The organism is Isoptericola sp. S6320L, from assembly GCF_023015685.1.
Taxonomy (GTDB): Bacteria; Actinomycetota; Actinomycetes; order Actinomycetales; family Cellulomonadaceae; genus Isoptericola; species Isoptericola halotolerans_A.
Map to the genome: position 1 here is coordinate 1 of NZ_JALKAT010000022.1, position 57,671 is coordinate 57,671.

Here is a 57,671-nt window from a genome sequence, read left to right on the forward strand (position 1 = left end):
GGCCCTGCGGGCCGACGGCGTGTCGTGCACCCACAGCGGTGGTGGGGGTTGCGTGCGACGATGTCGGCGTGACGGTGGCTTTCGTGCTCGGGGGCGGAGGGGTGCGCGGCGCCGTGCACGTCGGCATGCTCCAGGCCCTCTTCGAGGCCGGGGTGCGTCCCGACCTGCTCGTCGGCACGTCGATCGGGGCCATCAACGGGGCGGCCGTCGCCGCCGACCCGTCGCTGGCCGTCGTCGACAGGCTCCTCGAGGCCTGGGCGTCGCCCACCGCCGCGAGCGTCTACTCCGAGCCCTGGTACCGGCAGGTCGCGCACCTCGCCCGTTCCCGGACCCACGTGTTCGACCCGGCCAAGCTCCGCGCGCTCGTCGCCGAGACCGTGGGCGAGCACCGCACGTTCGAGGACCTCCAGGTGCCGCTCGCGGTCGCGGCGGCGAGCATCGAGCGGGCGGCGCAGCGCTGGTTCGACAGCGGACCGCTCGTCGACGCCATCGTCGCGTCCGCCTCCGTGCCCGGCGCGCTCCCGCCCGCCGAGATCGACGGTGAGCACTTCGTCGACGGCGGGGTGGTCGACTCGATCCCGCTCGGGGAGGCGGTGCGGCGGGGTGCGTCCACGGTCTACGTGCTCCAGGTCGGGCGCATCGAGGAGCCGCTCACCGCGCCGACCACGCCCGCCGACGTCGCCCGCGTGACGTTCGAGATCTCCCGCCGGCACCGGTTCTTCCGCGAGCTGGACGACGTGCCCGACGGCGTCGTCGTCCACGTGCTGCCCTCCGGCGGTCCCGTGCCGGGCGACGAGAAGCTCACGTCGTTCCGGCGCCTCGACGCGACGCGTCGCCGCATCGAGCAGTCGTACCGGGCGGCAGCCGGCTATCTCGCCGACGGGGCATGATGGCGCCCCCGCCCCGCTGGGTGCGCCGGCTCGTGGTCGCCCCGCTCGTGGTCGTGCTGGCCCTCGTCATGGTGCCGACCACGCTGATGCTCGCGCTCGTCGTGGGCGCCGCGCTGACGTGGGTGCTGCCGGGACGGCTGCGCACCCTGCGGCTGCTCTGGATGATCGCGTTCTACGTGGTGTGGGACGCCCTCGCGCTGCTGGCGATGCTGGGCCTGTGGATCGCGTCCGGCTGCGGGCTCCTCGCGGGCCGACCCTGGTACCGGCGTGCGCACGTCCGCCTCGCCCGCGGCATGCTCGCGCTGTTCTTCTGGCAGGTGCGGTGGACGCTGCGCCTGCGCATCGTGGTCGACGCCGCACCCGGCGTCGAGATCCCCGACGCGCCCCTCGTCGTGGTCAGCCGCCACGCCGGCCCGGGGGACTCGTTCATCCTGATCGACCGGCTGCTCGGGCTCACCGGCCGGGCGCCGGCCGTCGTGCTCAAGGACACCCTGCAGTGGGACCCGGCGATCGACGTGCTGCTGCACCGGCTCCCGTCCGCCTTCGTCACGCCGTCGTCGCGCCGCCGGGAGGGTCAGGCCGGCGCGCGCGAGACCGTGGAGCGCATCGCGGCGGGGCTCACGAGCGACGAGGCGTTGGTGCTGTTCCCGGAGGGCGGCAACATCACTGCCCGACGTCGCACCGGGCGCATCGCGGCCCTGCGGGAGCGCGGGCACGAGGAGCTGGCACGACAGGCCGAGGCCATGGGCCACGTCATGGCGCCCCACGCCGGCGGCTTCCAGGCCGCGCTGGACGGTGCGCCCGACGCCGCGGTGCTGGTCGTGGCGCACACCGGCCTCGAGCGCCTCGTCACCGTGGGCGACATCTGGCGGGAGCTGCCGATGGACAAGTCCATCGTGCTCGGCGGGTGGCTCCACCCGGCGTCCGGCGTACCGCGGGACGACGTGGCGCGCGAGGCCTGGCTGTTCGAGCAGTGGCGGGTCGTTGACGCCTGGATCGGTGAGCGCACGCCGACCGTCTGACGTCCGTCCACCTCCGCATCGGGCGGGTGCCTCGTTCCTCGGCCCACCCGCTGCTTCACCTCCGCCTCAGGCGGTGCTGTTGCCGCCTGAGGCTGCGGCTCCGCATCGGGCGGGTGCCTCGTTCCTCGGCCCCACCCGCTGCTTCACCTCCGCCTCAGGCGGAGTCACCCTCGACGAGGCGGGGGACGAAGATCCGGGGCTCCGGGTGCACGTCCTCGCCGGCCAGCATGTCGAGGAGCGTCGACGTCGCCGCCGCCACCATCTCCACGACCGGCTGCAGCACCGTGGTGAGCCGGGGAGTCGTGCGCTCGGCTCCCAGGGCGTCGAAGCCGACGACGGCGACGTCGTCCGGCACCTTCTTGCCGTGGTCGCGCAGCACCTGGAGGGCGCCCGAGGCCATCAGGTCGGAGGCGGCGAAGACGCCATCGATGTCGGGATGGTCGGCGAGCACACGTTCCATCGCCGCGGCACCACCCTCGACCGTGAAGTCGCCGTTCGCGACCGCGTCGGTCGGCAGGCCCGCCCGGCTCAGTGTCCGGCGCCAGCCCTCGTGGCGGTCGAGGGACGCCGTCATGTCCTGCGGACCGGTGATCGCCGCGATGCTGCGGCAGCCGCGGTCGACCAGCCGCTGGGTCGCGACGCGTGCCCCCGCCGCGTTGTCGACGTCGACGTAGTGCAGGCCGGCGCTGTCGAACGGACGGCCCACGAACACCCCGGGAAGGGTGCCCGAGCGCAGCTCCGGCTCGAGGCGGTCGTCCTTGTGGTGCGACGCGATGATGACGCCGTCGACGTGACCGCTGTTGAGGTATCGCGCGATGTGTCCCGGCCGCTCGCCCGGGCGGGCGAGCAGCAGGACGAGCTGCAGGTCGGTGCCACCCAGACCCTCGCTGACGCCTCGCACCACGCCGGCGAGGAACGGGTCGGTGAGGATGCGGGCGTCCGGCTCCGGCACCACGAGCGCGATGGAGTCCGTCCGGCGGGTCACGAGCGATCGTGCCGCCCGGTTGGGCGCGTAGCCCAGCCGGAGGATGGCGGCGTCGACGGCCTGCTGGGCCTCGGGGGAGACGCGGTCGCCCCCGTTGATGGCGCGCGACGCCGTCGACCGGGACACCCCCGCGGCGCGCGCGACGTCGTCGAGCGTCGGAACGATGTGCTTCGTGACCACGATCGGAGACTACCTTTCGCTCAACCGCGGGCCGGGACGGCGTTGTCCCGGGCGACGTCCGCGTACCAGCGACCCGATGACTTCACGGTGCGCTCCTGCGTCTCGTAGTCCACCCGCGTGAGGCCGAACCGCTTGGCGTAGCCGAGGGCCCACTCGAAGTTGTCCATCAGCGACCAGGCGAAGTAGCCGCGGACGTCGGCGCCCGCGTCGATCGCGTCCTTCAGCGCGCGCAGGTGCGCGTCGAGGAAGGCGAGCCGGTCCTGGTCGTCCACGGTGCCGTCCTGCTCGACGACGTCCGGGTAGGCCGCGCCGTTCTCGGTGACGAAGAGCGCCGTGCCGCGCGGTCCGGTGTAGTCCTCCTGGATCCGGACGAGCAGGCGGGTGAGGCCCTCGGGCTGCACCTCCCAGCCCATGTCCGTGATCGGCAGGCCGCGGCTGCGCGGGTGGACGCCGTCGGGGACCGGGTTCGGCGAGCGCGTCTCCCACACGGGACCCGTGGCGTCGTGCTCGCGCGCTCCGTCGGGACCCGCGGTGCCGTCCGGCACGCCGGACGCCGTGGCGGACTCCGGGTCGGGCGTCGCCGCGACCGCGCCACCGTTGTAGTAGTTGACGCCCAGCACGTCGATCGGCGTGGAGATGATCTCCAGGTCGCCCGGCTCGATGAGCTCGGCGAGGCCCAGGTGCGCGACGTCGACCAGGATGTCCTGGGGGTAGGCGCCGCGCAGGACCGGGTCGAGGAAGATGCGGTTGAACATGCCGTCGTCGCGCCGCGCGGCGTCGACGTCCGCCGGGTTGTCCGGGTCGACCGGGTCGGAGACCGTGAAGTTGAGCGTGATGCCGAGCGAGGCCTGCGGGGCGCGCTCGCGCAGCGTCTCGACCGCGAGCCCGTGGCCGAGCATGAGGTGGTGCGCGGCAGCGAGCCCGAGCTCGGGCGACTTCTTGCCCGGCGCGTGGACGCCCGCCGTGTACCCGAGGAACGCCGAGCACCAGGGCTCGTTGAGCGTGGTCCACACGGGGACGCGGTCGCCGAGGGCGTCGCCCATGACGGCGGCGTAGTCGGCGAACCGGTAGGCGGCGTCCCGCGCGGGCCAGCCCCCCTGCTCCTCCAGCGCCTGCGGCAGGTCCCAGTGGTACAGCGTGAGCCACGGCATGATGTCGGCCTCGAGGAGCTCGTCGACCAGCCGGGAGTAGAAGTCGAGACCGCGAGGGTTGACCGTCCGGCCGTCCGGCACCACGCGCGCCCAGGACGTCGAGAAGCGGTAGGTGTCGAGGTGGAGGCTCTTCATGAGCTCCACGTCCTCGCGGTAGCGGTGGTAGTGGTCGCAGGCGACCATGCCGTCGTCGCCGTGGTGCACGGCGCCCGGGATCCGGCAGAAGACGTCCCAGATGGAGTCGAGGCGGCCGTCCTCCGCACCGGCGCCCTCGACCTGGTAGGCGGCGGTGGCCGCGCCCCAGAGGAATCCGGCGGGGAACTCGACGCGCCCGCTGCTGTTGGGCGTCGCCCGCACCAGCGGGGCCGACGGCGTGAACGGCGCGGCCGTCCCGGGTGCGGCGGCCCGGGCGCCCGTGCCCGGCATGCTCAGAGTCATCTCAGCTGTACTTCCCTGTCGGAGGAGCGGGCTGTCCGGACGCCCGGGGACGTCCGGACAGCCTGTGGTCGAAGTCTGCGTCTCAGCCCTTCACCGCGCCAGCCATGATCCCGGCCACGAGCTGACGTCCGACGAAGAAGAACAGCACCAGGAGGGGGAGCGTGACGAGGAAGATGCCACCCATCACCAGCGAGTAGTCGACGAAGTAGTTGGCCTGCAGGGAGCGCACGACCAGCGGCAGCGTCGGGTTCTCGTTGGTGAGGATGATGGACGGCCAGAAGTAGTTGGTCCACTGCTGCACGAACTGGAACAGGCCGAGCATCGCGGCGGCCGGGAGCGCGGCGGGCATCGCGACCGACCAGAAGGTGCGGATCATCGACGCGCCGTCCACGCGGGCCGCCTCGATGAGCTCGTACGGCAGGGCCTCGGAGAGGTACTGGGTCATCCAGAACACGCCGAACGCGGTGACCAGGCCGGGCAGGATGACGGCCTGCACCTTGCCGTACCAGCCGATCTCGCTCATGAGGATGTACAGCGGGATGATGCCGAGCTGCACCGGCACGGCCATGGTGGCGATGACGAAGACCAGCAGGGGGCCGCGGCCGCGGAAGTTCAGCTTGGCGAACGAGTACCCCGCCAGCGTCGAGAACAGCACGACCGACGCCGACGAGATCACGCCGATGAGGGTCGAGTTCCAGAGGGCCTTCCAGAAGTTGATGTTGGAGTCGGTGATGACCGTCTGGAACTGCGTGAACAGGCTGGCGTCCGGGAGCCACTGCGGGACCGCGTTCTGCGCGATGGAGGTCGGGTCGGACGAGCCCAGCAGGAGCGTGTAGTACAGCGGGAAGATCGAGATCAGCAGGACGGCGCCCAGCAGGACGTAGGTGACCCGGCCGGCTCGGCGGGCGGACCCGCCGAGGGGCGCCTTGCCACGGGCGCGGCGCTTGGCGGCGGCGCGGGCGGCACGGGTGCCGGCGGTCTGCGCGGTGACGGCGACGGAGCTCATCGGACGTCCTCCCCGGGGGTCTGGTTCGACGAACCGTTGGACGGCTGCGTGGGCGGGATCGACGGCGGTGGTGGCGGCGAGCCGGGCGGGGGACCGGCGTTGGCGCCCGGCGGCGCCGACGGTGTCGGTGCACCGCTGCGGTTCGAGGCGGCCCTGGCCTCGGCGAGCAGCGCCTTGGTGTGACGGCGGCTCACCTTGGGGCCGCGGGCACCGCCGGTGGCGATCCGCTGCGTCATGATGAAGTTGGCCATGCCGACGATGACGATGATGATGAACAGCAGCCAGGCGACCGCCGCGGCACGACCGAAGCTCTTCTGGTTGCCCCACGCGACGTCGTAGAGGTAGACGACCGTGGTCATCCAGTCCCGGTTCGGTCCGCCGAGCCCCTGGGAGTCGTACATGCGGACCTCGTCGAAGATCTGCATGCCGCCGACGGTCGAGGTGATGACGACGAAGATGACGGTGGCGCGGATCTGGGGGACCGTGACGGAGAAGAACTGACGGATCCGTCCGGCGCCGTCGATGACCGCGGCCTCGTAGAGCTCGCGCGGCACGGCCTGCATGGCCGCGAGGAAGATCAGCGTGTTGTAGCCGGTCCAGCGGTAGTTGACCATCGTGGAGATGGCGAAGTGGCTGGCGAGACGGTCACCGTGCCAGGCGACGGGGTCGACGCCGACGAGACCGAGCAGCTCGTTGATGAACCCGTACTGGTCGGCGTAGAGACGCCCGAAGATCATGGAGATGGCGACCGGTGCCACGACGAACGGCACCAGCACGCCCATGCGCCAGAAGGTGGCCGCGCGCAGGTTCTGGTCGAGGATCGCGGCGATCGCGATCGCCATGATCACCTGCGGCACCGAGGAGAACAGGAAGATGGAGAAGGTGTTGCCGACCGACTTCCAGAACAGCGGCTGCTGCAGGACGGCGACGTAGTTGTCCATGCCGACGAAGTCGCCCTGCCCGCCCAGCAGGTTCCAGTCGTAGAGCGACACGATGGCCGTGTAGACGAGCGGGAACAGGCCCACCACGGCGAACAGCAGGAAGAACGGCGAGATGTACAGGTAGGGCGAGACCTTCACGTCCAGCCGGCCGAGCCGCTGGGAGAGGCCGACCCGTCGCGGCGGACGTTCCGGTTCGCCGCGCGCGTGCGCGGGCTTGCTGGGGGACAAGATGGCCATGAGCAGTTCCTGTACGTCTCTCCGTGGGGCGGGGCTGGGCACGTGTCGGGCCGGTCGCCGGGGATGGCGACCGGCCCGACACGGTGTCTCACAGGGTGGAGCGGGGCGGTGTGCGCCTCACGTCCAGGTGGGTGAGGTCACTGGATGACGTTCGCGGCGTCCGTGACCGCCGTCTCCCACGACGTCTCCGGGTCCTCGCCGTTGAGGTCGACGCGGTTGATCGCGTTCTGGACCTCGGCGTGGATCGCGAAGTAGTTCGCGCCCTTGAACGGCGCACCGTCGATGGCCTGGGCACGCGTGGAGAAGATCTCGCCGGCCGGGGCACCGCTCATGAAGTCGTTCGTGAACGTCTGGACGGCCTCGGACTCCTGCGCCTCGATCTGCGACGGGAAGGTGCCCGCCTCCTCGAAGGCCTGGGTCTGGACCTCGGGCGAGGTCAGCCAGTCGGCGAGCTCCGTGGCGGCCTCGGTGTTGGCGCCGGAAGCCGGCACGGTGAGGAACGAGCCGCCCCAGTTGCCACCGCCACCGGGGAAGACGTCGGCGATGTCCCAGCCCTCGACGTTGCCCGCGTTCTGCTCGATCGGACCGGTCATCCAGGCCGGGCAGAGCATCGTGGCGAAGGCGTCGTTCTGGAAGCCGGCGGCCCAGTCGTCGCCCCACTGCTCGAGACCGGCGGACAGCTCGTCCTCGGCCGCGGCAGCGAGAACCTGGTCGTAGAGGCCCTTGACCTCGGTGTTGCTCGCCAGGTCCTTGGGCTCACCGGTGGCCGGGTCCTCGTAGGCCGCGTCGAGCTGGTTGACCATGCCCTGGAACGTCGCCTGGGCGGAGTCGAACCAGGCGTTGCCCGTCTCGTCGACGTACTCCTTGCCGGCGGCGAAGTAGGTGTCCCAGGTGGCGCCGTCGCCACCGATCCACTCGGCGACCTCTTCACGCTCGGAGGGCAGCCCCGCCGCCTCGAGGAGGTCGGAGCGGTAGCAGATGGCCTCGGGGCCGATGTCGGTGCCGTACCCGATGAGCTTGCCGTCCGGCGTGGTGGCCTGCTGGACCTTCCAGTCCACCCACCGGCCGTCGATCGTGGGGAGGTCGGCGAAGAGGTCGGGGTACTGCATGAGCTCCGGCAGCCAGTCGACCTCGATGGCCTCGATGTCGGCCAGGCCCTCGCCGCCGGCGGCGAGCTTGGTGGTCAGGTTCGTGCGGGCGTCACCCGACTCGGCGGCCGTGACGTGCTCGATGGTGACGTTGGGGTGCTCCTCGGAGTACTGGGCGAGGAGCTCGTCGGTGTAGCCGAAGTTGTTGAACGTGGCGACCGTGAGGGTGATCTCCTCGTCGGTCATCTCGCCGTCGTCGCCGTCGGTGGTGCCCGGCTCCTCGGTGTCGCCCGAGCAGGCGCCGAGGAGGAGTGCGAGGGACGCGATGCCGGCAGTGGCCGCTGCGACGCGACGGCTCCGGCGGGGGCGGGTGCTGCTGAGCACGGTGACTCCCTTGTCTGGTTCGAATCATGCGTAGGACGCTTCAGGAAGCGCCGACGCATCATGACGTGGTAGCGCTTCCACGACCGGGGATGATGCTTCCCTCGCCAGCGTGCTACGTCAAGTCCCCCGGAGCCATCGATGCCGGACGGTGATGTGGTGCTCAGGCATCGCCGCAGGTCAGCGGCAATGTGGGAGCGCTCCCGTGATCAAACCGTGATCACCCTCCGTGGCGTGCAGGGGGAGTGCAGGGGGCGTGCTCGCGCGCTGGCGGCCAGGCTCAGGAGCCTTCGAGCCACTCCCGGCCGGCGCGCTCCTCGGCCTCGAGGGTGCGCCGGACGGCACCCGCCGCGGCCTCCTCGACGGTCGCGGCGAAGAGGGGGAGGTTCGCCCGCACCTCGCCGTCGTAGACCTGGCGGGTGCCGCCGTCGGCCGTCGGCTCGAGCCGGAGCGAGCCGGTCATCCGGACCGGGGCGCCCGCGATCTCGACCGCGACGGTGCCCACGTGGCGCCCGTCGCGCACCGGTTCCCACGCCTCCGCCTGGCGCACCTCGAGGTGGTCGCCGACGAGCTGCCGGACCTGGGCCGGGATGAGGTCCGTCGGCAGGGTGCGCCGCAGGGACACCGTGAACCCGGAGGCCGGGTCACCGCTCACGTCGACGTGGGAGGCCGCGCCGGCGTCCCGCCGTCGGCCACGCCACCGCACGAACTCCGCGTCGCTGAGCATGGCGGCCACGGCAGAGACGTCCGCCGGGTAGATCTGCTCCACGGTCAGGTGCACGCTGCCCACCCTACCGGCGTGCTCCCCACGGGGGAGTGCCCCGTACGCTGGTGGGCGTGTCCGCCATGAGTGATCTGATCGCCGAGCACGCCGAGCTGGCCGAGGGGGACCTCGAGTGGCTCCACCTGCTGGTCGGTGACTGGCAGATCGTCTCCGACCTCGCCTTCGCCGACCTCGTCCTGTGGCTGCCCACGGCCGACGGCCGGTTCGTCGCCGTCGCGCAGTGCCGCCCCAGCACGGGGGCCACCGTGCACTACGACGACGTCGTCGGCTCGTTCGCCCCCGAGGGCCAGCGCCCGCAGCTCGCCGCCGCGATGAGCGAGGGCCGTGCGCAGCGCTCCCGCGAGCCACGCTGGTTCGGCGCCTACGCGGTGCGCGAGGAGGCCGTGCCCGTGGTGCACGACGGGCGCGCGGTCGCCGTGGTCGCCCGGCAGACCAACCTCGGTTCCGGGCGCACACCCAGCCGTCTGGAGCTCAACTACATCGAGTCCGCGGACGACCTGCTGGCCATGATCGGCCGCGGCGAGTACCCCTCGCCGAACGCGGCGACCGGGCCACGGCGCGGCGCCCCGCGCGTCGGCGACGGACTCATCAGGCTCAACTCCGAGGGCGAGGTCCTCTACGCCAGCCCCAACGCGCTGTCGTGCTTCCACCGGCTGGGCGTCATCGGTCCGCTGGTCGGCCAGTCCCTGGTCGAGGTGACCGCCGGGATCGCCGAGCAGCAGAGCACCGTCGACGAGTCGCTGCCGCTGGTGGTCATGGGCCGGGCACCGTGGCGCACGGACATCGAGGCGGGCCGGGCCGCGCTGTCGCTGCGTGCGCTGCCGCTCACCGACCGCGGCCAGCGCATCGGCGCGGTCCTGCTGTGCCGCGACGTCTCCGAGCTGCGCCGGCGCGAGCGCGAGCTCATGACCAAGGACGCGACGATCCGTGAGATCCACCACCGCGTCAAGAACAACCTGGCCACGGTGGCGGCGCTGCTGCGGCTGCAGGCCCGGCGCATGGAGGTCCCGGAGGCGCGGGCGGCGCTCGAGGAGGCGATGCGGCGCGTCGCCACCATCTCGCTGGTGCACGAGTCCCTGTCCCAGACGCTCGACGAGAGCGTCGAGCTCGACGACATGCTCAAGCGCGCGCTGCGTCTCGCGGCCGACGTCGCCTCGACACGCGCCCAGATCAGCACCCGCCAGAGCGGCTCGTTCGGGCTCGTGCCGGCCCAGGACGCCACCCCGCTCGCCCTGGTGCTCACCGAGCTGGTGACCAACGCCGTCGAGCACGGCTTCCCGGGCCAGGAGTCCGGCACGGTCTCGATCGACGTCGAGCGCGAGGACTCGTCGCTGCGCGTGGTCGTGGCGGACGACGGCGTCGGGATGCGGGACGGGATCGACGAGCTCGGTCGGGCGTCCCGCAGCGGGCTCGGGTCGCAGATCGTCAAGACGCTCGTCGTCAACGAGCTGCGCGGCACGATCGACTGGCTCCCGCGCGAGGGCGGCGGGACGCAGGTCGTCCTGCAGGTTCACCTGCGGGGCGACGCGCAGCGCTGAGCACACGCAGAAGGGCTCCCCCGCCCAGGAGCGGGGGAGCCCTTCTGCGTGTGCGCGGTGGCGTCAGCCGGCGCGGCGTGCGCGGGCGGTGCGACGCTTGAGGGCGCGGCGCTCGTCCTCGCTCATGCCGCCCCAGACGCCGGCGTCCTGTCCGGACTCCATGGCCCACTTGAGGCAGTTGTCGACGACGTCGCAGCGACGGCAGACAGCCTTGGCCTCTTCGATCTGCATGAGGGCCGGGCCGGTGTTGCCGATGGGGAAGAAGAGCTCGGGGTCCTCGTCGAGGCAGGCTGCCTTGTGGCGCCAGTCCATGTCATCTCCTCAATGGTCGTGGATCCGCTCCGGACGGCGCACGGCCAACTGGGCATGCCGCAAGGCAGCCGTCTCCGGTTCGGATCGTTCAGGGGGGGGGCGGAATCTCTGTCCAGAATCACACCTCGTGAAGGCCGGCACAAGGGGTTACGGCCAGATTTCTGTCCCGTGAACCCTGAGGGTTTCATCACACTGCACAAACTTTCCCGCGGGCCGTATCCTGGCGTGTCATGCCAGGTCCTGCCGCTCCTCCCCCCGAGACCGGTCCGCTCCCGCCGCCGGGCACCCGCCCCGGCGGTGCGCTGGCCGCGGTCCTCGTGGCCGTCGGGCTCGAGGCCGTGGCCATGGTCGTCTTCGCAGGAGCCGTGGTCGTCGAGCTGGTGGGTGGCCGTTCCGGCAGCACCGGCGTCAGCGTCTTCGTGGTGCTGTTCTTCCTCGGTCTGGCCGCGCTCCTCGTCGGCAGCGGCCGCGCACTGTGGCGTGGACGACGCCGAGGGCGGTCCCCGATCGCCGGTTGGCAGGTCTTCCAGGGCATCCTCGGCGTCTCGCTGCTGACCAGCGGCTCGCCGGCGGCGGTCGCGGGCGGCATCGCTCTGCTGGTCCTCGCCGCCGGCACCCTCCTGGGCCTCATGACGCGCTCGGTGCTCGAGCACACCGCCGACTGACACCGACCGCCGGTCCGCGCTCAGGGCCCGGCGGCCTGCAGCGGGGCGGCGGTGCCCGCCGTCAGCAGCGCACCGCGTCCAGGCCGCGCAGGTCCGGGGTCGGCGACGTCGGTGAGCGGCGTGCCGAACACCTCGTCGGCCTCCCGACCACCCGGCGCGAGCACGACACCGGTGCGCAACGCCCGCAGCTCGGCCAACGGACCCCGGTGCGCCATGAGGGCGTTCTGCGTCGTGGCCGACGCCACGAGCACGAGCCCGCTCTCCTCGACCAGCGTGCCCAGGCGTTCGACCTCCACGGGGCAGGTCTGGGCGAGCGCGTCGAGGTCGTCGACGACGACGCAGGAAGCGCCACCACCGCTGTCGTCCGGAGAGGAGCCGTGGCCGACCGAGGTCAGCTCCTCGACCAGCCGTCGGAACGCTGCGGGGGAGGGCGGCGACGCCCGGTGCCCGCCTGCCTCGGCACGCAGGACGACGTCCCGCGAGACGACGGCGGCGAGCCGGCCCTCCGCCGCGAGCCGGCGGACGACGGTCCGCAGCACCGTGGACCGGCCCGCGCCTCGGGGACCGACGACGAGCGCCCCGCCGCTGACGTCCAGCGCGACCGGCCCCGCGGCGTCGCCCCCCACTCCGACCAGGACGTTCCCGTCGCCCGGCGGGCCCGCCGGGGGCCCGCCCGGATCGGCGGCGGCCCGCGCGAGTTCGTCCCACGTCAGCCGTGCCGGCAGTGCCCGGACCCTGGCCGGCGGCTGGCGCGACGGTGCGCCGGGGTGTTCGTGGTCGAGGACTTCCGGTCCGCCCGCACGCGGCGCGAGCACCTGGCAGAGCAGGGGCTCGCCCGCCGGGAGCCAGGCCGCGCGCCCCGGCGGCCCGCCGCTGCCGGCCAGCGCCCCCGGCGCTCCCAGCATCACGTCCGAGTGCTGGTCGGCGCCGAGCAGCACCAGTCGCGGGCCGACGCGTGCCGCGACGCCACCGACCGAGGCCGTGTCGGCCGTCAGGGCGAAGGCCGCGTGCCCGGCGCCGAGCGCGCCGACCAGCGGGTCCCAGGCACCCGGCCCCGCGAGCGCCGCGCGGAGCTCCTCCACGCCGTCCACCACGACGAGGGTGCGTGCCGTGCCGCCGTCCGGGGCCGGCGGCCGGTCCAGCAGCCGGAGGAGCCGGCGTGCGCGGCGTGGGTCGTCGGGTCCGGTGACGGTCCCGACGCCCGGATGGTGCGCCAGGGCCGCGAAGGCCCGCCCCGACGCCGGGGGGACGAGCGCGTGGACGTGCCAGCCGCGGGTCAGCGCAGCGGTGGCGAGGGACAGCAGGGCCGTGGTGCGGCCGGACCTGGTGGGTCCCAGGACGGCGAGGTGCCCGTTCGCGGGACGCCAGTGCACGACGAGGCGCCGCTGGGCGTCCGGGTCGTCCGCGAGCGCCAGCGGGAGCGCCTCGGGCGACTCGTCCACCGGCGGTGCGCCGTCCAGGTCGGCCTCGACGACGCGGGTCGGCAGCGCAGGCAGCCACGGCGGGGGTCCGGGGTGGTGGCCCAGCCGTGCGGCGGCCCGGCGGGCGACCTCCACGGCGGTGTCCACGGGATCCTCGCGAGGGTCAGACGTCCGCTCGCCACCTGTCCGGTCGCGCGGTCCCGGCGCGGCGGCGGACACCGGGCCGCCGGGCGCACCGACGTCCCGGGCGGGCCGCCGCCAGGTGGGCGCCCGACGGACGGCCGGGCCGTCGTCGTCGGGTAGCGTCCCCGCGTGCGCGCACTGGAGCGCGACGGGCGTGCCGGCGCCGATGCGGAGCACCGCGCGCCCCGGTGCGCCGACGGGGATGCGGGCCGCCGCCGCATGGTCCACGACGTCGTGCGAGTCTGCCGCGTCCACGACCCGCAGCGCGATCCTGGCCGAGACGTTTGCGCGGACGTCGGTGCTGACTGCCCCGGAGGGACGCTGCGTCGCGAGCACGAGGTGGACCCCCAACGACCGCCCCTGGGCGGCGATCCGCAGCAGCCCGGGCAGGAAGTCCGGCAGGTCGTCGGCGAGCGCGCGGAACTCATCGATGACCACCACGAGGCGGGGCAGCGTGCCGGGCGGCGCGTCGTCGAGCGAGGCCGCCCGGCATCCTGCCAGGACGCGCTCCCGGCGGTGCAGCTCCGCGCGCAGCCCCGCGAGAGCCCGGCCGGCGAGCCCCGGCTCCAGGTCGGTCACCTGACCGACGACGTGGGGCAGGTCGGCGCAGCGACCGAACGAGGCCCCGCCCTTGAAGTCCACCAGCGCCAGTGCGAGGTCGGCGGGGGACCGGCTCAGTGCCAGACCGAGCACGAGCGACTGCAGCAGCTCGGACTTGCCGGCGCCCGTGGTCCCGGCGACCAGCAGGTGCGGCCCGTCGGCCACCAGGTCCAGCGCGACCGTGGTGCCGGAGGCGTCGGCGCCGAGGGGCACCCGCCACCCGGTGGCCGTGGCCCAGCGCCGAGCGGGGTCGATGCCGTCCAGCAGACCGGCGAGCGGCACGACGTCGGGCAGGCCGGGGTCGTTCACGTCCGCACCGTCGGGCTCCGCCGGCGGGAGCAGTCCCGGTGCTGCGGTCGTCGCCGCGTCGAGGTCGGCCGGCGAGCGCCGCAGGCCATGCAACCCCGCCAGGCGGCGGGCGGTGCGTTCGGCCCACGGGGAGGTGACCCCGACGACCGGGCCGGTGGTGTCGGTGCCGTCCGGAGCCGTCCGGCGTGCCCGGCCGTTCGCCCCGACCCGCAGCGACGCCCGGCACCAGGACGGGGCGGGGGCCTCCCGGCCACCGGGTCCGTGCGGCAGGCACAGCACGACGAGGTCGCCCCGTCGTGCCGCGTCGTCCGCGGCACGGTGGGCCGCGTGGTCCGGGGTGTCGACCACCAGCACCCGGGCCGCGCCGGCCGGATCCCCACCGGCGCGGGGACCGTCGGCGTCGGCGAGACAGCGGCACCACGCCCAGGCCTCGTGCCCCTGCCCGGTCACCTGCACCGTGGCCCCGGCCGCGGCGAGATCGACGACGACGGCGCGGGCGGCCGCGCGGGCGGCGCCGACCTCGCCGCGCACCACGAGAGCGCCGTCCGGCAGCAGGTCGGCGGGGGTGCGGCCGGCTCGCGCAGGATCCCGGTGATCGGCGTCGCGGGCCCGTGCGGCGAGAGCGTCGAGGGCGCGGCGCCAGGCGACGTCCGACGCCTGGTGCGCGGCGGCGACCCGGGCGGCGGTGCGGCCCGGGGCCGTGCCGACCGGAGCCGCCCCGGGCGCCGTGGGCTGGTCCTGTGCGCGTCGACGGCGGACGGCGGCCACCACCTGCGGGACGAGTGCGACCACGGCGACCAGCGAGAACAGCGCGTACAGCGGCTGCCGGAGCATCACCGCCAGCGTGATCGAGCCGAGGACGGGGACCAGCCCGGTGAGGAGCATCGCCGGGTTGAGCGGCAGGGCGGTGGAGCGCTCCGGGGGCGCGGGAGCGAGCCAGGCGGTGACGTCGCCGGAACGGAGCAGCTCGTACCGGGTGCCGGCCACCTCGAGGAGCACGCCTGCCCGCCAGCGACGCCGCGTGGGTCCCAGCCGACGACGGCGCTCGCGGCCGGCGTCCGTGCGCACCAGCGCGCTGTGCGGCGGACCCGTGGGCAGGCGCCGCAGGACGCGGCGGTCAGGGTGCACCCGCACGCGGTCGCGGGAGTCGACGCGCAGGACGACCCGCTGCGCACCGCGGCCGAGGGTGACGGGAGACCCGGGTGCCAGGGGGATCGTCTCGCCGGCGTCCGTACCGGTGGTGGGCGTGACGAGCCAGGGGCTGCGCAGCGCGGCGACGTCCGGGGACGGCGGGCCCGACGATCCCGGACCGGCGACGCGCAGGATCGCCCCGGGCAGCAGGGGACGGTGCCCGACGACGGCGTCGTCGCCGACGGGGGTGCCGTCCGCGGTCAGCGGCACGTGCCCCAGCTCGGGGCGGCGGACCAGCCGGGCCAGCGGGACGCGGAGGTCGCCGAGCCGGGCGCCGTCGGGCAGCTCGACGTCCTCGCCGGGGTGCAGCGTGAGGCGGACGGACATGGCACCAGCGTGCCGCCGTCGGGCACACGAACGCCCGCGCCGTCCACAGGGTGTGGACGACGCGGGCGTGCGGGCACGGCGGGGAGCTCGGTCAGTCCGCGGCGAGCGCCTCCACGGGGGAGGCCTTGAGCGCCGTGCGCGCCGGGGCTACCGAGGCGACCAGGCCGGCCGCCAGGGCGACCACCAGCACCAGCGTCACGTCGAGCCAGGGGACCGTGAGGGTGACGTCACCCATGATCCCCAGCGCAGCCGCTGATCCGCCCCACCCGTACACCAGCCCCAGCACGATGCCGAGCACCGCGCCGACACCCGCGATGAGCAGGCCCTCGATCGCCAGCATCCCGCGCAGCTGGGACTTCGACAGGCCGATCGCGCGCAGCGTCGCGGACTCCTTGCGCCGCTCGATCACGGACAGCGAGAGGGTGTTCGCCACGCCGATGAGCGCGATGACCACCGCGACGGCGAGCAGACCCAGGACGATCGCCAGCACCGTGTCGATCACCTCGTCGTACATGGCGCGCTGCACCGCGATCCCCGTGACCTGGGCCGACTCGCCGGAGTCCGAGACGACGTCCTGGATGGTCGCGACGGTGCCGGCGGCGTCCGCCGAGTCCGCGAGGGCCACGTACATGTCGGTGACCACCGTGCCTGCCTGCACCTGGGGCAGGTCGTCGGCAGCGAGGTAGTTGACGTAGGGCTCCACCTCGTTCACCGCGACGCTGAACGTCGCGGTGCCGTCAGCACCGGTGAGCGTCAGCCGGTCGCCGTCGGCGAGCTCCAGCGACTCGGCGTTGGTATAGCCCAGCAGGGCGGTGCCGGGCGCCAGGCCGTCGATGTGGTCGGGCGCGTTCAGCACCTCCCGGGCGGCGCCCGGGTCGAGCGCCGTGAAGTCCACCGACACGGGCTCGCCGTCCGGGTCGACGATGTCCGGCACGCCCAGCGACACGTCGGTCAGGTCGGTGATCGCCGCGACGTCGGCCACGCTCGAGACGTCGGCACGCAGGCCGTCCGACAGGGCCGTCCGGGCGCCCTCCTCGTCGTAGGTCGAGCTGGACACCTCGACGTCCACCGGGAACTGCTCGTCGAGCGCCGACGTCAGCGAGGTCCGGGCGCTGGCCGCGCCGGTCGACATCATCGCCACGAGGGTCACACCGATGAGCAGGGCGGTGCTCGTCGTCGCCGTGCGCCGCGGGTTGCGCAACGTGTTGGCGCTGGCGAGCCGCGCCGTCGGGCCCGAGGCACCGACCAGCCGGCCGGCGAGCGCCGCGACCTTCGGCAGCCAGAAGACGGCACCGACCGCCACACCGACGAACGACAGCGCACCGCCGGCGATCCCGGCCAGGACACCGAACGTGGGCTCCTGCGCCACCGTGCCGAGCGCCGCGCCCAGGCCGAGCAGCGCGAAGCCGAGCACGGCGGTCAGCATCGACAGCACGAGGCGCACGCGGCCCGCCCGGCGCGAGGCGGAGGGCGCGTCGGCGGGACGCAGCGCCGCCAGCGGAGCGACGCGCGTCGCGACCCGGGCGGGGACGAGCGCCGCACCCACGGTGACGAGCGTGCCGACGAGCACCGGGATCACCACGACCTGCCAGGTCAGCGTGATGCTGTCGGGCAGCGGCACCGGGAGGTCCATCGCGCCGGCGACCCAGAGGGCACCCTGCCCGAGCGCCGTGCCGAGCAGCACCCCGGCCACCGACGCGACGGCACCCAGGATCGCGGCCTCGGTGAGCACGCCGCGGCCCACCTGCGCCTTGTTCGCCCCGACGCACCGCAGCAGAGCGAGGGTGCGGGCACGCTGGGCGACCAGCACCTGGAAGGTGTTGGCGATGACCAGACCGGCCACGACGAGGGCGATCGCGGCGAAGGTCAGCACGAAGATGAGGAACACCAGGTCCTGGCCGCCGGTCAGGCTCGCTGCCACGGTGGCGGCCCGTTCGTCGGTCGGCACCACCCAGCGGGCGTCTTCTGGGTCGGTCGTGCCACCCACCGCGGTGGCCAGCGCCGCCTGGACGGCGGCGACGTCGGCTCCGGGCGAGACGGCGACCGCGACCTCCTCGGCTCCCACCTCGCCACCGTTCTCCTCGGCGCGCCAGGTCGCGAAGGTGTCGGCGTCGACGACGGCGGCACCACCCGTCTGCGAGTACGCGCCGTAGGGGTCGTCGAGGATCCCGACCACGACCGGTCGGACGGTCACCTGCTCCCAGCTGCCGTCCTCGGCGGGCACGCTGCGGTTCAGGTTGACGCGCTCGCCGGTCTCGACGCCGAGGCGTTCGGCGACGTCCTGCGGGAGCGCGATCTCGTCGTCCTGCGTAGGCATCGCCCCGACCGTCGCGACCATCGGCATGAGCCGGTCGTCGGCAGTGGGGATGATGGTCTGGAAGACGGACCGCGCCCCGGCGGACAGCTCGGCGTAGGAGGCGCTCATCGGGGCGACGGAGTCCACGCCGTCGACCTCGCCGAGGGCGGCGACGTCCGTGACCGGGTCCTCGATCGTGGCGCCGACCACCAGGTCGGCGTCGGCGTACCGGGCGGCGATCGAGTCGTAGGTCGTGCGGGTGACGACGTCGCCCGCCAGCAGCGTCGCGGCCACGAAGGCGGTGCCGATGACGATGGCGATGCCGGCGGCCGCGAGCCGGCCGGAGCTGCGGCGCATCTGGGCCAGGGTGATCCGCAGCATCAGGCACCCGCCTGCGCGGCGTCGTCGGCCACGGGGCCTTCGAGCGACCGCAGTGCGTCGAGGCCGGCGAGGACGGCTTCGGGCGTGGGGTCGGTGATCTCGCCCGCGATGCGACCGTCGGCGATGAGGACGACGCGGTCGGCGTAGGCGGCGGCGGCCGGGTCGTGCGTCACCATGATGATGGTGCGGCCCAGCTCGCGCACGGAGCGGCGCAGGAAGCTGAGCACCTCGGCGCCGGAGCGGGAGTCCAGGTTGCCGGTCGGCTCGTCGGCGAAGACGACCTCCGGCTGGGCGATGAGCGCGCGGGCGATGGCGACGCGCTGCTGCTGACCGCCCGAGAGCTCGCTCGGACGGTGCTCGAGCCGCTGATCGAGGCCGAGGGTGCGCACCAGCGTGTCGAACCACTCGCGGTCTGCCTTTGCTCCGGCGAGCTCGAGCGGCAGCGTGATGTTGTCACGCGCCGTGAACATCGGCAGCAGGTTGAACTGCTGGAACACGAAGCCCACCCGGTCCCGGCGCAGGCGGGTGAGCGCCTTGTCGCCGAGGCCGGTGATCTCTGTGCTGCCCAGGAACGCCTGCCCGGCCGTCGCGCTGTCGAGGCCGGCCAGCAGGTGCATCAGCGTGGACTTGCCGGACCCGGAGGGCCCCATGATGGCGGTGAACCGTCCCTCGGCGAAGTCGACGTCGACGCCGTCGAGAGCGCGAACCTGCGCCTCTCCGGAGCCGTAGGTCTTGGTCAGCCCGCGCGCCCGGACGGCGAGCCGGCCGGTGTCGGGGGTGTCGGTGTCTGTGACGGGGACGAACACGGTGGTGTCCACGAGGTGTCTCCACGGGTCTTGCTCCGGCGGCCCCCGGACGGGAGCTCGATGACACCACCGACGCTACGGAGCGGACGGCGGGCCGTCGTCGGTCCCCGGGCTGGTCGTGGCGGCGTCCAGGTCATACCCAGGTATGACACCGACCCTGAGAGCTCCCTGAGGGGGGACCCCGAGACCTGTCAGGACGCCGTGCCGGTTGACGACGTCGTGGGTCTGACAGCTCCGGGTTCGCTTGAGCTGTCAGAACGTGCCGCGGGTGTTCCGGGTCGTGGGTCTGACAGCTCGCGGAGGGAAGAGCACCCCCAGGGGCCCGACGCCGGCGCTCGTCCACAGCGGTCGGCCGACGCCACGCCGGGCCCACCGAGATGGGGCACCGTGCGGCGGCATGACAGGAACCACGAGCGTGTACACGGCCGTACCGGGCCTGATGGACCTGCTCCGGCGCCAGCACATGGTGCTGAGTCGTGCACAGCTCTCCCGGCTGGGCGTGCGGCACGACCACATGGCGTGCCATCTGCGCGCCCTGCGCTGGCGGGCTCTCAGCGGCACCGTCGTGGTGGCGCACCGGGGACCGCTCACCCGACCCGCGCGCAGATGGGCGGCGGTCCTCGGACCTGTCAGAACGTGGTCGCGGTATGCGCGCGCCGGAGTCTGACAGGTCGGCGGACTCAGGGTCGGGTCGAGGTCTCCAGCTCGACCCGCGGGTCGTCGCGTCGCGGCCGGTACCTGGTCAGCACGAACACCGCACCGGCCAGGAGCGCACCAGCGACGACCACGGCCCACACGGAGGCGGGCGCGCCGATCAGGTCCTCGATCAGGAGGCGGCTGCGCGAGGTGGGGTCTGCCAGCACGACGGCGACGAATGCCGCGACGACAGCCACCACCGTCCCCGTCGCCACGCGTTCCCAGCGCGAGTCCAGGGAGGCGTTGCCCATCAGCCGCCGACCCGCGCGGACGATGTGGCGTGCGCGCAGGACCCGCAGCGCTCCGACGGCGCGCACCAGGCGCAGGAGCTGCGTGGGCCCGACGGCGAGCACCACGGAGACCACGATCGCGGCCGTGACGATCACCAGCCACCTGTTCCTGCGCACCCACCGGCGTTTGTCGTCCGAGACGACGAACAGCACGACCGTCTCGCCCAGGAGCACCGCGCCGGTCAGGAGGCTGACGGCGGTGCCGACCGTCGCGTACGGCTCTGCCAGGAGCGTGAGCCACACGGCGGGGACCGACACCAGCGCCGCGACGAGCACGGGGACGGCGAGCCGTCGCTGCCACCGGTCCTCGGCCGCCTCCTGCGTGGTCCCGGGGGAGGCGGAGGCGTCGGGGAGCACCGCCCCAGGGTAGTGGGACCGTCACCAGGGTGGAGTCGAACCCGGAGCCTAGGAACCTGGCCGCACCAGCCCGGTCTCGTAGGCGGTGACCACGGCCTGCACGCGGTCGCGGGCGTCGAGCTTGGCCAGGACCCGGCCCACGTGCGTCTTGACCGTGGCCTCGGCCACGAACAGCTCGGCGGCGATCTCGGTGTTGGACCGTCCGCGCGCCATGAGGACCAGCACCTCGCGCTCGCGCTCGGTGAGCTCGCCGAGCGCCTGGTGCGCCGGACCGTCCGTCGTCGTCGGCAGGGCGGTGACGAGGTGCTCCAGCAGCCGGCGCGTGGACGACGGCGCGATGACGGCGTCGCCGCGGTGCACCGTGCGGATCGCGGCGAGCATCTCCTCGGGCGGGGCGTCCTTGAGCAGGAACCCGGAGGCCCCGGCCCGGATCGCCTCGAGGACGTACTCGTCGAGGTCGAAGGTCGTCAGCACGACGACGCGTGGTGCGTCCGGTCGTGCGGTCAGCCGCCCGGTCGCCGTGAGGCCGTCCATGGTGGGCATGCGCACGTCCATGAGGACGACGTCGACGGGGTGGTCGGCGAGGAGGCGCAGGGCCTGCGCGCCGTCGGAGGCCTCGACCGCCACGGCGAGGTCGGGCTGGGAGTCGATGACCATCCGGAAACCGGCGCGTACGAGCTGCTGGTCGTCGACGAGCGCGACCTTCACGACGTCGCTCATGCGGGCTCCTTGTCGTCAGGGGTGCCGAGACGTTCCGGCGGTGCGGGGGACGCGGCCGGTCCCGCGGACGCGGAGGTCGTCGGCGGTGTCGCGGCGGGCACGGGCATCGTGAACCGTACCCGCCAGCCGCCGCCGGGGCGCGGGCCGGCCGTCACCGAGCCGCCGAACATCGCGGCGCGCTCGCGCATCCCGAGCAGCCCGTACCCGGCCTCGCCGTCACCGGCCGCCGCGCCCCGACCGTCGTCGGAGACCTCGACCGTGACGGACTCGGCCTCCCAGCGCAGCACCACGGTGACGCGCGGGTCGGGTCCCGCGTGCTTGCGCACGTTGCTCAGCGCCTCCTGCGTGACGCGGTGCAACGTCAGTCCCGCTCCGGGCGGCAGGCGTCGCGCGACACCGACGCGCACCAGCGAGACGCGCGTGCCGGCGTCGCGCGCCTGCGCCACGAGGGTCGTCAGGTCGGCGTCGTCGGGTTGCGGGGCGAGGGGCGCGGTGCCCGACGACGGCGCCCGCCCGGGCAGCACCGTGGCGGCGGAGGCGTCGCCCGCCCGGGCCGCGCTGTCGCCGGTGGCGCTGCCGTCCGCGCGCCGTGCCTGCCCGGGCGCCGTGGGGCGCGTGCCGTGGCCGGCCGTGACCCCGCCGCCTTCCTGCCAGGCGGCCGAGGGGCCGGACGCGCCGTCGTCCTCCCGCAGGACCCCGAGCAGCCGGCGCATGTCGGCGAGCGCCGCCCGGCCGGTCTCGGAGATGACGCCGAGGGAACGCACGGCGGCCCCGGGGTCGTTGGCCGCGGCGTACCGGCCGCCGTCGGCCTGGGCCACGATGATCGACAGGGAGTGCGCCACGATGTCGTGCATCTCCCGCGCGATGCGTGCGCGCTCCGCGGCGGTGGCGATCTGGGTCTGCTGGTCGCGCTCGAGCTCAAGACGCTCGGCACGGTCGCGCAACGCGTCGAGGGTGACGCGGCGTTGGCGGCGCACGAGCGCGAGCGCCCAGACGGCGAGGCCGATCACGGCGCAGAACATGCTGACGCCGACGAGCTGGGAGAGGAGCGCCGTGCTCTGCGCCTGCAGCGCCACGACCGGACCGATGAGGAACGACCCCACGATCGTCGAGATGATCGCCGTGACGTGCGCCCAGCCCGGGCCGTACACGGTGACGGCCCACAGCGCGGCGAGGACGGCGATGTCCCCGGGGAGCAGCAGGGGATGCCCGGTGAGCAGGTGCGCGAGGGCCACGGCGTAGACGGCGACCGCCGACGCCACCGGATGGGTGCGCCGCCAGGCCAGCGGGGCGATGGTGGCCAGGGACCACAGGGTCACGGGGACGGTCCGGGCACCGGAGCCGTCCCACGCCGCGGCCGTGCCGGCGACGAAGAGCGCGAAGAACGCCGTGCCGGTGGCGTCCACGATGAAGCGGTGGCGCTCGAACCACGTGCTCACGCGTGCTGACCAGCCCATGCTCGCCACCCTAGGCAGGTCGAGGGCTCCTGCGCGTCAGCCCGTGGTGGGACTCGCCGGCCGGTCGACATGCCACCTCAGGATGATCGGACGGCCGTGTCGCGACGTGCCGGGACCAGGCATATTGCCGCTAGCATGAGGGAATGACCCACGTACTGCTGGCCGAGGACGACCCGGCGATTGCCGAGCCTTTGGCGCGGGCTCTCACGCGTGAGGGTTACGACGTCGTCGTGCAAGGAACTGGTCAAGGAGCCATCGACAACGCCGGGGACGCGGACATCGTCGTCCTGGACCTCGGCCTGCCGGACATCGACGGGCTCGACGTCGCTCGTGAGATCCGCGGTCGCGGGCTCAGCACGCCGATCCTGGTGCTCACCGCCCGCGCCGACGAGGTCGACCTCGTGGTGGGTCTGGACGCCGGCGCCGACGACTACGTGACCAAGCCGTTCCGGCTGGCCGAGCTGCTCGCGCGGGTCCGGGCGCTGCTGCGCCGCACCCACGGCGAGACGGCCGAGGACGAGGAGCTGCGCGCCCAGGACGTGCGCGTCGACGTCGCCGCGCACCGTGCCTTCCAGGGCGAGCGGGAGCTGCACCTGACCACCAAGGAGTTCGACCTGCTGCGGGTGCTGGTCGGCAACGCGGGCTCCGTCGTCGTGCGCGACACCCTGATGCGCGACGTCTGGGGCTCGGACCCGGTCGGGTCGACCAAGACGCTCGACATGCACGTCTCCTGGCTGCGCCGCAAGCTCGGCGACGACGCGAACTCCCCGCGCTACGTCTCCACGGTCCGGGGCCTCGGCTTCCGGTTCGAGCTCGGTCAGCAGGCCTGACCTCCGGTGCGCCGTCGCGTCCTGCTGGCGACGATCTCCGCGGTCGCCGTCGCAGTGGTCCTGCTCGGCGTGCCGCTGGGCTTCTTCGGGGCACAGTACGTCGTCGCGAACGAGGAGCGCCGCGTCTCGGACCGGCTCGACGCGTTCGTCCGCACCGTCGATCGGGTCCAGGCGCAGGGGGAGAGCCCCAGCGAGGAGCAGCTCCTGCGCGCGGCCGAGGGGCGCTCCGGCGACCTCCCGGCGCGTGTGACCGTCAGCCTGCCCGACGGCGAGCTGCTCGAGTACGGTGACGAGCTGCGCGAACCGACGATCTTCAAGGCGGCGCAGACCACCGACGAGCGTGCGTCGGTGTCGATCGAGGTCTCCGCGTGGGGCGCCTACATCAAGGCCGCGCAGACCGTCGCGCTGGTGGTGGTCGCCGGCGTCGTGGCGATCGCGGCCGGCGTGGCCATGGCGGTGTGGCAGGCGAACCGTCTCTCCGCGCCGCTCGTGTACCTCGCGGCGTCCGCCGAGCAGCTGGGCTCCGGTCAGGTGCGTCCGAGCCTCGAGCCGTCCGGCGTCGAGGAGATCGACCTCGTGGCCGCCGAGCTCGCGCGCAGCGCCGACCGGCTGGCCGGCCGCCTGGCGTCGGAGCGGCAGTTCGCGCAGGACGCGTCCCACCAGCTGCGCACGCCGCTGACCGCCCTGACGATGCGGCTGGAGGAGATCATGCTGACCAGCGACGACGACGACGTCGTCGAGGAGGCCCGGGTCTCCCTCGAGCAGGTGGAGCGGCTGGTCACCGTGGTGGACGACCTGCTCTCCACGTCCCGGCGGTCGCAGGGCGGCACCACCGAGGCGGTGACGGTGATCGACGTCGTCCGCCAGCAGGAGGAGGAGTGGGCCGAGACGTTCCGGACGGCGGGGCGCGTGCTGGTCGTCGACGTCCCGGGCGAGCACCGGGTCCTGGCGACCCCCGGTGCGCTCGCGCAGGTGATCGCCACGCTGCTGGAGAACTCGCTGAAGTACGGCGCCGGCACCACGACCGTGCGCTCCAAGCCGTCGGGCCCCAAGGGTGCCGTGGCGCTCGAGGTCTCCGACGAGGGCCCCGGCGTGCCGGACGACATCGCCCCGCGGATCTTCGAGCGCGGCACGACGACGGGCGGCAGCACGGGCCTCGGGCTCGCGCTGGCCCGCGACCTGGTCGCCGCCGACGGCGGTCGCCTCGAGCTGGCGCAGCGCCGCCCGCCGGTGTTCCGCATCTTCCTCGCGGGCGTGCCGCGCACGCTCGACCCGAGCGTCGTGCTCCCGCCCGGGACGACGATCTCGTCGCGCGGACGCCGCCGCGGCTGGCTCCACCACCACGAAGGCTGACCCGGAGCGCAGCGGACGGTGGGGCCGAGGGACGAGGGCGCGCCGGGCGCGGAGTGCAGGGTCGGCCGAGCGATGACACGAGGGCTGACCCGGAGCGCAGCGGACGGTGGGTCAGTCCGTTCCCCGGAAGACCACCGTGCGGTACATCACGTACCGGAAGACCGTGCTCAGCACCAGGCCGACGCCGTTCGCCGCGACGTTGTCCGCCAGCGCCGAGTCCAGGCCCAGCACGTAGCGGGACACAGCGAGGCAGCCGGCCGAGATCGCGAGACCGCCGACGTTCACCGCGGCGAACTCCAGCAGCTCACGACCGCGTCGCCGGGTCCGACGGTCGGCGAACGTCCAGTACCGGTTGCCGACCCAGGCCACCAGGGTCGCGACGGCCGCCGCGATGATCCGCACGGTGATCGGCTTGTGCGCGAGCACGTCGACAGGCCCGTGCAGCATCAGGTTGAACACGGCCAGGTCCACGACGAAGGCGAGCGCACCCACCGAGCCGAACCGCAGCAGCTCGATGCGCCGCGCCCACAGCTCGAGCACCGTGCGTGCGGGCCACCGCTGCGGGGCGGGGGCGGCTGCGGCCGGGGCGCGAGACATGCGGGCCACCCTATCGGCCGGCCGGTATCCTCGACGTCCGTGACATCCCCCGCCAGTGCTCCCGTCCCGCCCGTGGTCGCCGTCGTCGGTGGCGGCCAGCTCGCTCGCATGATGGCCCCGCCCGCCGCGGAGCTCGGCGTGCACCTGCGGGTGCTCGTCGAGGACCCCGAGACGGCCGCGGCACAGGTGGTCGTCGACGCCCCGGTCGGTGCCGCGTCCGACGAGGCAGCGATCCGTGAACTCGTGGTTCCCGCGGACGGGCGGCCGCCGGCGGACGTGCTGACCTTCGAGCACGAGCACGTCCCGAACGCGCTGCTCGCCGACCTGGTCGACGGCGGCACCCCGGTGCGTCCGGGGCCCGGTGCCCTGGTGCAGGCGCAGGACAAGATCGTGATGCGACGTCGGCTCACCGACCTCGGGGTGCCGTGCCCGCGCTGGGCGGCGCTGCCCACCGAACCAGCGGCGGCGCGATCCGCGCTGGAGGCCTTCCTCGGGGAGGCCCCGGGCAGCGAGGCCGTGGTCAAGACCGCCCGCGGCGGCTACGACGGCAAGGGTGTGCGCGTGGTGACCACAGCCACCGAGGTCGACGACTGGGTCGCCGCTCACGTCGCGGGCGGCCCCGAGCTCCTCGTCGAGGAGAAGGTGCCCTTCACTCGAGAGCTGGCGGTGCTCGTCGCGCGGCGGCCGTCCGGCGAGGTGCGGACGTGGCCCGTCGTGGAGTCGATCCAGCGCGACGGCGTCTGCGCCGAGGTGGTCGCCCCCGCCCCCGGGCTGGACCCGGAGCTCGCCGAGCGTGCTCGCCAGGTGGCGGTCCAGGTGGCCGAGGGGCTCGACGTCACCGGTGTGCTCGCCGTGGAGATGTTCGAGGTCCCCGGAGCGGGCGGCCGCAGCGAGGTGCTCGTCAACGAGCTCGCCATGCGTCCGCACAACTCGGGGCACTGGACCATCGACGGCGCCACGACCAGCCAGTTCGAGCAGCATCTGCGAGCGGTGCTCGACCTGCCGCTCGGCGCCACCACCCCGACCGCCCGGTGGACCGTCATGGCGAACGTGCTCGGATCCGCCCTCGACAACCTCACGGACGCGCTGCCGCAGGTCGGCGCGCGGTTCCCGGAGGCACGGGTCAACCTGTACGGCAAGGGCATCCGCCCGGGCCGCAAGCTGGGCCACGTCAACGTGAGCGGTGACGACCTGGACGAGGTCCGCCGTCGGGCGCGTGGCGCCGCCGCCCTGCTGCGCGGCGAGGAGATCGAGGAGAGCTGATGAGCGAGAACAAGCCCGTCGTCGGGATCGTCATGGGGTCGGACTCCGACTGGCCCGTCATGCAGGCCGCGGCCGAGGCGCTGGACGAGCTCGGCGTGCCGAGCGAAGTGGACGTCGTCTCCGCGCACCGGATGCCGACCGAGATGATCGACTACGGCCGTGCGGCCGCCGACCGCGGGCTGCGCGTGATCGTCGCCGGTGCCGGGGGAGCGGCGCACCTGCCGGGGATGCTGGCTGCCGTCACGCCCCTGCCGGTGATCGGGGTCCCCGTGCCGCTCAAGCACCTGGACGGGATGGACTCCCTGCTGTCGATCGTGCAGATGCCGGCGGGCGTGCCGGTCGCCACGGTGTCGATCGGCGGCGCCCGCAACGCGGGTCTGCTCGCGGCGCAGATCCTCGGGGCGGGCACCGACCCGGATTCGCTGGCGTTGCGGGAGCGGATGGTGGCGTTCCAGGCCGAGCTCCGCGACGTCGCGCACGCCAAGGGCGAGCGCCTGCGCGAGACCCGCCGCACCACCGCGAGGTAGTAGCGCTCGCGCCGAGGTAGTACCGGGTTGCGCGAGGTAGCGCTGCGTTGCGCGAGGTAGTACCTCGCGGGTCGAGGTAGTGGCGCGGTGGGGTTCCGCCGGGTGGCGGGTCCCGCGCACGGTCGCGTTCACGGGCGCAGGGCGCCCTCCACTTCGGGACTGACGACCGTGCACGGGACCCGACACCCGGCTTCGGCGTTCCCGCCCGGGCCTGCCCTACGCCGTCGGGCACTACCTCGCGACGGGCGCCACTACCTCGCGCCGAGCGCTACTACCTCGGCGGGTGGCGCACTACCTCGGCGGGGAGAGGCGGCTCGGGTCAGAGGCCGCCGACCGTCGAGCCGGGCTCCAGGTTGCCGTCCCGGAGGTCGGCCCAGAAGGTGTCGACGTCCTCGGTGAGGAGGACCGTCGAGCCGACGCCGTTGCCCGGGTTGTAGCCGGGGTCGGCGATGGGCGGTGTGCCCGTGACACCCTCCGGCCCGGTCGCGCCCTTGAAGGCGAGTGCCAGCCGGCCGAGGTCGATCAGGCCGGTCTTCTGGTCCACGACCAGGGCGTCCGTCCCGGCGCCGACGAGCTGCACCTGGTCGATCGGGTTGAGCAGCACGCTCGGTTGGACGGCGGTGTCGGCGATGCCGGCGATCACCTGCTGCTGGCGCTCGGCCCGCCCGATGTCGCCCTTGGGGTCCGAGTAGCGCATGCGGGAGAACGCGAGCGCGGTCGCGCCGTCGGCCTGGTGGCACCCCGCCTCCCAGACGAGCTCCGACTTCGGGTCGTCGACGTCGTAGTCGAGGCACAGCTCGACGCCACCCACCGCGTCCACGATCTCCTCGAGGCTGCCGAAGCCCACCTCGGCGTAGTGGTCCATGGTGAGCCCGGTGAGACCCTCGACGGTCTGGACCAGCAGGGGCGCCCCGCCCCACGCGTAGGCGGCATTCACCTTGTTCATGCCCTCGCCGGGGATCTCGACGTACGTGTCGCGCGGGATGGAGATGAGCGCGGTCGGGCCGCTCCGGGGCTTGTGCAGCACCATGATCGTGTCGGTGCGCGCCCCTGACGTGCTGTCGTTCACCCCGCCCGACCCGCGGGCGTCGGAGCCGGCGAGCAGGTACGTCGTGCCCGGGGTCCCCTCGGCGTCCGACAGCGCGTCGGTGTGCTGGATCTGCCCGTTCGCCCAGACGATCAACCCGATCGGCCAGGCGAGGAGCAGCACCAGGACGAGCAGGAACGCGAGCCCGGCGACGCGTCCCTTGCGCACGCGGAACCCGCCCGGGCCCTTCTGGTCCGGGCGCGTCGGCCCGCGGCCGGTGGGTCCACCGCCGTCGCCCCGTGCCGGGGCGGGCCGTGCGGCGGGTGAGGCCTGGCGCGTCCCGGTGGGCATGACGCGGGTCCCCGACGCTCCGGCGGGCGGCTGGGCAGCGGGCGGCTGTGCCGCCCGCGAGACCCTCGGCCGTGAGCTGCCGACGGCGGGAGCGTACGACTGCGGCTGCCGGGCCGGTGCCGCGGACCGCCGCTGCGGTGCCTTCGGCGTCACTGGGATCTCGCGGGACGACTGCCGCCGGACACGGGGCTCGCGTGACTCCAGGGGCACGGCGTCGTCCCGGCGCCCGACACGACCGCCGGCGCGCGGCCCGCCGGACGCCGAGCCGCCGACGGAGATGGCGTCACCGGTCTGCTGGGGACGGGAGCTGTGGCCGCCGGTGGGCGTGAAGCTCGGGGGGATGCGTCGCTCGTCCGTCATGCGATCACCCGCAGACCGAGGTGACGTCGGCGCCGGTGAAGGCCTCCGCGCCCGCCTCACGGGTCTCGGTGGGCTTCGGCTCGGGCTCCGTGTCCGTGGCGGCGTCCTCGCCGCCGTCGGCTGCCGCCTCGTCGGACGCGTCGGCCGTGGACCCCTCCGTCGTGTCTTCCTCCGCGCCGCCCTCGGTCGCGGCGTCGTCCTCCGAGCCGCCCGCCGAGCCGCCCTCGCTCGTCGTGCCGTCCCCGTCGGCGCCGTCGTCCGAGGACTTCTCCTCGGCGATCACGTCACTCAGCGGACGGTCGTGCCTGAGGTTGTCGAACACCGTCGTCGCCTCGTCCGTGAGCACCACGTTGTTGGGGTTCGACGGGTCGTACTGCCACGGGACCGTCATGAAGGCGATCGTGTCAGGTCGCAGGCCACGGGCGCTGTACGCCAGCCCGGCGAGTCCCTGGATCGAACCGAGGTTGCTGCTCATCGTCAGCGAGCCCGTCACGGCTCCGAGGAACTGCAGGAGCTTCGGCGAGTCGGTGAGCAGGTTCTGGCCGAGGACGGTCCGCGCGAGCGCCGCCATGAGCTCCTGCTGACGGCCGATCCGGCCGATGTCGGAGCCGTCGCCCAGCCCCTCGCCGGTGCGGGCACGGGCGTACTTCAGCGCCGTCTCGCCGTCGAGCGTCTGCATGCCCGCGGAGAGCACGAGGTTGTCCGCCTTCTTGGAGGAGATGTCGTTCGGGATGCACATCTCGACCCCGTCGAGCGCCTCGATCATCTTCTCGAACCCGGCGAAGTCCACGACGATGAACCCGTCCATGCGGACGTCGGAGACGGTCTCGATCGTCTTCATCGTGCACAGCGCGCCCGACTCGACGTCGCCCCCGGTCAGCACACCCTGGGCGAAGGCCGCGTTGAACTTCGTCCCGTACAACGGTGCCGTCTCGCCGCCCGACGACGTGGGGCACGCGGGGACGTCGATCGTCGTGTCGCGCGGGATGGACATCAGCTCGACGCGAGCGCGGTCGGCCGAGATGTGCATGATCATCGTGGTGTCGGACCGGGCGCCCTCGGTGCCGTCGTCGGCGGCCTTCGCGTTCGCACCGCCGCGGGAGTCGGAGCCGAGCAGCAAGATGTTGAGCGGCGCTCCCGCGGACGGGTCCTCGGGCGCGACGACCTCGGGGCGGTCGGTCCCCAGCGCGGCGTCGGCGTCGACGGTCTGGATGTTCCCGGTGAGCTTGACGGCGGCCGTCGCGGCTCCGACACCCGCGAAGGCGACGGCCGCGGTCGCCACCATCCCGACGACGCGCGTCAGCGAGTGCCGCCGCAGCGTCCGGGCGTGCGCCGGCCCGCGGGACGGCTCGTCCCGGGGAGCGACGTGGCGGGCAGGCGTGTGGTTCACGATAGGTGAGCATAGATGCCTACGGCGTCGGTGCTGCGGTCTCCCGGGACCGATGCCGTAGAGGAACTGTGACGGTCAGAGCTGCGAGCCCACCGGGAACTGCTTCCGGGTGACCTTGAGGATCACGTGGACCCTCGGCATGCTGCCGCCGTTGATCTGACGGGCTCGGGCCTTCGACACGGGACGCAGGACGCCGTCGCGCAGGATGTAGATCTGGCCCTTGCCGTTCTGCCGCACGGCGACGACGCGGGTCCAGCCCCCGGCCTGGGGGACCTCGGCCTTGAGGGCCTTGCGCCAGTCCTGGCTCTTCGTCGACGACCGGAAGCCGCCGGTCCCGTCGGTCCGGGCCAGGCCGCGCGTGGTCAGGAGGTACGAACGGCCACCCTTGCCCTCGACGACGCCGGTCGTCTTGGTGACGCGTGGCAGCCGGGCCATGCTCGAGCTGTCCAGGTAGCCGCGGTCGAGGTTGCCGAGCGGGGTGTTCCGCTGCAGGTAGTTGCCGACCCGCCCGCTGTGCTTGCGCCCGTTGATGATCAGCCGGTCGTTGCCGTTGCTGCGGTTGGTGACGATCACGCCGGGTCGCACGATCGGGTTGCCGTAGGGCAGCCTGCTCAGCGCGTCCGGGTGCAGCGACACGCTCGGCGAGGACTTGCCGGCACGGCGGAGCGAGGCGGTGTCGAACACCTCGCGCTTGGTCCCGCGACCGACCCAGAACAGACGGCCGTCGCTGCGGACGGTGCGTTGCAGCCGGCTGCTCTTGACGAGTCCGCTCCAGGTCGAGCTGTTGACCTTCCGCACGCTGCCGCACCGTTCGCCGTAGTCCTGCACGACGGAGCAGTACGCCAGGTGCTTGCGCCCGTTCTCCACGAGGGCGACCTTGCCGCCGGGGTTCTGGACGAAGGTGCCGTCGGCGATGCTGCCCTGGGCCTGCTCGGCGGCCGCCCGCTCCTGCGCGGCGGTCGCTCGGCGGCGGATCTCGCTCATCTTCGCGTAGAGGGTGCGCCCGGGGCACGCCGTCGACGCGACGTCGCGGTGCCCGAAGATGCGCTGCTCCCGCGTGCCGTTGATCGTCGTCGAGCCGCTGGCGGGGACGCCGTGCAGCGAGAGCTTCCAGGCGGCGAGGCCGACGACGGCGCTCACGGCGGAGTTCGAGACGGTGGCGGTCTCGTAGTTGCCGAGCACGGAGATGCCGGTCGAGTTGGTGTTGTAGCCGATGGCGTGCCCGCCGATGGTCTGCCGGGTGACGCCGCCCGAGCGGCCTTCCCACACGCGGCCGAACTTGTCGACCAGGAAGTTGTACCCGATGTCTCCCCAGTCGCGCGTCTGGGCGTGGTAGGCGTAGATCCCGCGGATGATGCGCGGCACGTCGTCCCGCGAGTAGTTGTTCGTGCCCGCGGTGTGGTGGATGGCGGCCCCGCGGATCGAGCCCTGCCGCGGCGTCCACGACATGATGGACTCGTCGGCGCCCCACGCCCGGCGCGAGTTGATCGACGGGCGGGTGGTCACCGCGCTCGCCGCGGCGACGGACGCCCCGCCGGGCGACGTGCCCTCCGGCGGGGTGGGCACGTCGTCGTCGGCCGGGGAGGTGCCCGGGTCGACGACGGTGAGCTTCAGGTCGCGGACCGGCTCGGTGCCGGAGACGCGCGCCTGGACGCGGGCGACGTCGCCGACGACGAGCGGTTCGGTGCCGTCCAGGGTGCCGTCCGGCGACGGCTCGGCCTCCACCGCCTGCCACGCGTCCCAGCCGGCGTCTCCGTCGGCCGGAGCCTCGGGGTCGATGCTGGTGCGCACCTCGACCACCAGGGAGTCCTCGCTGACGTCCCCGGACCAGGTGACCCCGACGACGGCGAAGCCGGTCGCGTCCGCGGTCGCGACCTGGGGCTCGGCCTCGGGCGCGAACAGGGGGACGTCCTCGTCGGACGGGGCGTCCTCGTCCGGCGTCGCGTCCTCCTCCGGCGTCGCGTCCTCGCCCTCCGGCTCGGCGCCGTCCTCCGCGTCGGCGAGCTCCTCGGCCGGGACGAACTCCGCCTCCTCGGACTCGGGCGCGACGGGTTCGGCGGCGGCCGGGTCCGGGGCCGTCTCGTCGGCCGCCTCGACAGCGGCCGAGGCGGCCGACGGGGCTGCCTCGACCAGGGGCGCCGCCTGGGCGCCCGGCGGGACGACGAGGGCGAAGGAGAGGAGTCCGACGACCCCGGTGGCGAGCGCGGACCGGGTCCTGGAGCGAGTGAGACGGTTCACACTGCGCACGCTACGTTCGGCCAGCTGGTTGCGCAGGGCGACAAGGGGCAGGTCCGTCTCGGGCTCTATGTCGGACCGGCGTGGTTCGTTCCGGCCCTGTTCATCATGCCGCCACCGGCTCCACCCGCACCGCTCTCCCGTGAGCCACGTCACGTGCCTAGACTCGCGAGCATGCGGATCTCGGTGATCGGGCTGGGCTATCTCGGTGCCGTCCATGCGGCGGCGCTCGCCGCGTCGGGTCACGACGTCGTCGGCGTGGACGTCGATCCGGAGAAGGTCGGCGCCCTGGCGCTCGGCAAGGCCCCCTTCTTCGAACCCGGCTTCGACGGCCTCCTCGCCGACGTCATCCGGAGCGGCCGCCTGGAGGTGGGCACGGACGTGGGTGCGATCGCCGGCTGCGCGGTGCACTTCGTGTGTGTGGGCACCCCGCAGGCCGCCGGGTCGCCCGCCGCGGACCTGCGGTTCGTGGACGCAGCCGTGGACTCGTTGCTGCCGCACCTGGGCGCCGGTGACGTCGTGGTGGGCAAGTCGACCGTCCCGGTGGGAACGGCGGGGCGGCTCGCCGAGGTCGTCGCAGCCGCCGTGCCCGGCGCCGTGCTGGCGTGGAACCCGGAGTTCCTGCGCGAGGGGCACGCGGTGGACGACACGCTGCACCCGGACCGGATCGTGTACGGCGTGCCCGGGGGCGAGGCGGGGGAGCGGGCCACCCGTCTCCTCGACGAGGTGTACGAGGCGCCGCTCGCCGAGGGGATGCCGCGGATCGTGACGGACTACCCGACGGCGGAGCTGGTCAAGGTCGCGGCGAACTCGTTCCTGGCCACGAAGATCTCGTTCATCAACGCGATGGCCGAGCTGTGCGAGGTCGCTGGTGGCGACGTGACCCAGCTCGCGGACGCGATCGGGCACGACGCACGGATCGGGCGCCGGTTCCTCAACGCCGGTCTCGGGTTCGGCGGCGGTTGCCTGCCCAAGGACATCCGCGCGTTCACCGCCCGTGCCGAGGAGCTGGGTGCGGGTGAGGCGGTGGCGTTCCTCGGGGAGGTCGACCGCATCAACAACCGGCGGCGCTCCCGGATGGTCGAGCTGACCGCCGAGGTGCTCGGCGGGTCGGTCACCGGCCGCCGGGTGGCGGTGCTGGGCGCGGCGTTCAAGCCGGAGAGCGACGACGTCCGTGACTCGCCCGCCCTGGACGTCGCGACCCGGCTGGCCGAGGCGGGCGCCGACGTCGTGGTCACCGATCCGCAGGCGGTGCCCACCGCTCGTCGGCGTGCGCCGCAGCTGGCCTGCACCGAGGACCTCGACGAGGCGCTGCGCGGCGCCGACGTGGTCCTGCTGCTCACCGAGTGGCGCCAGTTCCGGGATCTCGACCCTGTGCGGACGGGGGAGCTCGTGGCCCACCGGACGGTGCTGGACGGCCGCCAGGCGCTGGACCGGGCTGTCTGGGAGGCGGCCGGCTGGCGTTACCGGGCGCTCGGCCGCGCCTGACTGATCACGCCCGGGTGATCTGCTCCGAGGCGACGAGCCGCTCGAGCCGGGCACCGTCCGCGGTCAGCTCACGGGCCGTGGCGGCCGAGGTGAGCACGACGGAACCGCCACGAGCCCACACGTCGACGGCCGCGCCGAGCACCGCGTGCACCGAGCCTGCACCCCGGACGAGCGTGCGCCCCGCGGCCTCGTCACCGGCACCGCTCGCCGCACCGCCGGCCGGTGCCCGTCCACCCGGCAGCGCGGCGAGCGGTGCCGGGCGACCGGCGGCGGGGTCGAACCCGATGGCGTCGCCGTAGGTCATGACCGCGGCGGCGGCGTCGATCGCCTCGGGCGGGAGCTCGCCGTCGAACCGGCGGGCCAGCGCCGGCAGCGCGACGGCGACGAGCTCGGCGGTCGACCCGTCCCAGTCCGCGGGCCGGGAGGTCACCACCACGTCGGCCCCGTCCGTCTCCGCGCCGTCCGTTTCGGGGTCGCGCAGCACCACCGTCGCACCGCACCGTGCGGCCGCCAGCGCCCAGACCGCCTGGCGCCAGCCGACGGGCAGGTCGACGACGACGTCGGTGCCCGGCCCGGCGTCGAACTCCTCGACGAGCAGGTTCACGGTCTTGGCGACCCAGTTGCCCAGGACCGACCCGGAGAGCTCGATGCGTTCTCCGCCGTCCCCGTACCAGGTCAGAGCAGGTCGACCGCCCGTGGCGACGAGGCGGTCGAGGAGGTCGGTGACGGTGCTCGGTGGGGTGCTCACGGCGTCAGCCTACGAGTCGGAAGGCCCCCGGATTCACCTCAAGGGCACCTCAGACAGTTGTGAACACGCCGTGCAGTTTGGCGACTTAGCACATTTCGGCTTGACGCCCTGGAAAGACACGCGTGTAATTCCAGGTATGCAGTTTCCGACAGAACGGCATGGAGGGGCACGCCATGTGGAACTTGCTCGACGGGGACGAGGTCTTCCCGTCTGACGTAATGAGCGAGCCGGACCGGGTCGCACCGGTCCTGCCGCTGTTCGGCCAGGACGTCGTCGAGGACGACGCGACCCTGCTGGGGTGGCAGGAACGAGCTCTGTGCGCCCAGACCGACCCGGAAGCATTTTTCCCTGAGAAGGGCGGGTCGACGCGCGAGGCCAAGAAGGTCTGCGCCTCCTGCGAGGTCCGGGCCGAGTGCCTGGACTATGCGCTCGAGAACGACGAGAGGTTCGGGATCTGGGGCGGGCTGTCGGAGAGGGAGCGTCGCAAGCTGAAGCGGCGCGCCGTCTGACGGATATCCCACGCGGTCCGCCCTGCGCGCCGCATCATGGCGGACAGGATGACTGCTCCGCACCTGACCCAGGTACCCACGCACGACGAGGACGCGCCGCACGGCACGGCCCTCGACCCGGCGACGTCCCAGGCCGGGTTCGGCCGGGTCGCGGTCACCGTCACGACGGTGGTCGTCACCCAGGGCCGGACCCCGTTCCTGCAGGCGACGCTCGACGCCGTCGCCGCGCAGGACCGCGCGCCGGAGGACGTCGTCGTCGTCGACGTCGACACGACCGAGTCCACGGCCGGTCACACCGACCTGCGCATGGGCGGGCGCCGGTTCGTCGGCGGCGCCGGCGCCCGGACGCTCGGTGAGGCGGTCGACCGCGCCCTCGCCGTGGCCGACCTCCCGCCCTCCACCTGGCTGTGGATCCTGCACGACGACTCGGTGCCCGCCCCCGACGCCCTCGGCCGCCTGCTGCGCGCGGTCGAGCACTCGGCCGCCGTCGCCGTCGCGGGGTGCAAGCAGCGCCGGTGGCAGGTCGACGACGACGGGCACGCACCCGCGCCGGACCCCGCGCGTCCCGGGCTGCTCGTCGAGGTCGGCTACACCGTCTCGCCCCTGGGGCGTCGCATGACGGGTGTCGACGACACGGAGATCGACCAGGGCCAGCACGACGCGCGCGAGGACGTCCTGGCCGTGGGGCTCGCCGGCGCGCTGGTGCGGCGCGGCGTGTGGACCGCCCTGGGCGGCACCGACCCCGAGCTCGGCCGGTTCGGCGACAGCCTCGATCTCTGCCGCCGTGCCCGCCTGGCCGGGCACCGCGTCGTGGTCGTGCCCGACGCCGTCGTCCACCATGCGCAGGCGTCCTTGCGTGGCTTGCGCGGCCTGCGCGGCCTGCGCGGCCACCGTGGGCCCGCAGGGTCCGGGGCGTCCGCTGCGTCCGCGTACGCGCGGCGACGCAGCCAGCTGTACGCGCGCCTGGTCGGTGTCCCGCTGCCGCTGCTGCCCGTCGCAGCCGTGGCGATGCTGGTCTGGGCGCCGTTCGCCGCCGCCTACCGACTCGCCCTCAAACGCCCCGCACAGGCCCGGGACGAGCTCCTCGCCCCGGTCGTCACCGTCCTGCGGGTGGTGCCCTGGGTCCGCGGACGACGACGTGCCGCACGGACGCGCACCCAGCCGCGCCGCGTCCTGCGCCCCCTCCAGGCGGGCTGGCGGCAGGTGGCCGCCGAGCGCCGCGACGCGCGTCTCGCCCGCGCCGAGGCCCAGCGCGTCGTCTGGCAGCCGAGCGACCTGGAGCGCACCGAGCTGCGCGGGCTGGCCCGCCGGCGTCGGACGGCGCTCGCGACGGTCCTCCTCGCCGCCGTCGCCGTGGCCGCCGCCGCGTTCGGCCCCTGGCAGGGTGTCCTGGCCGACGGCGGCCGCGTCGTCGGCGGCGCGCTGCTGCCGGCGCCGGCCGACCTCGGCACGGCGGCCGAGGCCGCCACCTCCGGCTGGGTGCGGGACGGTCTCGGGACCGGGGCCCCCGCCGACCCGCTGCTGCTCGTCCTCACGCTCCTGACCGCTGTCGCCGGCGGCAGCACCCAGGTCGCCGTCAACGCCCTGATCGTCGCGGCGCTGCCGCTCGCGGCGCTGGGCGGCTGGTTCGCGGCCGGGACGGTGACCCGTTCCGTGTGGGCGCGCGCAGCCGCCGCGCTGGTCTGGACCGCCGCCCCGGGGTTCCTGGAGAGCCTCGGTACCGGGCGGGTCGGGGCGCTGCTCGCGCACCTGACCCTGCCGTGGGTGGTCGTCGCGGTCGCCCGCGCCGTCGGCGCCCACGCCCGCGACACGGTCGGCCCGCCCTCCGGCCGGCGCGGCTCGCTCGGTGCCGCCGCTGCCGCCGGCCTCCTCCTCGCCGTCGCCGTCTGCGCGGCGCCTGTCCTGCTGCCGGTGGCGAGCGTCGCCGTCCTCGGCGCGATCGCGGTCACGTGGCGGCACTGGCGGCGCCTGCTCCTCGTGCTCCTGCCGGCCGTGGTCGTCCCGCTGCCCTTCTGGTGGCACGCCGTGGCGACCTGGTCGGACGGCGGGTGGCGGCCGCTCCTCGCGGAGCCCGGGGTACCGGTCCCGACCCCCTCGCCGCACGGGCTCATGCTGCTGCTCGGCCACCCGACGGCACCGACGCCGTGGCTGTCGGGACTCGTGCCGGCCGACGGCCCGCTGGCCCTCGTGCTGGCGGCCGGCCCGTGGCTCCTGGGCGCCGGGGTGCTCGTGCTCGCGGTCGTCGGCCTGCTCGCGCGCCGCCGGGTGGTGGCCTCCCGGCTGGGCGTCGCGCTCGCCGTGGTCGGACTCGTCGCGGCGCTCCTGGCGGCCGGGACGACGGTCGCCTCCGGTGAGACGCCCGGAGGGGCGGGTGCCGCCGTCCACGGCTGGCCCGGAGCGGGACTGTCCGTGCTGCTGCTCGGCCTCGGTCTCGCGGCGCTCGCGGCCACGCCCGCCCCGGGAGAGGGCCGTCCCCGGCGGATCGGGGTCGGCGCGCTCGCCGCCGTGGCGCTCGTCCTGCCGGTCGCCGGTCTGGCCGTGTGGTGGCAGGACGAGGCGCGGGGCGCCGCCGTGGCCGACCTGCAGGTCACCGCCGATCCCGTCGTCCCCGCCGTCGGGCAGCAGATGCAGGCCCCGCCGCGGGCCGCCCGGGTGCTGCAGCTCGACCGCGCCGACGGCATCGTCGACTACACGCTGCTGCACGCGGACGGCTCCAGCCTGCTCGACTCGTCCGTCGTCGTCCGGGCCCGGGACGCAGGGCTCGCACCCGGGCCGGCCCGCGACGACGTCGCCGGGCTGGACGAGCTCGTCGCGCAGGTGGCCGTCGGCCGCGCCCCCGACCTCGCGCCCCGGCTCGCCGCCCTGGGCGTCGGCGCCGTCCAGCTGCCGCCGGGCGGCGACCCCGAGCTCGTCACCACGCTCGACCTGGTCCCCGGGCTGGCCCGGGTGACGGAGGACGACGTGCTCCTGTGGCGGGTCGGGCCCGACGACGCGCCGCCACCGGGTTGGGCGTCGGTGCTCGACGCGTTGCCCGACGACGGCGCCACCGGGTCGCCGACCCGCACCCTCGCGGCGGACGGCACCGCGGTCGACGACCAGGTCGAGGAGGGCTCCGAGGACCGCGTCCTCGTGCTCGCGGAAACGGCGGGCTCGCCGTGGCGGGCCACCCTGGACGGCCGCCGGCTCACCGCGGTCGAGGTGGACGGTCGCCAGGCCTTCGAGCTGGGCGGTGACGCCGGGCACGTCGCCGTGGCCTACGAGGCGTCCTCCCGGCCGCCCTGGTTCGCCCTGGCCGGCCTGGTGCTCGTCTCCTACGTGCTCCTCGCGCTCCCCGTCGGCCGCCGGAGGCTCCGGTGACCCGGCTCGCGCGCGCAGGGCGCGCGACCGTGGCCGTGGTCTCGGGCCTCGCCGTCGTCGGGGTGCTCGGCGCGACCGCCGCCGTCGGTGACCAGTGGGTGGGCCGCTGGACCGGCGCGACGCAGGCCGCGCTGGACGCCGGCACGCGCGAGGTCCCCGTCGAGCCCGCCGAGCTGCCGGCGGTCTGTCCGCCGCCGGTCCGGCTCCCCGACGGTGCCGACGTCGGCGACGAGCAGTTCGACGCCGCGCCGGTACGCACCCGGACCACGCTGGGCGCGGCCGTCGCCGGTGCCACCGAGCTGCCGGGCCTGACCGCGCTCGACGGCTCAGGGGAGGAGTCCCTCACCGAGGGCACCGGTGCCGCGGTGGCGTCCGGACCGGTCGACGGGGTGCGGGTGCTGCGCGCCCAGCCGTCGGCGGTCGACCCGCTCCGGGCCTCTGCCGCCGTGGCCTCGCTGACGACGGCCGGGGACCTGCGCGGGCTCGCTGCCGCTTCCTGCGCGACGCCCAGCACCTCCCACTGGCTGGTGGGCGGCAGCAGCGAGGTCGGGGCCAGCGCGCTCCTCGCCGTGCAGAACCCCAGCCCCCGTCCGGCGTCGGTCGCGCTCGAGGTGTTCGGCCCGTCCGGGCGGGTCGCCGTGGGCGGGCAGTCGGCCTTCACCGTGGCACCGGGGGAGCAGGTCGTCACGCGCCTCGACTCCCTCGCCCCCGAGCAGCGGCGCCTCGCGGTGCACGTGCGGGCCACCGGTGCACGGGTGACGACGTCGCTGCAGAGCCAGGGCATCGACGGGCTGGTCCCGGCGGGGACGGACCTCGTCGAGGCAGGTGCCGCACCCACCACGACCCTGGCCGTCAGCGGGGTGCTGAGCCGCGGCGAGGCGACGGACGACGACCATGCCGCGACCATGTGGCTGCTGGCCCCCGACGAGCCCGGCACCGCCGACGTGCGCGTCTACGGCCCCGACGGACGGGTGACCCTGCGCGGTGCCGAGGAGGTTCCGCTGGCCGCCGGCGACGTCGTCGGCGTCCCGTTGGGCGGCCTCGAACCGGGTGCCTACACCGTCGTCGTGGACGCCGACGTCCCCGTGGTCGGGGCCGCGCGCTTCGCCGTGCCCGGCGCGCTGGGCGAGGACGCCGTCGTCGAGGGCACGCCGTTCGACGTGGCGTGGAGCGCGGGCCGGGCGGTCGGTGCACCGGACGAACCGGCGTCGGGACAGGTCGCGCTGCCCGGTGGCGCCGACGGCGCGACCCTCGTGCTCGCCGGTGTCCCGGCGGACCGCGGGGCCGACGACGCGCCGGACGGCGAGGTGGTCGCCACTGTCCGCGGCCTGGGCGAGGACGGCGCGGTCGCCGCCGAGCGGGAGGTCACGGTGCCGGTCGGCGGGACGGTCGAGCTCCCCGCCGCGGACGTCGGTGCCGTCACCGCGGTCACCGTGGACACCGAGGCGACCGGTGACGCGTCCCTGGCCTGGTCCGTCCGTCTCACGGCGGCGGACGCCGCGGACACGGCGGACGCGCTCGTCGCGACGCTCGACCCGACACCCACGGTGGTCGCCCCGGGCAGCGTCGCGGTGCGTCGCATCGACGCATGGTGACCGGGCCCTCGACCCGGTCGCGCGTCCGGCCGGTTCAGTGGCCCCCGAACCGGGGGTCGATCTCCTCCGGCGTCCGGGCCAGCAGGTGCGCCACCTGCTCCACGACCACCTCGTGCACCAGGACCGCGAGGTCCTCGCCGTCCAGGGCACGCGACTCGACCGGCCGCCGGTAGACGACGATCCGCGCCGGCTGGCCCGCCTCCGCGGGGAAGAGCCGGCCCAGCTGGACGCCGCCCGACTCCCACGGTGCCGGGTCCGACGGCGGCACGTCCTCCACGGCGAGCTCGGTGCCGCTCACGGCCGGCCACGACCGCTCCACCCGGGCGAGGGCGTCCAGCACCAGGTCGTCGAACCGCTCGGCGCGGGTCCGGGAGGCGGGGGCTCCCGGCGGGAGCAGCGGGCCGCGCAGGCCCCGGCCTCGACGGTCGCGACGGCGCTGCCCACGAGGGGCGGGGGAGTCGCGCGGAGGCGTCAGGTCGAAGCTGCTCACGGTCCGAGCGTATCCACGACCGGCGCGCTGCTCCTCGGCAACGGGCCCGGCAACCACTCCGCTCGGCATCCGTTCTTTCGCGGTTCATCGTCAGGTCGCCTGTCGGCCATCTGCAGCCGGGATCGTTCGACGGAGCATCGTCAACAGGATCGAGGAACTGATGCGGCTGGTACTCATCGGCGACATCGGGTGGAGCAGTCTGTACCACCTGGGCGACGAGGCGATGACTGACTATGCACTGGAAGCCCTCCGGGCGCGCGGGGTCGACGCTGTCACGGTCGTCGCCGGTGAACCCGAGGTGTCCTCGGCGTTCTACGGTGTCGAGGCAGTCCGCCGCATCGGCTTCCGCAACAGTCTGGACCGCAGCCACAACGCACGACGGCTCGCAGCGGTGCTCGACGTCGCACGCGGTCGGGGCTCGCTCAAGGCCGACGATCCGGCGCACGCCGTCGTCGACGCCGTCCGGGACGCCGATGCGGTCCTCGTGGCCGGCGGCGGGAACCTCAACTCCTTCTTCCCTCAGCACATCTATGAGCGGGCTGCGCTCACCGGCGTCGCCAGGGCCCTCGGCAAGCCGTACGCGCTGACCAGCCAGACCGTCGGACCGCTGGTGCGGGATGACGACCGCAAGGTCCTGGAGGAGATGCTCGGTGGTGCCGTGGCGGTAGGCGTCCGCGAGGAGGCCACCGAGCGGCTGGTCCTCGAGATGGGAGCCGATCCTGCGCGAGTCGCCCGCTCCATGGACGACGCCTACGGTCTCGTCGCGACGGACACGGAGCGCGTGGCGGTCGAGTCGTGGGCGACACGCCCGTACGTCGTCGCGAGCTTCGCCGAGAAGGCCTCGACGACCCTGATCTCCCAGGACGACTACCACGCGCTCGCTGCACGAACCCTGCGCGACCTGGGGGAGGAGCTCGACCTGGACGTCCTGCTCGTTCCCCATGCCGGCACGTTGGCGGACGGCGAGACGGCGCGCGACCAGGAGTCCAACGCGAAGATCGCGGCTCTCGCCGGCGGACGAGTCCGACCGACCGGCATGCCGACCGCCCGGCAGCTGACGGCGCTGACGGACGGGGCCGAGCTGGTCGTCGGGACGCGCTACCACCCGGCGATCTTCGCCGCTCGCTCTGGTGTCCCGGCCGTCTCGATCGCACCGAACATGTACTCGTCGGTGCGGATGCGCTACTCGGCCCGCAACGTGGGTACCGGAGACTACGTCGTGAGCCTCGACACATGGAAGAACGGGGGGCTGCAGCGCGCAGCAGGCGAGCTCCTGGAGAACCAGCAGGCTATGCGTCAGCACCTGGACGGCGTGCGCGCCGTCCGGGTCGTGGAGCACGAGCGCTGGTGGGACGCCCTCGTCTCGGCGCTCGGCTCGGGCAGCCCGGTGCCAGCAGACCTGGGGCTTCGCGACATCGAGATGTTCCGCTCGCCCGGGAGCTGGACGCCGGCGAACGTCGCGCTGCTCGAGGCCACCGAGCGCTTCGACGAGCTGCGCATGACGGAGAAGTGGCGTCGCGACGAGCTCGAGCAGCGTGTCACGCGGCTCCGGAGACAGCGGGCTGACCTGCGCCGCACGCTCGAGGCGGCCCGTGCCGCCCCCGCCCCGACGAGCGGCAGCGCGCGACCCGTGCGTAGCGTCCTCCGTCGCGTCCGGCGCGCTGTCGCCTCGCCCAGCAGTGCTCGTGCACCTCGCTGACGACCGCGACCGGCGCGCCTGGAGCGGGCGACGCTCCTGGCCACGTATTCTCCCCGCGTGAGATCGACCAGGCAGTGCTCGCGCACGGCATGCACGGAAGCTGCTGTGGCGACCCTCACCTACGTCTACGCGGACTCCACCGCGGTGCTCGGTCCCCTCGCGCAGCACGCCGAGCCCCACAGCTACGACCTGTGCTCCGTGCACGCCGGACGGCTCACCGCGCCCCGCGGCTGGGAGGTCGTCCGGCTGCAGCCCGAGTTCGCCGTCCCACCGCCGTCGAAGGACGACCTCTCGGCGCTCGCGGAGGCCGTGCGGGAGGCAGGGCGCGGGCGCCGGACCGATGCGGCGCCGTCGGGCGGCGAACCGGACAACGTCACCGAGACCGCCCGCCGGGGCCACCTGCGTGTGCTGCGCGCCGAGCCGGACTGAGGTTCAGGGCACCCACGCGCACACGACGTGACCCTCGCCGGAGACCCGCAGGGCGCCCGCGTCGTGCGGCACGAACACCGAGGAGCCCCGCGACAGGGGGGTCGGCCGCGGGACGGCGGCGGCGTGCAGCTCGACCTGGCCGGCCAGGCACAGCACGACGCGCGGTCCGGAGTCCGGCAGGTCGGCACCCGCGGTGACGCCGACGTCGGCGAGGGTGAGCGCGAACTCGGTCACCGGTGCGCGGTAGGTGTGCACGCCCTGCTGCGCGCCGGACGTGCTGCGCTCCGGGACCGCGGGTGGTCGCGGGACGAACGACGCGCACTCCAGCAGCGCCGCGGTGTCGATCCGCTTCGTGGTGAGCCCGGCGCGCAGCACGTTGTCGCTCGAGGCCATGACCTCGACCGCCAGGCCCGACAGGTACGCGTGCACCTCGCCCGGCGGCAGGAACAGGGCTTCGCCCGGGTCGAGCGTGACCCGGTTGAGCAGGAGCGAGGCCAGCGCACCGGGGTCGCCCGGATGCTGGTCGGCGAGCGCCAGGACCGTGGCGTCCGCCCGGGCCGACGGCGAGCCCGACCTCAGGCGGTGGCGCACCGCCTCGACGGTGGCAGCCACCGCGTCGGGGCACTCCTGCGAGGAGCGGGCGGCCAGGAGATGCGTGAAGGCCGTGCGCACGCCGGCAGGGGAGCGGTCTGCCTCCAGGGCCGCGCGCATCTGCGCGACCAGCGGGCCGTCGAGCCCTGCGAGCAGGTCCAGGACCGTGCGCGGCGTGCGGAACCCGGCGAGGCCGTCGAACTCGGTGAGCGCGACGACCATCTCGGGCTTGTGCTGGTCGTCGTGGAACGAGCGCTCCGGTGCACCCGGCGCGAGACCGAGCCGGTTCTCCCGGTTGTATCCGGCACGTGCCAGGTGCGGCCTGGGGTGTACCTGGAGGGACAGTGCGCGGTCCGCGGCGAGGACCTTGAGCAGGAAGGGCAGCCGCGGGCCGAACCGGTCGGAGACTCGCCGGCCGAGCATCGCGTCGGGCGCGGACCGGACGAGCTCGTCCAGCGGGACCCCGCCCGCACGGCTCGGCGCGCTGGGATGGGCGCCGAGCCAGAGCTCGGCCACGGGCCGGCCGTCGGCCGCCGTGCCGAGCAACGAGGGGATGCGGGTGGCCGAGCCCCAGTCGTAGCGCCGCAGCGGGTTGTCGAGCGGGTGCAGCGCGGTCACGGGCTCAGCCAACCACAGGAGCACGGCGTCGGAGGGGTGAAGCGTGCTCGACGCCGCCCCTCGACGGGCGGCATGACCACGGCTGCGCCGTAGGCTGTCCGGTGTGACCGATCTTTCGAGCATCATCAAGGCCTACGACGTGCGGGGCGTGGTCCCGCAGGAGCTCTCGCCGGCGGTGGCGCGGGCGATCGGTGAGGCGTTCGCGGCAGCGGTGGTGGTGCCCGAGGGCGGGTCGCGGGTGGTGGTGGGTCATGACATGCGTGACTCGGGTCCGGGTCTGGTCGAGGCGTTCGCCGAGGGTGTGACGTCGCGGGGCGTGGACGTGGTGCGGATCGGGCTGTGCTCGACCGACGGGCTGTACTTCGCGTCGGGGTCGTTGGACGCGGCGGGGGCGATGTTCACCGCGTCGCACAACCCGGCGCGGTACAACGGGATCAAGCTGTGCCGGCCCGGGGCACGTCCGGTCGGGCAGGACACGGGCCTGGCGCGGGTGCGTGAGCTGGCCGAGGGCCTCCTCGACGCCGGCGCTGCGGGTGACGGTGCCGGTCCGGTGGAGCCGGGCGCGGTGAGCGACGTCGATCTGCTGGGTGAGTACGCGGCGTTCCTGCGGTCCCTGGTGGACGTTTCGGGCGTGCGGCCGTTGAAGGTGGTGGTCGACGCCGGCAACGGCATGGCGGGCCTGACGGTCCCGGCGGTGCTGGGCACCGCGGCGGGGCTGGCCGAGCTGCCGCTGCAGATCGTGCCGTTGTACTTCGAGCTGGACGGCACGTTCCCGAACCACGAGGCGAACCCGCTCGAGCCGGCGAACCTGGTCGACCTGCAGGCCGCGGTCGTGGCGCACGAGGCCGACGTCGGGCTGGCGTTCGACGGGGACGCCGACCGCTGCTTCGTGGTCGACGAGCGAGGCGGCGCGGTCTCGCCGTCGGCGGTCACGGCCCTGGTCGGGATGCGCGAGATCGCCCGCGAGCAGGCCGCGGGACGCACCGCGACGATCATCCACAACCTCATCACCTCCCGGGCCGTGCCGGACCTGCTCGGCGCCACCGACGCGCACCTGGTGCGCACCAGGGTGGGGCACTCGTTCATCAAGACCGAGATGGCCACCCACGACGCCGTGTTCGGCGGTGAGCACTCCGCGCACTACTACTTCCGCGACTTCTGGTTCGCCGACACCGGCATGCTCGCCGCCCTGCACGTCCTGGCCGCCCTCGGCGATCAGCCCCACCCGCTGTCCGCGCTGGCCGAGATGTACACCCCCTACAGCGCCTCGGGAGAGATCAACTCCACCGTCACCGACGCCGCGACGGTGGTCGAGCGTGTCCGCGAGGCCTACACCCGCGCCTACCCCGACGCGGTCGTGGACACCCTGGACGGGATGACCATCTCCCACTGGGACGGCCAGCACCCCCAGTGGTGGTTCAACCTGCGCGCCTCCAACACCGAGCCCCTGCTCCGCCTCAACGTGGAGGCAGCCGACGACGACATCATGACCAAGCTGCGCGACGACGTCCTGTCGCTCGTGCGGGAGGAGAAGGACGCATGAGCGAGACCGACACGCCGTGGATGGACCCGTGGGTGCGCTCGGTGCTGCGCTGCCCGGTGACGGGCGCGGAACTCGTCGACGCGTTCGGCGCCGACGGCGAACCCGAGCTGCACTCCACCGACACCGAGCGTCCGCTCGCCTACCCGGTCCGGGCCGGGATCCCGGTGCTGCTGGAGACCGAGGCGCGGGCGCTCTGAGGCGCCGACCCGCACCTCAGCGCGGCAGGAGCCGGCGACGCATCCGGGAGAGCAGCGGGTGCCGACGACTGGCCGGAGGGGCAGACGGTGCCGCGTCGGGCACCGGCTTGGGGCCGGGGAGGCCGAGGTCCCGCAGCCGGTACATGCGGTGATACCGCCGCAGGTCTCGCCGTGACATGAGGGAGAGGGTGTCGACGACCTCGGCGCGCAGGTGATGCAACGACTCGGGCTGCATGGCGTAGGCGACCGAGTCGACGAGCCGCTGCAGCTCGTGCGGGTCCTGCACCGGCTCGTCCCTGCTGAGCAGGGCGTCGACGATCGCGAGCGGGACGCGGTTGCTGTTCTGCATGGGCGCGAGGCGCTTGAGGACGGAGGCGGTCCCGACGGCGAGCACGGGGATCTGGTAGATCGTGCGCGCTGTGATGAGTGCCGTGGAGAAGCAGCCCACCACCAGGGCTGGGTTCAACCCGGCGATCAGGACCTCGGCCGGGCGGTCGTCGTCGAGGACCTGGAGACTGGCGCCCACGTCTCGTGCCGCGGTGGCCATCGTCTCGACCACCACGGGCGGCGCTGACGGATGAGGTTTGAAGACGACGTGCCTGACACCGCGCTCGGCGGCCCGACGCACCATCGCGGCGTGGAGCTCACCTTCCTCGGTACGGGTCATCAGCCCGATCGCGGACAGGTACTGCCCCAGCACCAGTGCCGTGGGAGCTCCCTCGTCGCCGTCGGCGCGCGGACCCGCGACGTCGGTCGTGGAGCCCCCTGAGACGTCCTCGAAGACGGCTCGCACCGCCGCGGCCGGCACGGGTGTGCTGCGGACGCCGTGCTCGGCGAGCAGCCGCGGGACCAGACCAGGGACGAGGTCGATGTGGACCATGCGGTCGATCCGCCGTGCGATGCGCCAGGGGACGGGGTCTCGCGTGGGGCCATAGCTCATCAGCCCTTCGGAGTGGACCACGATGCTCGCGCTGTCGAAGACTCGCGCCAGGGCCTTCGCCGGGTTGACGGCGATGGACTCCAGGACCAGCTCGATCCGGTCGTCGCCAAGTCCCCAGTAGGCGCGGAACAGCCGTTCGAGCGCGGGGAGGTCCTGGTCGCGCGGCGACCACTGCGACGGGTGGGTGGGCGCCACGACGTCCGACAACGTCAGGACACCGTCGAAACGGCGTGCCACGGCCTCCGCCCCGGCGATCTCGTGGGGTGCACTGACGAGCTCGGGTGCCACCGCGTTGTTGACGGTGAGCCAGTACCGGCGCTGTGGCGAGCCGAGCAGACCCGAGTCGACGGCGGCAGCGGCACCGACGGCGGAGAACAGCGTCGATGCGACGACGATCTGTGTGACCGCTCGTGCGCTCATCGGGACGCACCCCCTGCGCCGGCGAGGACCTGGTCCGCGGCCGGGAGCACGTGAGAGAGGACGGCCGCACGTTCCTCGGTGAGTCCCGACATCTGTTCGTGGACGAGATCGGGGGGCAGCGTCGACAACAGGCGCGACGACGCCGCGTGGAGCTCGGGCTCGAGCTCCAGCGCCGTCTCGGCTGTCCGGGCCTGTTCCGCTCGCTCTGCCGGGGGGACCTGCTCGGTCTGACCTGTCAGCTCGGGCGCCTGCACGGCCTGGTGGACTCGCACGAGGTGGTGAGCCGTGATGGACATGACCGTGCGGACGTACTTGGGGAGGAAGGTCGCGCACTGCGCATGGCCGGCCAGCACGTCGCCGACGCGTTCGAAGGCACGGACGAAGTCGAGCTGTCGGCGGTCGAAGACCTGGGTCAAGGAACCTGCGACTCCTCGGCGATAGCAGAGAGTCGGTGCGTCGACGACGCCGTACGACGGACCGTTGAGGTGGAGGTTCCAGATCCACGGGCGGTCCTCGGCCGTGTGGAGCCCGTCGTCGAAGGCGAGGAGGCCGTCCTCGGCCAACGAGGTGTCGAAGACGCCTGCCCAGGCGTACGGGTAGTCCACCATGGTCGCGACCTCGGGCGGCAGGATCGAGTCGGTCGGCTTCAGCGGTCTGTCTCGCAACGGTTCGCATGCGCGGACGAGTCGGCGATCGCGCCCCGCCACCGTGGTGTGGTCGGTGCGCACCCAGGCGCACCCCAGCGACTCGGCGGCCCGGACCATCGCGGGCAGTCTTCCCGGCGCCATCCAGTCGTCGGCGTCGAGATACGCGAGCCAACGTCCCTGACAGGCCCGGAGGCCCTGGTTGCGTGCGCTGGCGAGGCCGACGGGAGAGGAGTTCTCGATGAGCTCGAGGCCTGGCAACCGCTCCCTGAAACGCCGGGCGACCGTGGCGGTATCGTCGACCGAGCCGTCGTCGATGACGACCACCTGGATCTCACGGGCGTCGTCGACCTGCCGGGTCAGGCTCGTCAGAGCGTCGGCGAGGTAGTTGCCGGCGTCCTTGGCGGGCACCACGACGGAATAGCGCGGTCGGCGTGTCATGGAGCGCAACACTAGGAGGCGGGTGGTGCTCCGCACCGACCGTGGCGTGACCGAGGGATGAACGATGCGTGAACCCCCGGCCCGGACGTCACTCTGCCCGGATCCTCGTGATCCACGACGCCGGCATGCTGCCCCGGGTCGTGGCGCGGCCCACCCACGCGCGCATCTGGTCGGCCTTGCCGCTCAGGGTCGCCGTGCGCCCGTTCGGCTGCGTCGCCGTGAGGGTGCGCACCTGACCGCTGGACCACGTGCGGGTCACCTTGATGGAGGCGACGTTCCCGAGCCCGAAGAGGTCCCGCGCCTGCTGCTGCGTCATGGTCCGCGTCCACGAGGCGTAGGAGTTCCCCGGTGCCCGCAGGCTGTAAGGGTCGTCGACGCTGCGCTCGTAGGACAGCCGCGAGGACCACACGTCCTCGGAGTTCGCGGTGCGCCCGCCGCTGGAGGAGAAGTAGTGAGCCGTCACGGGGCGGCCGCCGACCTGCAGCACCCGCGCCCGGGTCTTGCCCTGGGTCGTCTTGTCGACCGCCTTGGTCCAGACGGCTCCGTAGCGGCCGCCCGAGCCCTCGTTCTCCTTCTTCCAGCCGGTGAAGTGCTGGTCGCGGACGTCGTCGACGATGTGGCAGCGGCAGTCCGGCTTGCCGTCGTGCTTGGCGATCGCGTACGACCGAGCGGTCATCGCCTGGGCGCGGAGCGCGCGGCTGCCGCCGTTGAGGCCCCACGAGGACGGCATCTCGGCGATGCCGTACAGGTACTCGGTGTTGAGCAGCAGGTCGTTGGTGATGTTGGGCGTCATGTCCCGGTTGACGATGGTCAGCCGTCCGTGCCGGTAGGCGCCGTGCGCGCCGTCGATCGTGGCGACGGCCTCCTTGCCGTTCGGGCGCCAGTAGTTGGTCCCCGACCACTGGATGCGCATCATGTCGCCCTTGTAGACCTTGCCGTTCACCTTGACGCGCACCGGGCCGCGGTCGCCGATCCGGACCTTCATGGTGACCTTGCTGCTGCCCTGGGCGACGGTGCCCTTGCCCGGCTTGTTGACGCGCCAGTCGCCACCCGAGACCGTGACCCAGGTCGTGCGCCCGGAGTCGCCATAGCCGGAGAAGCTGTACGGGTCGGGGCCGTAGACCTGCACCCGGATGCGCTTCGGCGTCGTGGTGTAGGGCGCCTTCGCCCCGGTGTAGTAGTGCTGCAGGATCTTGATGCCGCCGAACCCCTGCCGGGCCAGCTCGTACGCGCCGTACTGGCTCATACCGACGCCGTGCCCGTAGCCCGACCCGGAGATGGTGAACTTCTCGGGCAGGTCGGCGGCCGACGCCGGTGCGCTCGCGGCGAGCCCTCCCGCGGCGGCGACGACCAGTGCGGCCAGCACGGAGACGGCCCGGTGGTACCAGTGACGCTGTTGCATGATCAAACCCCCTCGGCCACTGTGCATCAGGCGTCGGCCGGCGGCATCTCGAACGGGTGCGCCGGGGCGCAGGGGAGTGCCACTAGGCTCGCCGTCGTGCATCGTGCCCACCGCCTGATCCTCTCCGACCTCCCCGCGCGCCGACCGCTGGTCGTCGAGGACGGCCCGGGCGTGCTCGACGGCGGCGCGCTGAACCTGGCCCCCGGCACCACCCAGGGCCTGGGCACCTACCTCAACGGGTTCCCGGCGTCGTACTGGGCCCGGTGGACCGGGGCGACGCGGGCCCGGCTCACCCTGGACGCGTCCGGCGCGGGCACGGTCCGGTTGCTGCGGTCCGACGCCGAGGGCCGCGTGACCGAGGTCGCCTCCGGGTCGCCCGACGAACCGCTGGAGGCGGACCTGTCGCCGGACGGCGGCTGGTTGTGGTGCGAGGTGAGCGCCGCGGCGGCCGACGGTCCCGGCGGATCGGGCGGTGTCGTCGTCGCCGGCGGGGAGTGGTCCGTCGACGTGCCGCCCCGGCGCGACGGTGAGGTGCTCCTGTCGATCACCACGATGGACAAGCCCGAGTACTGCGTCGCCACCCTGGCGACACTGGCCGGCTCGTCGGAACTGGCGGCGGCCGACGTCCGCGTCCAGGTCGTGGACCAGGGCACGCGCAAGGTCGCCGAGCATCCGGGGTTCGCGGACGTCGCCGCAGCGCTGGGGGACCGGCTGAGGATCGTCGACCAGCCGAACCTCGGCGGCTCGGGGGGCTTCTCCCGCGGGATGCTCGAGACGCTCGATGCGGGTGCCGACGCGGTGCTGATCTGCGACGACGACGTCGAGGTCGACCCCGAGGCGCTGCTCCGGGCCGTGCGGTTCCACCGGTCGGCGACCACCCCGGTGATCGTGGGCGGGCACATGCTCGACCTGGCGCGCCCCACGGTGCTCAACTCGTTCAGCGAGGTGATCCACCGCCGCACCTTCAACTGGGGCCCGCCCGTCCTGGACCGCCAGTGGCACGACCTCGCCGGCGGTCTGCGCGCGACACCGTGGCTCCACGCGCGCGCCGAGTCGGACTTCAACGGGTGGTGGATGTGCCTCATCCCGGCTGCCGCCCTGCGCGAGGTCGGTCTCAGCATGCCGCTGTTCCTCAAGTGGGACGATGCCGAGTTCTCCCTGCGCGCGGGCGAGGCGGGTTTCCCGACGGTCTCCCTGCCGGGCGCCTGCCTGTGGCACATGGCCTGGACCGAGAAGGACGACTCCGTCGAGTGGCAGGCCTACCTGCACGTGCGCAACCGCGTGATCACCGCGCTGCTGCACGCACGAGGGGCCGGGCTGCTGCCTGCGGCGCTGCTCGCGACCGACCTCAAGCTGTTGCTGGCCATGCGCTACTACCCGGTGGACCTGCACGTGCGTGCGCTGCGGGAGGTCCTCGCCGGGCCGGGGCGCCTGCACCCGGAGCTCGGCTCCGTCGTCGGGCGGGTGCGCGCCGTCGGCGCTGAGCACCCCGAGACCGTCCGGCACCGGCCGGGCGACGCGGCGTTCGACGCGGTCGCGGGGACGACGGCGGCAGCCCGGCCCGGGGCCCGGCCCTCCGGTGCGGTGGGGCTCGCCGCGTTCGTGGCGCGCGGCCTGCTCCGGACCCTGCGACCGGTGCCGGCCGCTGCCCGCCGGGAGCCCGCCGCGGCACTGGCGCGCACCGACGCCGGGTGGTGGCAGGTGCCCGCGTACGACTCGGTGCTGGTGCTCGACGCCGACGCCACCAGCGGTGTGTGGCTGCGCCGCGACCGCCGCAGGTTCTGGCGCCTGGCGGGTGCCGCCCTCGTCGGCCACGCCCGCCTCACGTGGAGGTGGCGCTCGCTCGCTCGCACGTGGCGCGCGGCCGCCCCCGACCTGGTCTCGACCGAGACCTGGCGGGCGGACTTCGCACCTGGTCACGCCGACTAGGATGTTCCGGATGTCCGTCCCCGTAGTCGTCGCCGTCGTCGTGTCGTACAACCGAGCCGAGCTGCTCGGTGCCGCGCTCGACGCCCTCGGCGACCAGAGCCGCCCCGTGGACCGCGTCGTCGTCGTGGACAACGCCTCGACCGACGACGCGCTCGCCGTCGCGCGACAGCACCCCACCGCGCCGCACGTCGTCGCGCTGGCTCGCAACACCGGGGGAGCGGGCGGGTTCGCCGTCGGCATCGCGACCGCGGTCGCCGAGCTGGGCGCCGACCTCGTGTGGGTCATGGACGACGACACGATCCCGACGCCGACGGCGCTGTCCGCACTGCTCGCGGCCCGCGACGCCTACGACGGCGAGGTCGCGGCACTCTGCAGCCGGGTGGTGTGGACGGACGGCTCCGACCACCCGATGAACACGCCGCGCCGCCGCCCCGGAGCGAGCACCGCCGAGGTCGAGCGGGCGCAGGAGGCCGGCGCGATCCCGGTCCGGTCCATGTCATTCGTGTCGATGATGATCGACGCCGCGGCCGTGCAGCGCTCGGGGCTGCCCGTGACCGACTACTTCATCTGGAACGACGACTTCGAGTACGCGACGCGCCTGCTGCGGCACCGCGTCGGGCTGTCCGTGCCCGGCAGCGTCGTGGAGCACCGCACCAAGAAGCTCGGCGCGACGGACGCCGACCCCGGCCCGCGCTTCTACTACGAGGTGCGCAACAAGATCTGGATGTTCTCGCGGTCCGACGCGCTGTCCTTCCGCGAGCGCGTGCTGTACGGCGGCTCGACGGTGCGGCGCTGGCTGCGCACGTTCGTCCGCTCCAGCGACCGGCGCACCCTCGCCGGAGCCGGGTGGCGGGGGTTCTGGCACGGGATCACCCGGGGACCGCGCCCCGACACCGAGGTGCTCTCCGGCGTCGGGCACGCGGCCCTCACCGTCGCGCGGCTCGAGGCGGGCGCGTCGTTGCCCGCCCCCGTGCACGTCAACCGCACCGCCGCGTCGACGGGCAGCTTCGGGACCGGCGAACCGCTCGACGGCCAACGCTTCTCCGTGCTGCTGCCCGTGTACCGGGGCGACGACGCCGCGCACCTCGAGCGCGGGTTCCGGTCCGCGACCGTCGACCAGACGCTGCGGCCCGACGAGGTCGTCGTCGTCCGGGACGGGCCGGTCGGTGCGGAGATCGCGGCCGTGCTCGAACGGCTCCCCGAGCTGACCGACGTCCCCGTCACCGTCGTCCCCCTGCCGCACAACCTCGGCCTGGCGCGGGCGCTGGAGGAGGGGCTCGCCGTCTGCCGCCACGAGATCGTGGCGCGCGCCGACGCCGACGACATCTCGCTGCCGGAGCGGTTCGCCGTGCAGGTGCCGCTCGTGGCCAAGGGCTACGACATCGTCGGCTCGGCCATCTGGGAGTTCGAGGACGACGAGGACGAGCGCGGCATGGTCCGGGTCCCGCCCACCGGCGAGGGCATCGCCGCGGCCGCCCGGTTCCGCGACCCGTTCAACCACCCGTCCGTCGTCTACCGCAAGTCCGCCGTGGCCGCCGTCGGGGGCTACCAGCACCTGGACCTCATGGAGGACTACCTGCTGTTCGCGCGGATGCTCGCCGCCGGCGCGCACGCCCAGAACATCACCGACCCGCTCGTGCTCTACCGCGTGGGGGCCGGCGCCTACGCCCGTCGTGGCGGGCGCCGCCTGCTCGCCTCCGAGCTGGCGCTGCAGCGGACCCTGCACGAGGAGGGGTTCGTGTCGACGCCGCAGATGGTGCGCAACGTCGTCGTGCGGGCGGGCTACCGGCTCGTCCCGGAGCGGGTGCGCCAGGCCGGCTACCGCCGCTACACCCGCAGCCGCGGCGGCTACGTCCCCGACGACCTCTAGCACCCACCCTCAGGAGAGTGACCATGAACGCCGACCTCGTCGTCGTCGGGACCGGGTTCTACGGTCTCACCGTGGCCGAGCGCATGGCCCACGCGGGCCGTCGCGTGCTGATGATCGACCGCCGCGACCACCTCGGGGGCAACGCGTACTCCGAGGACGACCCGACCACCGGCATCGAGGTGCACCGGTACGGGGCGCACCTGTTCCACACCTCGAACGAGCGGGTGTGGGAGTACGCCAACCGGTTCACCGGCTTCACGGACTACCAGCACCGGGTGTACACCACGCACCGCGGTGAGGTGTTCCCCATGCCGATCAACCTGGGCACGATCAACCAGTTCTTCCGCTCGGCGTACGGCCCGGAGGCGGCGCGCGCGCTCATCCGCGAGCAGGCCGCCGAGCTGGGGGACGCGGAGCCGACGAACCTCGACGAGCAGGGCGTGCGGCTCATCGGCCGCCCGCTGTACGAGGCGTTCATCCGCCACTACACCGCGAAGCAGTGGCAGACCGACCCGCGTGAGCTGCCGGCGTCGGTCATCTCGCGGCTGCCGGTGCGCTACACGTACGACAACCGCTACTTCTCCGACCGGCACCAGGGCCTGCCCGTCGACGGGTACACGGCGTGGCTCGAGCGGATGGCCGACCACCCGCACATCGAGGTGCGGCTGTCCACGGACTTCTTCGACGCCACGCAGCCCGTGCACAAGGACGCCGTGGTGGGGCAGGTGCCCGTGGTCTACACCGGGCCCGTGGACCGGTACTTCGACTACGCCGAGGGCGAGCTGTCCTGGCGGACGCTGGACTTCGAGACGGAGGTGCTGGACGTCGGGGACTTCCAGGGCACCACCGTGATGAACTACGCCGACGCCGAGGTGCCGTACACGCGGATCCACGAGTTCCGGCACTTCCACCCCGAGCGTGACTACCCGAGCGACAAGACCGTCATCATGCGGGAGTACTCGCGCTTCGCCGCGCGCCAGGACGAGCCGTACTACCCGGTGAACACCCCGGAGGACCGGGCGCGGCTGCTGCGCTACCGCGAGCTGATGGGCGGCGAGGCGGACGTGCACTTCGGCGGCCGGCTGGGGACCTACCAGTACCTCGACATGCACATGGCGATCGGTGCGGCCCTGTCGATGGTGGACAACCAGCTCACCTGACTCCCCGCTCGCTCCGGCCTCCGTCCGGCGCGCCCCCTCCTGTCGCCGAGCGTCGACTTCCGGACCGGTTTGAGGGGCCATAGCGGTCGGAACCTTGACGTTCGGCGGCCTGGGCGGCGTGCGCAGGGCGCGGCGTCCACAGCTGCTGCCCATCGCCCCGTGCCCACCGGCGACGTTCTGCTGGCATCCGTGCATGAGAACCTTCGCGCCGATCCCGGAGTCCCTGCTCGCCGTCGCCGAGGCGCAGGAGGGCCTGGTCGCCGGCCGCCAGTGCGACGAGCACGGTGTGGGCAGCTCGCGCCGCAGCCGCCTGGTGCGATCCGGGTGGTGGCTGGCCGTGACGCGGGGCGTGTTCGACACCTGCGCGGTCCGGCCCGCGCAGCGCACGGTCGAGCTGGTCCCGGCGCGGCCGGTCCCTCCGTTGCTGGTCAGCGAGGACGTTCCCGGACGGTCGCGCACCGCTCGGGAAGCGGCCCTGCGCCGACGGTCGCCGGCGGACCTGCTCCACGACCACCGACGACGGCGGGCAGCGTGGGCAGGCCTGCTCGCGTACGGCGGCGCGGCGATCGCCGTCGGCACGAGCGCGCTGGCGCTGCACGGCATCGAGGGCGTGCCGGGGAGGATCACGCCACAGGTCACGCTGCCGGACGCGTCCGCCCGGCGTCAGCACCCCGGCGTGGTCCTGCGTCAGTTCGACGACGGGATGACGGTCGTCCCGTTCGGTGACGGCCGCTCCGCCGGACGCCACCTCGCCTCGGTGGAGTGGGCCCTCGCCCAGAGCGTTCCTGAGCTGTGGCCGGCGAGTGCGCTCGCGGTGCTCGACTCGGCGCTCCGGCTGGAGGCGCTCGACCGGGCGGGGCTCGAGCGTGCGCACGACCACGCCCGCGGACGGCGCGGGGTCGCGGCGAGACACGTCGCCTGGGAGCTGGCGGACGGGAGGTCGGCCTCGCCGCTGGAGTCCGCGGGCCGCTGGCAGTGCCACGAGTGGGACGTGCTGCCGGACACGCTGCAGCTCCCGGTCCTCGACTCGGACGGCCGGCTCCTCGGGGTGGGCGACCTGGCCTGGTTCCGTGGCGGAGGTCGGGTGCTCGTGGTCGAGATGGACGGGTTCGACTGGCACGACGGCAGCGCGCGCGGTGCGGCGCGGGACCGTGACCGGGACAACGACTTCGCCCGCCACGGGGTCGACGTCCTGAGGTTCGCCGCCGAGCACGTCCGCCGCGACGTGGTGGGCCGCGAGGTGTCCCGCTTCCTCTCCGCGCGCCGAGCGTCGAGGTCCTGACCGCTATGGGCCGCTATTGCGGTCAGAACCTCGACACTCGGCAGCCAAGGGCGGGAGTCAGGGGACCCAGGCGCAGACGAGGTGGCCCGTGCCGTCGGCCGTGACGGGCCCGGCGGCGTCCGGCACCAGGCAGGACTCGCCGCGGCGCAGCTCGGTCTCGCCCGCGTCCGTCAGCAGCCGGACGGTGCCGTCCAGCACGAGCACGATGCGCGGTCCGTCGGGGGCGAGCGCGACGGGCTCGGCCGGGTGCACGTCGGCGGTCATGAGCGCGAACTCGGAGACCGGCGCCCGGTAGCTGGTCACCAGGCTCTCGCTGCCGGCGACGACCGTGTCCGGCCGCACCGGCGGGCGGGGGGCGAACGCCGCGCACTCGACGAGGGCGTCGGCGTCGACGTGCTTCGTCGTCAGGCCGGCCCGCAGCACGTTGTCCGACGCCGCCATGACCTCCACCCCCAGCCCGGACAGGTAGGCGTGCACCTCGCCGGCCGGGATGAACATGGCCTCGCCGGGCTCGAGCGACACCCGGTTGAGCAGCAGGGACGCCACCGCGCCGGGGTCGCCGGGGTGCTCGGCGTCGAGCTGCAGCACGGTCGCGTCCGCGCGGGCCGACGGCGACACCTGCGCGGCGCGGTCCCGCACCGACGCGACGGTGGCAGCGACGTCGTCCGCGCACCCCGGCGTCGAGCGGGCGGCGACGATCAGCTCCATGGCGGCCCGCAGCCCGGCCGACGACCGCGTGCCCGCCAGCGCTCCGCGCACCCGCGCGACGAGCTCGCCGTCGAGGCCGTCGAGCAGCTCGAGCACGGCTCGCGGGCTGCGGAAGCCGGCGAGGCCTTCGAACGCCGTGAGGGCGACGAGCATCTCGGGCTTGTGCTCCGTGTCGTGGAACGACCGGTGCGGCGCTCCGACGGGCAACCCGGCACGGGCCTCGCGGTGGTAGCCGGCCCGGGCGGCGTGCGGCCGCGGGTGCACCTGGAGCGAGAGCGCGCGGCGCGCGGCGAGGACCTTCAGCAGGTAGGGCAGGCGGGGGCCGAACCGGTCCGCGACCCGCCGGCCGAGCACCTCGGCGGGGGCGTCGACGACCAGCTCCGCCAGGGACGTGCCCGTCCCGAGGCGTGACGGCGCCGAGGGGTGCGCCCCGAGCCACAGCTCGGCGGCGGGCCGGCCGTCGCGCGGGAGCCCGAGCAGGCCCTGGATGTGGTCGTGGGATCCCCAGTCGTACGGCTGGACCGTGTTGTCGAGCCGGTGGGCGGCGGCGAGGTCGACGGCCGTTGTTGGTGACGTGTTCATCAGCATTTCATCGACTTTCCGCTCGTTGATGTGATTCACTCGGCGCTCGATCCTCGCGCCTCGACGACCGACCGGAGAATTCGTGCACGCTTTTCATTCCTTGGCCTATCTCGACGTCGAGAAGTCCGGCTCCACGTATGTCTCGCACTTTCTGCGCGACTTCCTGGACGACGACGAGGTGGCGTTCCGCAAGCACGTCGAGCTGGAGGACCGTCCGCCGTCGGGCCGGGTCCACGTGATCTCCGTGCGGGACCCGTTGGACACGTACCTCTCGCTGTACTCGTACGGCTGCCAGGGCAAGGGCGGGCTCTCGGGCACGGTCCGGGAGGCCGGGCTGGGGCACCTGTACGACGGCACGGCCGCGGGCTTCGACCGCTGGCTCGACGTCGTGCTCGACCCCGCCTACGCCCCGGCGCTCAACCCGCGCACCTACCACCGCTCGGG

At 73.8% G+C, this 57,671-nt stretch carries 45 protein-coding genes (1 of these 45 running past the window's edge); 21 read left to right on the forward strand and 24 right to left on the reverse strand.

The window, feature by feature from the left end; translation table 11 throughout:
- Positions 1-68: 68 nt before the first annotated feature.
- Together MWU57_RS12180 and MWU57_RS12185 are read left to right on the forward strand one after the other, a co-directional pair.
- Positions 69-890, forward strand: a complete 822-nt coding sequence (locus MWU57_RS12180) for a patatin-like phospholipase family protein (protein ID WP_246909455.1) — start codon at positions 69-71, stop codon at positions 888-890.
- A complete protein-coding gene (locus MWU57_RS12185; RefSeq protein WP_246909456.1) occupies positions 887-1,912 on the forward strand; it encodes a 1-acyl-sn-glycerol-3-phosphate acyltransferase in 1,026 nt (341 codons plus the stop codon). The genes MWU57_RS12180 and MWU57_RS12185 overlap by 4 nt, the downstream gene beginning before the upstream one ends.
- 154 nt (positions 1,913-2,066) lie before the next feature.
- On the opposite strand, the gene MWU57_RS12190 is transcribed toward MWU57_RS12185, so the two are convergent.
- From MWU57_RS12190 to MWU57_RS12215, 6 genes are all read right to left on the reverse strand, one after another.
- Positions 2,067-3,080: a LacI family DNA-binding transcriptional regulator gene (locus MWU57_RS12190; RefSeq protein ID WP_374108549.1), complete on the reverse strand. Its 1,014-nt coding sequence runs from the start codon at positions 3,078-3,080 to the stop codon at positions 2,067-2,069.
- A 17-nt stretch (positions 3,081-3,097) separates the two neighbouring features.
- Complete coding sequence (locus tag MWU57_RS12195; protein WP_246909457.1) at positions 3,098-4,666, reverse strand: glycoside hydrolase family 1 protein; 1,569 nt, start codon at positions 4,664-4,666, stop codon at positions 3,098-3,100.
- 82 nt (positions 4,667-4,748) lie between these two features.
- The gene (locus MWU57_RS12200; protein ID WP_106267729.1) at positions 4,749-5,672 is read right to left on the reverse strand and encodes a carbohydrate ABC transporter permease; all 924 of its coding nucleotides are present in this window, start codon (positions 5,670-5,672) and stop codon (positions 4,749-4,751) included.
- Positions 5,669-6,850, reverse strand: a complete 1,182-nt coding sequence (locus MWU57_RS12205) for a carbohydrate ABC transporter permease (RefSeq protein ID WP_106267731.1) — start codon at positions 6,848-6,850, stop codon at positions 5,669-5,671. The genes MWU57_RS12200 and MWU57_RS12205 overlap by 4 nt, the downstream gene beginning before the upstream one ends.
- Before the next feature lie 137 nt (positions 6,851-6,987).
- Positions 6,988-8,322 (reverse strand): ABC transporter substrate-binding protein, encoded by a 1,335-nt coding sequence (locus MWU57_RS12210; protein WP_246909458.1) that lies wholly within the window; start codon positions 8,320-8,322, stop codon positions 6,988-6,990.
- 277 nt (positions 8,323-8,599) lie between these two features.
- The gene (locus tag MWU57_RS12215) at positions 8,600-9,100 is read right to left on the reverse strand and encodes a DUF2505 domain-containing protein (protein WP_246909460.1); all 501 of its coding nucleotides are present in this window, start codon (positions 9,098-9,100) and stop codon (positions 8,600-8,602) included.
- Between the two features lie 65 nt (positions 9,101-9,165).
- On the opposite strand from MWU57_RS12215, the gene MWU57_RS12220 reads away from it, so the two are divergent.
- Positions 9,166-10,641 carry a sensor histidine kinase gene (locus tag MWU57_RS12220; protein WP_246909462.1) on the forward strand — a complete coding sequence of 492 codons (1,476 nt, stop codon included), beginning with the start codon at positions 9,166-9,168 and terminating at the stop codon, positions 10,639-10,641.
- Between the two features lie 63 nt (positions 10,642-10,704).
- Here MWU57_RS12220 and MWU57_RS12225 read toward each other — a convergent pair whose 3' ends face one another.
- Complete coding sequence (locus MWU57_RS12225) at positions 10,705-10,953, reverse strand: WhiB family transcriptional regulator (RefSeq protein WP_106267737.1); 249 nt, start codon at positions 10,951-10,953, stop codon at positions 10,705-10,707.
- 230 nt (positions 10,954-11,183) lie between these two features.
- Here MWU57_RS12225 and MWU57_RS12230 point away from each other — a divergent pair, with 230 nt between their 5' ends.
- Positions 11,184-11,618: a hypothetical protein gene (locus MWU57_RS12230; RefSeq protein ID WP_246909463.1), complete on the forward strand. Its 435-nt coding sequence runs from the start codon at positions 11,184-11,186 to the stop codon at positions 11,616-11,618.
- A gap of 20 nt (positions 11,619-11,638) precedes the next feature.
- Here the strand turns inward: MWU57_RS12230 and MWU57_RS12235 are convergent, their stop codons facing one another.
- The 6 genes from MWU57_RS12235 to MWU57_RS12260 form a co-directional block, all read right to left on the reverse strand.
- On the reverse strand, positions 11,639-15,649 hold the full coding sequence (locus MWU57_RS12235) for an FtsK/SpoIIIE domain-containing protein (RefSeq protein ID WP_246909464.1): 4,011 nt from the start codon (positions 15,647-15,649) through the stop codon (positions 11,639-11,641).
- Between the two features lie 91 nt (positions 15,650-15,740).
- Entirely contained in the window at positions 15,741-18,326 is a 2,586-nt protein-coding gene (locus tag MWU57_RS12240) for an ABC transporter permease (RefSeq protein WP_246909465.1), read from the reverse strand.
- Entirely contained in the window at positions 18,326-19,144 is an 819-nt protein-coding gene (locus MWU57_RS12245) for an ABC transporter ATP-binding protein (protein WP_106267745.1), read from the reverse strand. Before MWU57_RS12245 ends, MWU57_RS12240 begins: the two co-directional genes overlap by 1 nt.
- Positions 19,145-19,812: 668 nt before the next feature.
- The gene (locus tag MWU57_RS12250; RefSeq protein WP_246909466.1) at positions 19,813-20,475 is read right to left on the reverse strand and encodes a hypothetical protein; all 663 of its coding nucleotides are present in this window, start codon (positions 20,473-20,475) and stop codon (positions 19,813-19,815) included.
- Between the two features lie 48 nt (positions 20,476-20,523).
- A complete protein-coding gene (locus MWU57_RS12255) occupies positions 20,524-21,195 on the reverse strand; it encodes a response regulator transcription factor (protein ID WP_246909467.1) in 672 nt (223 codons plus the stop codon).
- A complete protein-coding gene (locus MWU57_RS12260) occupies positions 21,192-22,652 on the reverse strand; it encodes a sensor histidine kinase (protein WP_246909468.1) in 1,461 nt (486 codons plus the stop codon). The genes MWU57_RS12255 and MWU57_RS12260 overlap by 4 nt, the downstream gene beginning before the upstream one ends.
- 143 nt (positions 22,653-22,795) lie before the next feature.
- Between MWU57_RS12260 and MWU57_RS12265 the strand changes: the two genes are divergently transcribed.
- Positions 22,796-23,482 carry a response regulator transcription factor gene (locus tag MWU57_RS12265; protein WP_106267755.1) on the forward strand — a complete coding sequence of 229 codons (687 nt, stop codon included), beginning with the start codon at positions 22,796-22,798 and terminating at the stop codon, positions 23,480-23,482.
- 6 nt (positions 23,483-23,488) lie between these two features.
- Positions 23,489-24,835, forward strand: coding sequence for an ATP-binding protein (locus MWU57_RS12270; protein WP_106267757.1), 1,347 nt, complete (start codon positions 23,489-23,491; stop codon positions 24,833-24,835).
- 111 nt (positions 24,836-24,946) lie between these two features.
- On the opposite strand, the gene MWU57_RS12275 is transcribed toward MWU57_RS12270, so the two are convergent.
- Positions 24,947-25,432, reverse strand: a complete 486-nt coding sequence (locus tag MWU57_RS12275) for a GtrA family protein (protein WP_246909470.1) — start codon at positions 25,430-25,432, stop codon at positions 24,947-24,949.
- Positions 25,433-25,471: 39 nt separating this feature from the next.
- Between MWU57_RS12275 and MWU57_RS12280 the strand changes: the two genes are divergently transcribed.
- Complete coding sequence (locus tag MWU57_RS12280; RefSeq protein ID WP_246909473.1) at positions 25,472-26,695, forward strand: 5-(carboxyamino)imidazole ribonucleotide synthase; 1,224 nt, start codon at positions 25,472-25,474, stop codon at positions 26,693-26,695.
- A complete protein-coding gene (purE, locus tag MWU57_RS12285; protein ID WP_246909475.1) occupies positions 26,695-27,222 on the forward strand; it encodes a 5-(carboxyamino)imidazole ribonucleotide mutase in 528 nt (175 codons plus the stop codon). The genes MWU57_RS12280 and purE overlap by 1 nt, the downstream gene beginning before the upstream one ends.
- A gap of 319 nt (positions 27,223-27,541) precedes the next feature.
- Here purE and MWU57_RS12290 read toward each other — a convergent pair whose 3' ends face one another.
- The 3 genes from MWU57_RS12290 to MWU57_RS18450 form a co-directional block, all read right to left on the reverse strand.
- Positions 27,542-28,960 (reverse strand): LCP family protein, encoded by a 1,419-nt coding sequence (locus tag MWU57_RS12290; protein WP_246909476.1) that lies wholly within the window; start codon positions 28,958-28,960, stop codon positions 27,542-27,544.
- Between the two features lie 4 nt (positions 28,961-28,964).
- The gene (locus MWU57_RS12295; RefSeq protein WP_243400987.1) at positions 28,965-30,350 is read right to left on the reverse strand and encodes an LCP family protein; all 1,386 of its coding nucleotides are present in this window, start codon (positions 30,348-30,350) and stop codon (positions 28,965-28,967) included.
- Between the two features lie 75 nt (positions 30,351-30,425).
- Entirely contained in the window at positions 30,426-32,588 is a 2,163-nt protein-coding gene (locus MWU57_RS18450; protein WP_246909477.1) for an N-acetylmuramoyl-L-alanine amidase, read from the reverse strand.
- A 171-nt stretch (positions 32,589-32,759) separates the two neighbouring features.
- Between MWU57_RS18450 and MWU57_RS12305 the strand changes: the two genes are divergently transcribed.
- A complete protein-coding gene (locus tag MWU57_RS12305) occupies positions 32,760-34,073 on the forward strand; it encodes a UDP-glucose/GDP-mannose dehydrogenase family protein (protein WP_246909478.1) in 1,314 nt (437 codons plus the stop codon).
- Positions 34,074-34,077: 4 nt separating this feature from the next.
- Here the strand turns inward: MWU57_RS12305 and MWU57_RS12310 are convergent, their stop codons facing one another.
- The gene (locus MWU57_RS12310) at positions 34,078-34,821 is read right to left on the reverse strand and encodes a TIGR03089 family protein (protein WP_246909479.1); all 744 of its coding nucleotides are present in this window, start codon (positions 34,819-34,821) and stop codon (positions 34,078-34,080) included.
- A 173-nt stretch (positions 34,822-34,994) separates the two neighbouring features.
- Between MWU57_RS12310 and MWU57_RS18175 the strand changes: the two genes are divergently transcribed.
- From MWU57_RS18175 to MWU57_RS12325, 3 genes are read left to right on the forward strand one after another with little or no spacing between them, the layout of a single operon-like run.
- On the forward strand, positions 34,995-35,330 hold the full coding sequence (locus tag MWU57_RS18175) for a WhiB family transcriptional regulator (protein ID WP_106267861.1): 336 nt from the start codon (positions 34,995-34,997) through the stop codon (positions 35,328-35,330).
- 48 nt (positions 35,331-35,378) lie between these two features.
- The gene (locus MWU57_RS12320; RefSeq protein ID WP_246909480.1) at positions 35,379-38,687 is read left to right on the forward strand and encodes a glycosyltransferase; all 3,309 of its coding nucleotides are present in this window, start codon (positions 35,379-35,381) and stop codon (positions 38,685-38,687) included.
- The gene (locus MWU57_RS12325; protein WP_246909481.1) at positions 38,684-40,282 is read left to right on the forward strand and encodes a DUF5719 family protein; all 1,599 of its coding nucleotides are present in this window, start codon (positions 38,684-38,686) and stop codon (positions 40,280-40,282) included. Before MWU57_RS12320 ends, MWU57_RS12325 begins: the two co-directional genes overlap by 4 nt.
- A gap of 34 nt (positions 40,283-40,316) precedes the next feature.
- Here the strand turns inward: MWU57_RS12325 and MWU57_RS12330 are convergent, their stop codons facing one another.
- A complete protein-coding gene (locus MWU57_RS12330) occupies positions 40,317-40,772 on the reverse strand; it encodes a metallopeptidase family protein (protein ID WP_106267776.1) in 456 nt (151 codons plus the stop codon).
- A 160-nt stretch (positions 40,773-40,932) separates the two neighbouring features.
- Between MWU57_RS12330 and MWU57_RS12335 the strand changes: the two genes are divergently transcribed.
- Complete coding sequence (locus MWU57_RS12335; protein WP_281495654.1) at positions 40,933-42,471, forward strand: polysaccharide pyruvyl transferase family protein; 1,539 nt, start codon at positions 40,933-40,935, stop codon at positions 42,469-42,471.
- 57 nt (positions 42,472-42,528) lie between these two features.
- Entirely contained in the window at positions 42,529-42,900 is a 372-nt protein-coding gene (locus MWU57_RS12340; protein WP_246909485.1) for a DUF3499 domain-containing protein, read from the forward strand.
- Positions 42,901-42,903: 3 nt separating this feature from the next.
- Here the strand turns inward: MWU57_RS12340 and manA (MWU57_RS12345) are convergent, their stop codons facing one another.
- Complete coding sequence (manA, locus tag MWU57_RS12345) at positions 42,904-44,109, reverse strand: mannose-6-phosphate isomerase, class I (protein WP_246909486.1); 1,206 nt, start codon at positions 44,107-44,109, stop codon at positions 42,904-42,906.
- Between the two features lie 94 nt (positions 44,110-44,203).
- On the opposite strand from manA (MWU57_RS12345), the gene MWU57_RS12350 reads away from it, so the two are divergent.
- Together MWU57_RS12350 and MWU57_RS12355 are read left to right on the forward strand one after the other, a co-directional pair.
- On the forward strand, positions 44,204-45,652 hold the full coding sequence (locus MWU57_RS12350; RefSeq protein ID WP_246909501.1) for a phosphomannomutase/phosphoglucomutase: 1,449 nt from the start codon (positions 44,204-44,206) through the stop codon (positions 45,650-45,652).
- Positions 45,649-45,849: a Trm112 family protein gene (locus MWU57_RS12355; protein ID WP_106267783.1), complete on the forward strand. Its 201-nt coding sequence runs from the start codon at positions 45,649-45,651 to the stop codon at positions 45,847-45,849. The genes MWU57_RS12350 and MWU57_RS12355 overlap by 4 nt, the downstream gene beginning before the upstream one ends.
- Before the next feature lie 16 nt (positions 45,850-45,865).
- On the opposite strand, the gene MWU57_RS12360 is transcribed toward MWU57_RS12355, so the two are convergent.
- The 3 genes from MWU57_RS12360 to MWU57_RS12370 form a co-directional block, all read right to left on the reverse strand.
- Complete coding sequence (locus MWU57_RS12360) at positions 45,866-47,209, reverse strand: alpha-2,8-polysialyltransferase family protein (RefSeq protein ID WP_246909487.1); 1,344 nt, start codon at positions 47,207-47,209, stop codon at positions 45,866-45,868.
- Positions 47,206-48,294, reverse strand: coding sequence for a glycosyltransferase family 2 protein (locus MWU57_RS12365; protein ID WP_246909488.1), 1,089 nt, complete (start codon positions 48,292-48,294; stop codon positions 47,206-47,208). The genes MWU57_RS12360 and MWU57_RS12365 overlap by 4 nt, the downstream gene beginning before the upstream one ends.
- An 88-nt stretch (positions 48,295-48,382) precedes the next feature.
- Entirely contained in the window at positions 48,383-49,696 is a 1,314-nt protein-coding gene (locus tag MWU57_RS12370; protein WP_246909489.1) for a SpoIID/LytB domain-containing protein, read from the reverse strand.
- Positions 49,697-49,792: 96 nt separating this feature from the next.
- On the opposite strand from MWU57_RS12370, the gene MWU57_RS12375 reads away from it, so the two are divergent.
- From MWU57_RS12375 to MWU57_RS12390, 4 genes are all read left to right on the forward strand, one after another.
- Positions 49,793-51,625, forward strand: coding sequence for a glycosyltransferase (locus MWU57_RS12375; RefSeq protein ID WP_246909490.1), 1,833 nt, complete (start codon positions 49,793-49,795; stop codon positions 51,623-51,625).
- 10 nt (positions 51,626-51,635) lie between these two features.
- Complete coding sequence (locus MWU57_RS12380; protein ID WP_106267863.1) at positions 51,636-53,495, forward strand: glycosyltransferase; 1,860 nt, start codon at positions 51,636-51,638, stop codon at positions 53,493-53,495.
- A 23-nt stretch (positions 53,496-53,518) separates the two neighbouring features.
- The gene (gene glf, locus MWU57_RS12385; protein WP_246909491.1) at positions 53,519-54,655 is read left to right on the forward strand and encodes a UDP-galactopyranose mutase; all 1,137 of its coding nucleotides are present in this window, start codon (positions 53,519-53,521) and stop codon (positions 54,653-54,655) included.
- 193 nt (positions 54,656-54,848) lie between these two features.
- Positions 54,849-55,937 carry an endonuclease domain-containing protein gene (locus tag MWU57_RS12390; protein WP_246909493.1) on the forward strand — a complete coding sequence of 363 codons (1,089 nt, stop codon included), beginning with the start codon at positions 54,849-54,851 and terminating at the stop codon, positions 55,935-55,937.
- A gap of 57 nt (positions 55,938-55,994) precedes the next feature.
- On the opposite strand, the gene manA (MWU57_RS12395) is transcribed toward MWU57_RS12390, so the two are convergent.
- A complete protein-coding gene (manA, locus tag MWU57_RS12395) occupies positions 55,995-57,227 on the reverse strand; it encodes a mannose-6-phosphate isomerase, class I (protein WP_246909494.1) in 1,233 nt (410 codons plus the stop codon).
- A gap of 82 nt (positions 57,228-57,309) precedes the next feature.
- On the opposite strand from manA (MWU57_RS12395), the gene MWU57_RS12400 reads away from it, so the two are divergent.
- Positions 57,310-57,671 carry the 5' portion of a hypothetical protein gene (locus MWU57_RS12400; RefSeq protein WP_246909495.1) on the forward strand. Its footprint extends 415 nt past the window's final position, so the window shows 362 of its 777 coding nt (coding positions 1-362); its start codon is at positions 57,310-57,312; its stop codon lies off the right edge, out of view.

Bases quoted from the DNA above. Each gene is read 5' to 3' on its own strand.
- MWU57_RS12185 (WP_246909456.1), top strand. From the start codon at position 887: ATGATGGCGCCCCCGCCCCGCTGGGTGCGCCGGCTCGTGGTCGCCCCG.
- MWU57_RS12195 (WP_246909457.1), bottom strand. From the start codon at position 4,666: ATGACTCTGAGCATGCCGGGCACGGGCGCCCGGGCCGCCGCACCCGGG.
- MWU57_RS12200 (WP_106267729.1), bottom strand. From the start codon at position 5,672: ATGAGCTCCGTCGCCGTCACCGCGCAGACCGCCGGCACCCGTGCCGCC.
- MWU57_RS12205 (WP_106267731.1), bottom strand. From the start codon at position 6,850: ATGGCCATCTTGTCCCCCAGCAAGCCCGCGCACGCGCGCGGCGAACCG.
- MWU57_RS12220 (WP_246909462.1), top strand. From the start codon at position 9,166: ATGAGTGATCTGATCGCCGAGCACGCCGAGCTGGCCGAGGGGGACCTC.
- MWU57_RS12225 (WP_106267737.1), bottom strand. From the start codon at position 10,953: ATGGACTGGCGCCACAAGGCAGCCTGCCTCGACGAGGACCCCGAGCTC.
- MWU57_RS12230 (WP_246909463.1), top strand. From the start codon at position 11,184: ATGCCAGGTCCTGCCGCTCCTCCCCCCGAGACCGGTCCGCTCCCGCCG.
- MWU57_RS12235 (WP_246909464.1), bottom strand. From the start codon at position 15,649: ATGTCCGTCCGCCTCACGCTGCACCCCGGCGAGGACGTCGAGCTGCCC.
- MWU57_RS12240 (WP_246909465.1), bottom strand. From the start codon at position 18,326: ATGCTGCGGATCACCCTGGCCCAGATGCGCCGCAGCTCCGGCCGGCTC.
- MWU57_RS12255 (WP_246909467.1), bottom strand. From the start codon at position 21,195: ATGAGCGACGTCGTGAAGGTCGCGCTCGTCGACGACCAGCAGCTCGTA.
- MWU57_RS12260 (WP_246909468.1), bottom strand. From the start codon at position 22,652: ATGGGCTGGTCAGCACGCGTGAGCACGTGGTTCGAGCGCCACCGCTTC.
- MWU57_RS12265 (WP_106267755.1), top strand. From the start codon at position 22,796: ATGACCCACGTACTGCTGGCCGAGGACGACCCGGCGATTGCCGAGCCT.
- MWU57_RS12275 (WP_246909470.1), bottom strand. From the start codon at position 25,432: ATGTCTCGCGCCCCGGCCGCAGCCGCCCCCGCCCCGCAGCGGTGGCCC.
- purE (WP_246909475.1), top strand. From the start codon at position 26,695: ATGAGCGAGAACAAGCCCGTCGTCGGGATCGTCATGGGGTCGGACTCC.
- MWU57_RS12290 (WP_246909476.1), bottom strand. From the start codon at position 28,960: ATGACGGACGAGCGACGCATCCCCCCGAGCTTCACGCCCACCGGCGGC.
- MWU57_RS12305 (WP_246909478.1), top strand. From the start codon at position 32,760: ATGCGGATCTCGGTGATCGGGCTGGGCTATCTCGGTGCCGTCCATGCG.
- MWU57_RS18175 (WP_106267861.1), top strand. From the start codon at position 34,995: ATGTGGAACTTGCTCGACGGGGACGAGGTCTTCCCGTCTGACGTAATG.
- MWU57_RS12320 (WP_246909480.1), top strand. From the start codon at position 35,379: ATGACTGCTCCGCACCTGACCCAGGTACCCACGCACGACGAGGACGCG.
- MWU57_RS12335 (WP_281495654.1), top strand. From the start codon at position 40,933: ATGCGGCTGGTACTCATCGGCGACATCGGGTGGAGCAGTCTGTACCAC.
- MWU57_RS12355 (WP_106267783.1), top strand. From the start codon at position 45,649: ATGAGCGAGACCGACACGCCGTGGATGGACCCGTGGGTGCGCTCGGTG.
- MWU57_RS12360 (WP_246909487.1), bottom strand. From the start codon at position 47,209: ATGAGCGCACGAGCGGTCACACAGATCGTCGTCGCATCGACGCTGTTC.
- MWU57_RS12365 (WP_246909488.1), bottom strand. From the start codon at position 48,294: ATGACACGCCGACCGCGCTATTCCGTCGTGGTGCCCGCCAAGGACGCC.
- MWU57_RS12370 (WP_246909489.1), bottom strand. From the start codon at position 49,696: ATGCAACAGCGTCACTGGTACCACCGGGCCGTCTCCGTGCTGGCCGCA.
- MWU57_RS12380 (WP_106267863.1), top strand. From the start codon at position 51,636: ATGTCCGTCCCCGTAGTCGTCGCCGTCGTCGTGTCGTACAACCGAGCC.
- glf (WP_246909491.1), top strand. From the start codon at position 53,519: ATGAACGCCGACCTCGTCGTCGTCGGGACCGGGTTCTACGGTCTCACC.
- MWU57_RS12390 (WP_246909493.1), top strand. From the start codon at position 54,849: ATGAGAACCTTCGCGCCGATCCCGGAGTCCCTGCTCGCCGTCGCCGAG.
- manA (WP_246909494.1), bottom strand. From the start codon at position 57,227: ATGAACACGTCACCAACAACGGCCGTCGACCTCGCCGCCGCCCACCGG.